Here is a 44685-nt window from a genome sequence, read left to right as displayed (position 1 = left end):
CTGGGCGCGGCGCTGGGCGCATCGCGCGCGGCGGTCGATGCCGGCTACGTGCCGAACGACTTCCAGGTGGGCCAGACGGGCAAGATCGTCGCGCCGCAGTTGTACGTGGCAGTGGGCATCTCGGGTGCGATCCAGCACTTGGCGGGCATGAAGGACAGCAAGGTGATCGTCGCGATCAACAAGGACGCGGAAGCGCCGATCTTCAGCGTGGCCGATTACGGTCTCGTCGGCGATCTCTTCGCGGTCGTGCCGGAACTGGTGAAAGAGCTGGGCTGAAGCCGCGCTGGGTGAATCGCATTCGCCATGACACGAACGAGGGCGCGACGGATGTTGCGCCCTTTTTTTCGGCTATCGAGGTAAGGGAGGAGACAGGACGATGAGCTACCACGCCCCGCTCAAGGACATGTTGTTCGTGATGAAGGAGTTGGCCGATCTCGACGGCATCGCCGCGCTGCCCGGTCACGAAGACGCAGGCTTCGAGACCGCGCAGGCGGTCGTCGAGGAAGCGGCGCGCTTTTGCGGCGAGGTGATTGCGCCGCTGAACGTCGCAGGCGACCGCGAACCCAGCGCGTGGGCCAACGGCGAAGTCACCACGACGCCCGGTTTCAAACAGGCCTTCCGGCAGTTCGCGGAGGGCGGCTGGCAGGGCGTGGTGCATCCGGCGGACTTCGGCGGGCAGGGCTTGCCGAAGCTGATCGCCACGCCATGCATCGAAATGCTCAACTCGGCGAATCTCTCCTTCGCGCTGTGTCCGCTCCTGACCGATGGCGCCATCGAAGCATTGCTCACGGCTGGAAGCGACGCACAGAAGGCGCGCTATCTGCCGAAGTTCATCTCGGGTGAATGGACCGGCACGATGAACCTGACCGAGCCGCAGGCCGGTTCCGATCTCGCGCTGGTGCGCACGCGCGCCGAACCGCAGGGCGACGGCACGTACAAGCTGTTCGGCACGAAGATCTTCATCACGTACGGCGAGCACGACATGGCGGAGAACATCGTGCATCTCGTGCTCGCACGCACGCCCGACGCGCCCGAAGGCGTGAAGGGCATCTCGCTGTTCGTCGTGCCGAAGTTCCTCGTCAACGACGACGGCTCGCTCGGCGCGCGCAACGACGTGCACTGCGTGTCGATCGAGCACAAGCTGGGCATCAAGGCGAGCCCGACCGCGGTGCTGCAGTACGGCGATCACGGCGGGGCGGAAGGACATCTGATCGGCGAGGAGAATCGCGGGCTCGAATACATGTTCATCATGATGAACGCGGCGCGTTTCGCGGTGGGCATGCAGGGCATCGCGGTGGCGGAACGCGCGTACCAACAGGCCGTGGCCTACGCGAAGGAACGCGTGCAGAGCCGTCCCGTGGACGGCAGCGCACGGGCGCCGGTGACCATCATTCATCATCCGGACGTGCGCCGCATGCTCTCGACGATGCGCGCCTATACCGAAGGCGCTCGCGCGCTGGCGTATGTGGCGGCGTCGCATAGCGATCTGGCCCACGCTCATGCCGATGACGCCGCGCGCCAGAGTCATCAAGCCATCTACGAGTATCTCGTGCCGATCGTGAAGGGTTTCAGCACGGAGATGTCCGTCGATGTCGCGAGCCTCGGCGTGCAGGTGCATGGCGGCATGGGTTTCATCGAGGAAACGGGCGCGGCACAGCATTATCGCGATGCCCGCATCCTGCCGATCTACGAAGGCACGACTGCGATCCAGGCGAACGATCTCGTCGGCCGCAAGACCGTGCGCGACGGCGGCCGCACCGCGCAAGCATTGCTCGCGCAGATCGACCAGACCATCGCGGCGCTCGCGGAGATCGAGGGCCAGCCGTTCAAGTCGATGCATCGGCATCTGAGCGCGGGATCGCTGTCGCTGGCGCGCGCGATCGAGTTTGTCATCGCGAAGGTCAAGAGCGATCCGAACGCGGTGTTCGCAGGCAGCGTGCCATATCTGCGGCTGGCGGGCGTCGTGCTGTGCGGATGGCAGTTGGCGCGCGCGATGCTCGTCTCGCACGCGAAGCGGTCGGAGGACGAACGTTTCCATACAGCGAAGATCGCGACGGCGGAATTTTTCGCGGAGCATATCCTGTCGCTGGCGCCGGGCATCGAGGCGTCGATCGTCAGCGCGAATGGCCGTGAAGGTGTGCTCGCCTTGAGCGAAGACCAGTTCTAGGAAAGACAAACGGCGCCGTTGAAGGCGCCGTTTTTGTTTGATGCTTCGAAAGCTCACGCGTTCGCGTAGCCCGGCCGGCCGTTCACGCCGACGTCGCCTTCATAGCGATGCACCGAGAGGTCATCGGCACGGATGGCGGGCTGTTTGCCCGACATCAGATCCGCCAGCAACTGGCCCGAACCGCACGACATCGTCCAGCCCAGTGTGCCGTGACCCGTGTTGAGGAACAGGTTCGGCACGCGGGTACGGCCGACGATCGGCGTGCCGTCCGGCGTCATCGGGCGCAGGCCGGTCCAGAAGCTGGCCTTCGCGGTATCGCCGCCGCCGGGGAACAGGTCGTTCACGCACATTTTCAGCGTCTCGCGGCGCGCCTGCTTCAGTTCCTTGCTGTAACCGACAATCTCCGCCATGCCGCCGACGCGGATGCGGTCGTCGAAACGCGTGATGGCGATCTTGTAGGTTTCGTCGAGCACAGTGGAGACCGGCGCACGCTCGGCATCGACGATCGGCGCGGTGAGCGAATAGCCCTTCAGCGGATAGACCGGAATCTTCACGAGATCGCGGAGCAGCTTCGGCGAATAGGAACCGAGCGCGACGACATACGAATCAGCCGTCACCCTTTCCTGGCCGCACTGCACGCCCGCGATGCGGCCGTTGGCGACGAGCAGCGCGTCGATGGACGTGTTGTAGCGGAACTTGACGCCGAGCGCCTCGGCCATCGCGGCGAGACGCGTCGTGAACATCTGGCAGTCGCCGGTTTCGTCGTTCGGCAGACGCAGCCCGCCTGTCAGCTTGTGCGACACGGCGGCGAGCGCGGGCTCGGCTTTCTTCAATTCGTCCGCGGTCAGCAGTTCGAACGGCACGTTGGCTTCCTTCAGCACGTTGATGTCCTTGCCGGCGCCATCGAACTGTTGTTGCGAGCGGAACAGCTGCAGCGTGCCGCCGGTGCGGCCTTCGTACTGGATGCCGGTGTCGGCGCGCAGCGCCTGCAGGCAGTCGCGGCTGTATTCGGCGAGGCGCACCATGCGGCCCTTGTTGACCGTGTAGCGATCCTGCGTGCAGTTGCGCAGCATCTGCCACATCCATTGCAGCTGGTTCATCGTGCCGTCGAGACGGATGGCGAGCGGCGCGTGCTTCTCGAACATCCATTTCACCGCCTTGAGCGGCACGCCTGGCGCGGCCCACGGCGACGCATAACCCGGCGAAATCTGTCCGGCGTTCGCAAAACTCGTTTCGAGCGCGGGGCCCGCTTCGCGGTCGATAACCGTGACGTCGTGGCCCGCGCGTGCGAGGTAATAGGCGCTCGTCACGCCAACGACGCCGCTTCCGAGAATAACGATTCGCATGAGAACTCCGACCCGATTCGGTGACGCTTCCGAATGCGCGTGCTTTAAGTGGATCGACGCGGCTATCTGAAGCTCGTATAGTGTTATCGACTATGGTATGGATATCGAGGCAGTTTTAGTTATTGTATTTAGACGGTTTTCAGGAAAAACACATGAGAACGCAGCGAAATCCCGTGCGCACGCTCGACAAGCTCGATCACAAGATCCTGAACCTCCTTCAGGAGGACGGCCGCATCGCGATGAAGGACCTCGCGGAGCGTGTGGGGCTTTCGGTGACGCCGTGCATCGAGCGCGTCAGGCGCATGGAGCGCGATGGCGTCATCACCGGCTATTACGCGCGCGTGAATCCCGCTGAACTGGGCGCGGCGCTGCTGGTGTTCGTGGAAATCACGCTCGATCACAAGAGCGGCAACATGTTCGAGAAATTTCGCCGCGAGGTGCAGAAGATTCCCGAGGTGCTCGAATGCCATCTCGTCTCCGGCGACTTCGACTATCTGATCAAGGCGCGTATCGGCGAGATGGCCGACTACCGCAAGCTGCTCGGCGACATCCTGCTGCAATTGCCGGGCGCGGTGCAGTCGAAGAGCTATGTCGTGATGGAGGAAATCAAGGAGACGTTGAAGATCCTCGTCGAGGTGTGATTCTTCGCTTGCGTTGCCGTCCGACTACTGTATATTTGTACAGTATTGTTTGACGGATTTGCTGCAATGTCATCGCCCGACCGTGAATATCCTGTCGCGCCGCCCGCGCCGCTGAAAGGGCGCGGTGCGGTCACGAACCTTCAGGGGCGTTACGAGAAGGACGAGCGCGAGCGTGTCGACGACGGCTGGCTGCATAGCGTCGAAGGCGAGGAAAACGGCGCGCCGCCGCTGCGCACGCAGATTTTCGAAGAGCGCGCGAAAAGCATCCTCACCCGCAACAGCTCGCCGGACATCCCGTTTTCAGTCTCGCTCAACCCTTACCGGGGGTGTGAGCACGGATGTATCTACTGCTTCGCGCGGCCTACGCACAGTTATCTCGGGCTGTCGCCCGGGCTCGATTTCGAGAGCCGCATCTACGCAAAGATCAACGCGCCCGAACTGCTCAAGCGCGAACTCGCGAAGCGGAATTACGAACCCGAGCCTATCGCGCTCGGCGTGAATACGGATGCCTATCAGCCCGTCGAGCGCGACTTGCGGCTGACGCGGCGCGTGATCGAAGTGCTGCACGACTGCGGCCATCCATTCGCGGCCATCACGAAGAACTCGCTGATCGAACGCGACATCGACCTGCTCGCACCCATGGCGGAGCGCGGGCAATTCATGGCCGCCATCACCATCACGACGCTGGACGCGGAGATCGCGCGCACGCTGGAGCCGCGTGCATCGACGCCTTCGCGGCGTTTGCGCACGGTGCGCGCGCTCGCCGATGCGGGCATTCCGGTGGGCGTCAGCATCGCACCGGTGATTCCGTTCGTCACGGAGCCGGACCTGGAGCGCGTGCTGGAGGCTTGTGCGGAGGCCGGTGCGACGAGCGCGAGCTACATCGTGCTGCGCTTGCCGTGGGAAGTCGCGCCGCTGTTCAAGGACTGGCTCGCGGCGCACTTTCCGGATCGCGCGGATCGCGTGATGGGCCGCGTGCGCGACATGCGCGGCGGCAAGGACTACGACTCGAACTTCTCGACGCGCATGAAAGGCGAGGGCCTATGGGCCGACATGCTGCGGCAGCGTTTTCGCCAGGCAACCCGGCGGCTTGGACTGAACGCGCGGCAGCGCGGCATTCTTGATATGTCCGAGTTCCGGCGCCCGGAAAACCAGACCGCAGCCGCGAAGGCGACAGCGGTCCCGCCGAATCCTCAGTTCGACCTGTTCTGAAGCTTATTGCGACAGCGTCTTGGCCGCCTGGACCTGGCCTTCGAAGTATGTCTGGAAGGTCAGTGCGAGGCCGGTCATCAGCAGGAACGCGCCGATCAGCAGCGAAAAAATCACGATGAAGATCACGGTCCAGCCGGAGCGGCTTTGGCGTCCGGTGTGCGCGTTGAACTGCGCATCCCATTTGGCATCGGGGCGCAGTCCGTAGACGATGGCCGAGAGAAACGCCGCCAGCAGCGAAACGGCTCCTGGAAAGGCCAGCGCCCAGCCGAGCAGTGAGGCGCGCTCGGTTTCCTTCAGTAGCAGATAGCCGAACGCCCCCAGCACGATGCCGACGATATGCGCCCAACCATATTTGTCGCGCAGTCCATACAGATAAAAACGATGCAGGCCGATCGAGCCGAACAGGAAGGCGAGCGCCGCGGTGAGCGTCTTCGAACGGAAATAGGGCGGGACTTGCTTGCCGGCAGGCTTCGAGCCGGAGGGCGTGGCGACGGACGAGGAAGTCATCAGCGAAGGCGGTGGTAAAGGAGAATGCGGCGGGAGTGCGGGCCTCATTTTACGCCCGCGCGCGCCCCGGACGCCGATGCCACGATGCCGCACAGGACCGATTCCCGGTATCCGTGAAACTCGCGAAGCGATCCTTCGCACAGCCCTGCATTCAAAAAATGCTTCAAGTGTTTGGTGGCGCAGTGAAATCCGGCTATAATCGCCTGTTCTCGTTGTTCCGAACCCCGGTTTTCAAGGATTTCAGCATGGTCATCATCCGCTTGGCTCGTGGCGGCTCGAAGAAGCGCCCGTTCTACAACATCGTCGCAACTGACTCGCGTAGCCGTCGTGACGGCCGCTTCATCGAGCGCGTGGGTTTCTACAACCCGGTCGCCACGAAGGGCGAATCGCTCCGTATCGCTCAGGACCGCCTGACGTACTGGAAGGAAGTCGGCGCACAACTGTCGCCGACGGTCGAGCGCCTGGTCAAGCAGGCTCAGCAAGCTCAGCCGGCTGCCTAAGTCGCTGCGCACGCTGACTTAGACCACGCAACACAACGCTCGAAACCTGCCCAAAGGCTCGCCGATGTCCACGCGCGATTCAAAATCCGGACGCGCTGCTGGAAGCATCGGTCAGCCGCAGCCGGGGCAAGATGAAGGTTCCGCCACGTTTGGTGCATTCGTCCGCAAGCCGGGCGGGCGCCGCGTGGCGACCGACGTTTCGAGTGGCAGAGTTTCGAGTGGTACCCAGACCGACGGCGCAATCGAGCCGGTCGAGGCTTTGCCTGAAGACGCCGTTGAAGTCGGTTTCATTGCCGACGCCTACGGTCTCAAGGGCTGGGTCAAGATCGTCCCGCACGCCGGCGGCAAGCAGGGCGGCGATGCCTTGCTGAGCGCGAAGCGCTGGTGGCTCGTGAAGGGCCGCGAACGCAAGTCCGCACGCTGCATGCAGTCCAAGGTGCACGCCGACACCATCGTCGCGCGCCTGGACGGGTGTGATGACCGCGATCTGGCCATGTCGCTGAAAGGGCATACGGTGCATATCGCGCGCAGCGATTTCCCGAAGCTCGCCAGCGAAGACGAATTCTACTGGGTCGACCTGCTCGGCCTGGATGTCGAAAATGAAGCCGGCGTGGCCTTGGGCCGCGTCGCAGATCTGATCGACAACGGCGCACATTCCATCCTGCGGATCGAGTATCCGGACACCAGCAAGGATGGCACGCCCATCACCGGCGAGCGGTTGATTCCGTTTGTCGGCGTGTATGTGAAGACGGTGGACCGCGCGGCGAAGCGTATCGTCGTGGACTGGGACGCCGACTTTTGAACCTCGGCACGTTACGGAGAGAGCGATGCAGTTCGATGTCGTGACGCTCTTTCCCGAAATGTTTCGCGCGCTGACCGACTGGGGCATCACCAGCCGGGCGGTCAAGCAGGAGCGGTTCGGTCTGCGCACGTGGAATCCACGTGATTTCACGACCGACAACTACCGCACCGTCGACGATCGCCCCTATGGCGGCGGCCCCGGCATGGTCATGCTGGCGCGTCCGCTGGAAGCCGCGCTGCACGCGGCGAAAGCCGCGCAGCGCGAGCAGGGCATCGCGGCGACGCGCGTCGTGATGTTGTCGCCGCAAGGCGCCACGCTTGACCATGAACGCGTGATGCAGTTCGCTCAAGAGCCCGGTCTGGTGTTGCTGTGCGGCCGTTACGAAGCCATCGACCAGCGTCTGATCGATCGCGAAGTGGACGAAGAAGTGAGCCTCGGCGACTTCGTGCTGTCCGGCGGTGAACTTCCTGCCATGGCGCTGATGGACGCCGTGGTCCGGCATCTGCCCGGCGTGCTGAATGACGCGCAATCGGCGGTGCAGGACAGTTTCGTGGACACTTTGCTGGATTGTCCGCACTACACGCGGCCTGAAGAGTACGACGGCGTGCGTGTCCCGGATGTGCTGCTCGGCGGCCATCACAAGGAAATCGAGGCGTGGCGCAGGCGCGAAGCATTGCGCAATACGCTCGCCAAGCGGCCCGATCTGATCGCGCGGGCGCGCAAAGGCAAGATGTTGAGCCGTGCCGACGAGGCATGGCTCGCAGAACTCGCAAAGGAAGCATCGAAACCGGCCTAGGTTTCGGGCCGACGAGCGGGACACAGGGGGCGTCGAGTCGCATCGGCGCCTGAAGCAAACCCATCCTCTACCGGGGCCTCCATTTGAGGCACACAACTCCGGCAAGATGGCACAAGGAGTCAGTAATGAATCTGATTGAACAACTCGAGAAGGAAGAGATCGCACGCGTTCTGGGCGAGAAGAGCATCCCCGACTTCGCGCCGGGCGATACCGTCATCGTCAACGTGAACGTGGTCGAAGGCACGCGCAAGCGTGTCCAGGCTTACGAAGGCGTCGTCATTGCGAAGCGCAACCGTGGCCTGAACTCGAACTTCATCGTCCGCAAGATCTCGTCGGGCGAAGGCGTCGAGCGTACGTTCCAGACCTACTCGCCGCTGCTCGCGAGCATCGTCGTGAAGCGTCGTGGTGATGTTCGCCGCGCAAAGCTGTACTACCTCCGCGAGCGTTCGGGCAAGTCGGCTCGAATCAAGGAAAAGCTGGTCTTCAAGGGCAAGTCGGCGCCTGCTGCCGAGTAAGTCGTCGCAGCAAGACCGCGCACGAGTCCTCCGAAAAAAGCACCCTCGCGGGTGCTTTTTTCTTTGGTGTGTTCAAATCAGGACTTCGGCTGTCCCGTCTCCTTTCCGTCTCTTACCCGTAACCGATCCGTGTCCACCGGCAAGACTTCGACTCCGCGCATCCTCGAACCCGAAAAAATGCCTGTCGCGGCGACGGGTGAAGCCCTCCCGCCCATCGCACCCGAGCGCCTCACGCCGGAAGGCTTGCGCGCGCGCTTCGCCGTGCAACTCGACTGGCAGCAGGAGGAACGCGAACAGCGCATCAAGGCGATCGGCGGCGACCCGCGCGTGGCCTCCGTGCTGGTGGCGCTGGTCAAGCGCGAAGGCGGCCTGACCGTGCTGCTGACGCAACGCGCCGATCACCTGTCGGACCATGCTGGCCAGATCAGTTTTCCGGGCGGCCGCCGCGAGCCGGAAGACATCGATGCCGCCGCCACGGCGTTGCGCGAGGCGAAGGAAGAGGTCGGACTGGACGCTGAACATTGCGAGGTCATCGGCGCGATGCCCGAGTACCTGACGGGCACGGGCTTCAAGGTGACGCCGGTGGTCGCACTCGTCTCGCCGCCGTTCACGCTGCAGGCCGACACGTGCGAAGTGGCCGACATCTTCGAAGTCCCGCTCGCCTGGCTGATGAATCCCGCCAACCACGAAGTGCGTGTTTTCCGCTGGGAAGGCGGCGAGCGTCGTTTTTTTGCCATGCCCTACGTGCCGGGCGAAGGAAAGGCGACCTATTTCATCTGGGGCGCAACGGCTGGCATGTTGCGCAATTTCTACCGCTTCCTCGCGGCCTGAACGTCAACGCACACGACAAGCAGGCGCAGCGCCAGTGCGCGCAATGACGTCGCGCGTGGAAGGCCGCAAACGCTGTGCTATCGTTACGCGAAACTCGAACTAACCGACTGTTTCGGCGCTTGGCATGACTTTTTTCTCCGTATTGCTGGCTCTCATCCTCGAGCAAGTGCGCGCGCTCAAGCCGCACAATCCGGTCGCGGCGTTGCTCCAATACCATGCGGAATCCACCGCACATGGCTTCGATGCCGGCAAGCAGAAGCACGGCATCGTCGCGTGGCTGGTGGTCGTGCTGCCGTGGACGCTCGTCGTCGGACTGGTCTATTACGTCCTGTACCACATCAACTTCGTGCTCGCGTTCCTGTGGAACGTGGTCATCGTCTACTTCACGCTGGGCTTTCGCCAGTTCAGCCACTATTTCACCGACATCCATCTCGCGCTCAACAACGACGACGTGCCGCGCGCGCGCGAAGTGCTGACCGAGTGGACCGGCATCGATACGGTCGACATGCCCGTCAGCGAAATCGTGCGTCATACGCTCGTGCATGCGGTCGTGGCGTCGCATCGGCATGTATTCGGCGTGTTCTTCTGGTTCCTGATTCCGATCGGCCCGGCAGGCGCCGTGCTGTATCGCATCGCCGAGTATCTGGCGCGGGCGTGGTCGAAGCCTGATCCTGAGCGTACCGCCGAGTTCTCGTCGTTCGCGCAGCGCGCGTTCTTCGTGATCGACTGGGTGCCGGCGCGGTTGACGTCGCTGGGCTTTGCGATCGTCGGCAACTTCGAGGACGCGATCTACGCGTGGCGCAATCACGCCCGCCAATGGCCGGATGCGAACGAAGGCGTCCTGCTCGCGGCAGGCAGCGGCGCGCTCGGCGCAAGGCTCGCAGGCCCGCTCGCCGAACCGCTTTCGGTCGAAGCGCTGGCCGTGGGCGAGGCCGGTCCGCTGCCCGTCGGCGACGACTGCACGCCGCGCACGCTGCAATCGGCGGTTGGGCTCGTATGGCGCGCGGTGATCCTGTGGATGCTGTTGCTGCTCATGCTGACCATCGCCGTCTGGCTGGCCTAGTCAATCGTCGAGCGGATCGCGTGGCGTCTGGCACTGCCAGCACACCGTGAATTGCGGCTCCAGCCATTCACCGCATGGCTTGCATCTCCAGGGCCGGGCGTTCGCGTCCGGCCCTTTTCGTGCGCGCTCCAAAAGCCGCAGCGCCAGCGCTTCGTCGCGGTCGTCGGTGATCCAGATTTCCGGCGCGCACTGATCCGCCGGGATCTCTCCCATCGCGCCATTCAGATAACGGTTGTGCAATTCGCACGGCACGCCCGCGGTCGCCAGCACGTTCACCCAGTGCTGCGCCGTAATGAGGTTCGGGGCGCGCGTGAGACGCTTCATCGAACGATCTGACTCGCTTCGTGCACCAGTTGCGCGTAGAGCGCGTGACGTTCGGGCCGGATCTTCCCGGCTTCCACTGCTTCGAGTACCGCACAGCCCGGCTCATGCAGATGATGGCAGTTGTAGAAGCGGCACTCGCCGAGATACGGCCGGAAGTCCGCGAAGGCGCGTTCGAGCTGGCCTTCGCTCAAGTGATGCAGACCGAATTCCTGAAAGCCGGGCGAGTCGATCAGCGCGCCGCCGCCGGGCAGCTTATAGAGCCGCGTGAAGGTGGTCGTGTGGCGGCCGCTGTTGAGCGCGGAGGAGATTTCGCGCGTGGCGGCGTCGGCATCGGGCACGAGCAGGTTGACCAAAGTGGATTTGCCCATGCCGGACTGGCCGAGCAGGATCGTCGAGCGGTCTTTCAGGCGCGCGTCGAGCAATGGATGCACGTTGCCAGGCGTGTGCTTCGCGGACAGTTCGACCACCGCGTAACCGAGTTCGCGATACGGCGCGAGCCGTTCGCGCGCGAGCGGCAGCGCGCCTTCCACATCGATCTTGTTGAGCACGATCAGCGCTTCCAGCCCGTGCGCCTCCGCAGCGACCAGTGCGCGGCCGAGCAGGTCGCCGCTGAAGTGCGGTTCGGTGGCGAGCACGATCATGAGTTGATCGAGATTGGCCGCGAACAGCTTCGACTTGAACTGATCCGAGCGATACAGCAGATTGCGCCGCTCGCCGATCTCGACGATCACGCCCTGATCCGCCGACGACTGCTCGCAGATCACGTGATCGCCGACTGCCACTTCGCTCTTCTTGCCACGCGGAAAGCACTGCAACAGGGCGCCCCCGTCATCGGGCATCACCAGATAGTGACGGCCGTGCGCCGCGATCACCGTGCCTTCGAAGCGCGCGCCCACGTCCGGGCGCCCGGAGCCGCGCGTCATGCGGCGTGCTGCATCAGACGGTCGATGCGTTGCGATGCGGGCGGATGGGAATAGTAGAACGCGGTGTAGAGCGGATCGGGCGTGAGCGTCGAGGCGTTGTCCTCGTAGAGTTTGACGAGCGCGTTCACGAGGTCTTTCGGATCGGTCTGGCTGGCGGCGAAGGCATCGGCTTCGAACTCGTTCTTGCGCGAAGTCAGGCTACCGAGCGGCGTGATGAAGAACATGAACACGGGCAGCACGAGCATGAACAGCACGAGCGCGAGGCCGTTGTTGCTGCCGACGAGCGACGGCCGTACGCCAAGCCCTTCATAGAACCAGACCGTCTGCACGAGCCAGCCGAGCAGCGCGAGCATGGCGAGGCTGATGCCGAACATCACGATCATCAGCTTCAGCACGTGACGGCGCTTGAAGTGGCCGAGCTCGTGCGCGAGCACCGCCTCGATCTCGCTGCCGGACAGGCGCGCGAGCAGGGTATCGAAGAAGACGATGCGCTTGGCCGCGCCGAAGCCCGTGAAATACGCGTTGCCGTGCGCCGAACGGCGGCTGCCGTCCATCACGAAAAGGCCCTTGGCGGCGAAGCCGGTGCGCGACATCAGGTTGGTGATGCGCGCGACCAACGCTTCGTCCTTCAGCGGTTCGAACTTGTTGAACAGCGGGGCGATGAAGCTCGGATAGATGATCATCGCGAGCAGCTGGAAGGCCACCCAGACCATCCAGGTCCAGAGCCACCAGTAGGCGCCGGCGCGATCCATCAGCCAGAGCGTGAGCAGCAGCAGCGGCGCGCCGATCACGACGGCGAGCACCGTACCCTTCACGAGATCGACGAAGAACAGTTTCTTCGACATGCGGTTGAAGCCGAACTTTTCCTCGACCACGAAGTGACGGATGTAGTCGAAGGGCAGGTCGATGAGACTTGTGATCGCGATCACGGACGCCACCAGCGCGATCTGCCCGAGATAGCCGCGGCCGAGCCAGCCGGAGATCGCGAGATCGAGCGCCTGCACGCCGCCGAGCAGCGTCAGCGCGACCAGCACGACCGCGCTCGTGACGACTTCGATGATCGTGAGGCGGGTGCGTTCGACCGTGTAATCCGCTGCGCGCTGGTGCGCCGCGAGCGGTATGGTTCCCGAGAATTGCGCCGGCACGCTCTCGCGATGCCCGGCGACGTAGCGGATCTGGCGCGACGCCAGCCAGAGCTTGGTCGCGACCATGCCGACCAGGGCGACGACGAACAGCGTCGAGAAAGCGAGAGTGAGGTTGGCCATCCGGGAATTCCGATTGAACTATGCGAGAATTATAGGTTCTTGGCCGCGCCGGCGTTGTCACATCCTGCAAGGATTCCGATGCCGCTCCGTTGTGGCTTTCTTTCCTTCAGGCCGCCTTCATGACCGAACTCTCCGCCGCTCCAGACTCCGCGAAGCCCGCCGATGACACCACGCTCGTGCGCAGCGACATGAATCTCGTGTGGCTGGACATGGAGATGACCGGCCTCGATCCCGACAACGACAAGATCATCGAGATCGCGGTGGTCGTGACGAATTCGACGCTCGACAAGCTGGTGGAAGGACCGGTGCTTGCCATCCATCAGTCGGACGAAACGCTGGGCCGCATGGACGAGTGGAACCGCAACACGCATGGCCGCTCGGGGCTGATCGAGCGCGTCAAGGCGTCGACGGTCGATGAAGCCGAAGCCACGCGGCAAATTCGTGAGTTCCTCGGCCAGTACGTGCCGCCGGGCAAGTCGCCAATGTGCGGCAATTCCATCTGTCAGGATCGCCGCTTCATGGCGCGCTGGATGCCCGAGCTGGAGACGTTCTTCCATTACCGCAACCTGGACGTCAGCACGCTCAAGGAACTGTGCCGCCGCTGGCAGCCGGCCATCTACAAGGGCTTCCAGAAGCGCGCGATGCACACGGCGCTCGCCGACATCCACGAGTCCATCGACGAACTCAAGTACTACCGCCAGCACTTTCTGATTCCGGCGGCGTCCACGTCCGCGGCCGGCACGCCGTAATCACGCCTGCGGCGCGCGCCGCGCGCTTTTCGGACGGAAGGCGGTCACCACGTCGGGCCGCGTCTCGATGTACGGCCCGCCAATCAGATCGATGCAATACGGTACCGCCGCGAAAATGCCCGGCACTTTCTGCGTGCCTTCGGCGTCCTTCAAACCTTCGAGCGTCTCGCGGATCGACTTCGGCTGGCCCGGCAGGTTGATGATCAGCGCGGCGTGATCCGCCGTCTCACGGATCACCGCAACCTGGCGCGACAGTATCGCCGTAGGCACGAAATTCAGACTGATCTGACGCATTTGTTCGCCGAATCCGGGCATTGGCTTCGTGGCGACCGCAAGCGTGGCTTCCGGCGTGACATCGCGCCGCGACGGGCCGGTGCCACCGGTGGTCAGAACGAGGTCGCAGCCGAGCGTATCGACGAGTTCGACGAGCGTTGCCGAGATGGTCGCGGCGTCGTCGTGGATCAGGCGGGTTTCAGCGCGGAAGGGTGTTGCAAGCGCTTCGCCGAGCCATGCCTCCAGCGACGGCAAGCCCTTGTCCTCATAAACGCCCTGCGACGCGCGGTCGCTGATTGACACGAGTCCGACGATCAGCTCGTCCGGATGATTACGCTTCGATGTCGTCGTCACGGTCGTCCTCGTGGCCTTCGCTGTCGTCGTCATCGTCTGCCACGCCGCCCGCGGTCTTGATCCACTGGAACAGCTCGCGGTAATAGCGCGGCGGCTTCTGCTGCTCGCGCTCCTTGCGGGCATTGCGGATCAGCGTGCGGCCTTCCTGCGGATCGACACCCGGATGTTTGCTAATGAATTCGGTCAAGGCGGCGTCGTCGGCGAGCAGTTGCTCGCGCGTGCGCTCGATCCAGTGCAGGCGCGCGGTCTCGCTCTTGTTCACGCCGCGGAACGTGTCCAGCGCGGTGCGCAGCGCAGCGGTTTCGTCTTCGTGCAGCGAACGCATCAGCTTGCCGACATACTGCAACTGACGGCGCTTGCCTTCGTGATCGGTGATGCGGCGCGCCTCGCGCACGGCGTCGCCGAGCGCCTCGGGCATCGGCATGCGTTTCAGTGCGTCTTTCGGCAATGCAATGAGCGCCGCGCCCAGCTCCTGCAGCTCGTGCATGTCGCGCTTCAGCTGGGATTTGCTCGGACGGTCGTAGCCGTGATCGTCGGCGTCGGGCGCGTCGTCGCGGCCGGCATCGATCGGTTGAATGCGGGTTTTACGGTTCATCCCGACATTGTAGCTTGCAGCCGTGCGCCGTCCGGGGTGCACGCACCCTTCGGCCGCGATAGCTACGGGTGAATGCGCGCGCTCCTTGCTATGATCGCGGGATACGCCAGTCCCGCTGTTCGACGTCCGCCTGAAGGCGCGCCGAACCGGGAAATCCGAAGCAACCACGACATGCGCGGGCGCGCGGCGCCCGACTTCCAAAGGCAACCAACATGGCAGCAGACATGGACGTCAAGCAACGCTATTTCCCGCATACGCAGGACGAGCTGAAGGAGATCGCCTCCGACATCCTGCGCTACGCGAAAGAGCTCGGCGCAAGCGATGCCGCCACCGAAATCTCCGAAGGCGACGGTCTTTCGGTCAGCGTGCGTCGCGGCGAAGTCGAAACCATCGAACACAATCGCGACAAGATGGTCGGCGTGACGGTGTTCATCGGCAAGAAGCGCGGCAATGCGAGCACCGCCGACTTCACGCGCGACGCGCTGCGCGACACGGTTGCCGCCGCGTACAACATCGCGCGCTTCACGGCCGAGGACAGCGCGGCGGGTCTCGCCGAAGAGGAACTGCTCGAGCAGGCGCCGCAGGATCTCGATCTCTATCACCCGTGGGACGTCGACGCCGAAGAGGCCGCCGACATCGCCCGCCGCGCCGAAGCTGCGGCCTTCGCGGTTGACCGTCGCGTGACCAACTCGGAAGGCGCGAGCGTCTCCGCGCAGCACTCGCAGTTCGTGCTCGCCACGTCGCGCGGCTTCATGGCGGGCTATCCGTACTCGCGGCACTACATTGCGTGCGCGCCGATCGCGGCAGCGGGCCGCGACATGCAGCGCGACGACTGGTACACGTCGAAGCGCGACGCAGCCAGCCTCGCCGCGCCGGAAGGGGTGGGCCGCTACGCGGCGGAACGCGCGCTCGCGCGTCTGGGCGCGAAGAGTCTCGATACGCGCAAATGCCGCGTGCTGTTCGAGGCGCCGCTCGCGGCCGGCATTCTCGGCGCGTTCGTGCAGGCGGTGAGCGGCGGCGCGCTGTATCGAAAGACCACGTTCCTGGTCGACAGCCTCGGCAAGCCGGTGTTCGCGCCGCATATCCAGATCGTCGAGGACCCACACGTGAAGGGCGGCATGGGCAGCGCGCCGTTCGACGAGGAAGGCGTGCGTACGCAGCGCCGCAACGTCGTGGACGACGGCGTCGTGCAGGGCTATTTCCTGTCGACGTATTCGGCCCGCAAGCTCGGCATGCGGACCACCGGCAACGCCGGCGGCTCGCACAACCTGAGCATGCGCAGCACGTACACGAAGCCGGAAGACGACTTTGAAGCGATGCTCAAGAAACTCGACACGGGCTTGCTGCTGACCGAACTGATGGGGCAGGGCGTGAACTACGTGACCGGCGATTATTCGCGCGGCGCGTCGGGCTTCTGGGTCGAGAACGGCAAGATCGTGCATGCCGTCGAGGAAATCACCGTGGCGAGCACGCTGCAGGAGATGTTCCGCCACATCGAGGCGATCGGCGCGGACACGGTCGTGCGCGGTACGAAGGAGATCGGTTCGGTGCTGATCGAGCGGATGACGGTGGCCGGTCAGTAAGCTATCCGGCTTCGGCACGGCAAAGACAAAGCCCCGGTCATGCCGGGGCTTTTGTCATTTTGTCATTCCGACGGCGCGATGCGCTCGTAGGTCACGAACGCAAACGCGAAGTCATTCGGCGCCGCCGCGTGGTGCGGCTCACGCGACACTTCCCGCCACAGCTCGGGATCCGGTGCGGGAAAGCGGGTGTCGCCGTCGAAATCGGCGTCGATCTCGGTGACGATCAGCTTGTCCGCGCGCGCGACGGCGTCCTGGTAAAGCTGCGCGCCGCCGATCAGAAACGCTTCCTGCGCCGGTTCGAGCGCGAGCGCGGCTTCCAGGTTCGTGACGACGTCGCAGCCTGCGTAGCGCCGCGTGGCATCACGCGACACCACGATATTGCGCCGTCCGGGCAACGGCCGGCCGATCGATTCATGCGTCTTGCGGCCCATGATGATGGGCGCGCCCATCGTCGTGCGCTTGAAGAAGGCGAGATCTTCGGGCAGGCGCCAGGGCAATTGGTTGTCGCGGCCGATCACGCCGTTGCGTGCGCGGGCGACGATCAGGGTCAGCGTCGTCATGGGAAGGTCGGAGTTCGGGCAAACGGCGCGCGCAGTCCACGCCGCCGGGGCTTCGATTCTAACCGACGGATCCCGCGCGGACCTTGGACCTCATGATGGTGACGGGTCGTCGTCGAATGCCACGGGCGCGAGCGGCGCCGAAGGGGCTTCCGGCGCGGGAGGGGCTTCGTCCCACAGGGTCACGCTGATGCCGGCGCCGCCCGGCCGGAGGACGGCGCACAGCGAGAAGGGATCGTCGTCCTCGAACGGGTCGCTTGAACGTGTATCGCGGGAATCGGCGCGCTGGAATGAACTATCGAGTGCCATCTTGACGACATAACCCAAGGTAACTATTCCCGGACCGGAAAAACATCTGGAAATAAAGTAATCATCGCGGCGGTAAAGGCGATTATGCGAACGATGAGTGTCGTATGAGTTTTGTACGCACGTTCGGCTAATAAGTCGTTTTTACGCTCCGACATTGCACGACTTTAGCGAGATGCATGCCATCCGCGCGCATCCGTTGAGGGGTAAAGCAGGTTGGAAATATTGCGGGAAAGGCGGTCTGAATAACGGGCGAAAACGTTTCAATGGTGAAACGTCACGGCAGAAAAACCTGAACTCCGTGCGATTCCGGTATAAGATTTTGTCGTATCAAATTGTGCGCAAAGCTTTTAATAAATATGTGAGAAATTCTTGCCAAGCCCGTCCTATCAGGGTTTTGTGGCGGTTTCGTTCGCCTCCGGCGATATTTGTTTTCGGAGTTTCTGGGTTATAGTAGTCTCTCAAAAACAGCACAGAATCAGACATAAAGGGTTTCGTGGAAGGGTGCAAGGGGTTCCGCGCCATGTCCCGGGGGCGACGTATCGAACTGCAAGTGCTGCTGTAAATGCACTGGCAAACATGCGAGGACAACGAAGTCTGCGATGTAGCGCGAGCCTTGACTACGCGACCTTTTCAACGAACGTTGAACTAAGGATCTGAATAATGGACGTCGCTCGGCGGCAACTCATATACGTGACTCGCGATCCAAGCGAGACGCTGTGCGCGCGTTTCGAGGAGCGCGGCTGGCACATCGAAATCGTCGCGAGCGCACGCGACACGCGCAAGGCCTTGCGCAATGACGTGGCAACAGGCGGCCTGCTCGACCTGTCGAGCCATTTCGAATCGCATGAACTGGCGGCGTTCGAATCGTCGCTGACCATGACCAACGTGGGCTGGGTGGCGGCGACTGTCGCAGGCCAGCTGGAAGACTCCGCCGTACGGCGCCTGATTCGCGATTATTGTTTCGATTACGTCACGCTGCCGACATCGAACGACCGCGTCGTCGATTCCGTCGGGCATGCCTACGGCATGGTCGCGCTGCATGACGCGGCGTCGAACGATGCGCGCACCGAAGGCCGCGCGGAAGGCGAGATGGTCGGCTCGTGCGACGCGATGCTGGCGCTGTTCCGCTCCATCCGCAAGGTCGCAATGACCGACGCACCCGTCTTCATCTCCGGTGAATCGGGCACCGGCAAGGAACTCACCGCTGTTGCCATCCATGAACGTTCCGCACGCCGCGACCAGCCGTTCGTCGCGATCAACTGCGGCGCGATTCCCGCGCATCTGCTGCAATCGGAACTGTTCGGCTACGAACGCGGCGCCTTTACCGGTGCGAATCAGCGCAAGATCGGCCGGGTGGAAGCAGCCAACGGCGGCACGCTGTTCCTCGATGAAATCGGCGACCTGCCGCTCGAAAGCCAGGCCAGCCTGTTGCGCTTCCTGCAGGAACGCAAGGTCGAACGCCTGGGCGGCCACGGCTCGACGCCGGTGGACGTGCGCATCATCTCGGCGACGCACGTCGACATGCAGACGGCGATGATCGAAGGGCGTTTTCGCGCCGACTTGTATCATCGGCTGTGCGTGCTGCAGATCGACGAGCCGCCGCTCAGGGCGCGTGGCAAGGACATCGAACTGCTGGCGAAGCGCATGCTCGACCGCTTCAAGAAGGACGCGAGCCGTCGTCTGCGCGGCTTCTCGCCCGACGCCATCGCCGCGATCCACAACTACGGCTGGCCGGGCAACGTGCGCGAGCTGATCAATCGCGTGCGGCGGGCGATCGTCATGTCGGAAGGGCGCCAGATCACCGCGCGTGATCTCGAACTCGGCGAATATGTCGAAGTCGCGCCCGTCTCGCTGGCGCAGGCCCGCGAGGCGGCCGAGCGTCAGGCGATCGAACTCGCGCTGTTGCGGCATCGCGGGCGTCTCGGCGATGCGGCGCATGAACTGGGCATTTCGCGCGTGACGCTGTATCGCCTGCTGAGCGCGCACGGCATGCGCCATATCGAAGTCGACGCGCCGCCGGAACACGCGACACGCGGATGAATCTGGTTGTCAGATCCTGCTTGAGAACGGGCGCCGATGGCGCCCTTTTTCATTGCCGCGCCGTCGGCATGGCATCGTAAGCGTGGCGCCAGCGCGCTTGGTAGAATCGCTTTTTCCGCCTTCCGTTCGCGAGGGCGTGCGGCATTCCCAAGGAACATCGAATGAAACAGTATCTCGAGCTCGTCCAGACGATCCTCGATACCGGCACGTGGCAGGAAAATCGCACGGGCATTCGCACGATCAGCATCCCCGGCGCCATGCTGCGCTACGACCTGCAACAAGGCTTTCCCGCCGTCACCACCAAAAAGCTGGCGTTCAAGTCGGCGATCGGCGAGCTGGTCGGTTTCCTGCGCGCGTCGAAGAGCGCGGCGGATTTTCGCGCGCTCGGCTGCAAGGTCTGGGACGCCAACGCGAACGACAATCCGCAGTGGCTAGAGAATCCCTATCGCCAGGGCCCGGACGATCTCGGCGATGTCTACGGCGTGCAGTGGCGCAAATGGCCCGCCTACAAGCTGGTCGATGCGCGTTCCGGTGACCAGATCGCCGATGCCACCAATCGCGGCTATCAGCTCGTCACGAGCTTTGTCGAGAACGGGCGCGAGCAGGTGCTGCTGTACAAGGCGATCGATCAGTTGCGCCAGTGCCTCGACACGATCATCGAGCGTCCAACCGACCGGCGCATCCTGTTTCACGCATGGAATCCCGCCAAGCTCGACGAAATCGCGCTGCCCGCGTGCCACTTGCTGTACCAGTTCATCCCGAACGCGACGACGCGCGAGATCTCGCTGTGCCTGTATATCCGCAGCAATGACGTCGGCCTCGGCACGCCGTTCAACCTGACCGAGGGCGCGGCGCTGCTGCATCTGGTTGGGCGGCTGACGGGCTATACGCCGCGCTGGTTCAGCTATTTCATCGGCGACGCGCACATCTATGAAAACCAGCTCGACATGCTGCAGGAGCAACTGAAGCGCGAGCCGTATCCATCGCCGCAGCTGATCATTTCGGACCGTGTGCCGGACTATGCAGTCACCAGGCGATACGAGCCGGAATGGCTGGAGAAGATCGAGCCGACGGACTTCGCGCTCGAAGGCTACCGGCACCACGAGCCGCTCACCGCGCCGATGGCCGTGTAAGCGGTTGTTCTGAAGTGCCTGATGTTTGAAAAACGCGCGGCTTCGGCCGCGCGTTTTTCATTTCAGACGACGCTCAGCTTCGATGATGATCGTTGCCGCCGCCGTGTTGAGGCTGCTGGGCTTGCTGCGGCTGCGGATGGGGCTGCTGCGGCGGCTGCTGCATCTGCGGTGGTGCCTGGTGCGCCTCCTGATGCATCGGTTGACGCTGGGGCGCGGGACGGAACTCCGGCCGCCGCTGAGCTTGCTGCTGCGGCATGGGCGTCGGCGCGTGCGGCTGCTCGACGTGAGGCTGGTGATAAGCCTGTGGCTGCGGTTGCGGTGCGTGCTGAGCCACGGGTGCTTGCGGCGGCTGCGGTATGTGCTGAGCGAAGCCTGCTTGCGGCGGCTGAGGCTGTGCTTGCGTCGGCGCGTGCTGGGCGAAGCCCGCTTGTGGCGGCTGAGGCTGCGCTTGCGTCGGTATGTGCTGAGCGAAGCCTGCTTGTGGCGGCTGAGGCTGCGCTTGCGTCGGCATGTGTTGAGCGAATTCCCCTTGCGGCTGCATCGGCGCTTGAGGCGCGCCGCGATAAACCTGCGGCGCGTGCGGCGCAGCCACTTGTGCTTGCTGAGGCGTCGGCGCGTGAGGCGCGTTCATGACCGGGTGTCCTGGCGCGACATCGCCGCGTGATCCGTGCGGGGCGGCACCGAACTGTGCCTGTTGCGGCGGGTGCGGCACGCCATTGCCATGCGGCTGAGCGAGCGGTCCGACGCCCGGGGCAGCGGCGAATCCCGGCCGCTGCGGCGCGCCGGGCGGCGGCGCATTCGTTGCATTCGGCACATGCGCTGCATTCGGTGCATTGATTGCATGCGCCGCATTGAACGCAGCCCCGTCGGCGATCACCTGCCGAGCTGGCCCATGCGTCGCGACGAGATGCACCGGTTCATTTCGCGGCGCGGCAGCCTGCGCAACACCATGCTGCGGAAAACGCCCCTGAAACGCGGGCGGCGCAACCGGCGCGCGCGTCGCTACGACGGGACGTGTGTAACCGCCCTGCGGCGGCCGGTAGTCCGCGCGCCGGGCGCCCGGCGCGAAGCTGTCGCGGGTCGGCGCGATGCCCGGCGCACCCGCGAAAAAGTGCGGATTGCGCAGACGCGCCGGATCGACGGCATAGGGCTGGCGCCCGACCGGCTGCCCACGCACGAAGATATTCGCCGGCGCGGCGGTGAGTCCGCGCCGCTCGCGGTAGTTGATGTACGTGTTGTTGATATGAACCGAGCGATCGACGTACACATGTCGATTCACACGCTCGTAATAGCGCGGGCTCCACCCGTCGCGATGCGGATGCCACGACTCGCCCGGCCCGAGCGGGAACCACGCGAGCCCCGCTGCCGCAACGCCGCCAACGGTCAGCGCGACATTCCAGTCGACGCCGCTGTCGCCATCGCCGACGAAGCCGACCAGCGCCGGCGCATAGGCCGGCGGCGCGGCGACGGCATCCGGCCCCGGCACCCACGCCCACTGCGACCCGACAAACGCCCAGCGGCCATAGTGATAGGGCGCGAAGCCCCACGGTGCATCGTCGATCCAGGTCCAGCCCCACGGGTCCTGCCACGCCCAGTGTCCCTGCCGATACGGCGCCCAGTCGGCGGACACGGCATTCGGCACCCACACCGGCCCATACGACGGATCCGTGCGCCAGGTGCCGTTGGCGTCGAGATCCTGATAGCCGGGCATGTCGCGCGACACATAGCGAGCCGAAATCGAGCGATCCTCGGCGGCATCGCGGCCCGCGGCCCATTGATCGAAGGCATCGGGCGCGGGCGCCGCGTTCGCCGCCGTCTGCGTGAGACTCGTCCCTTCGAATGTGATCTGCTGGCCACCGCCGAGCTGCACCGCGCCGCCGTCGCCATACACGGTCACGCCGCCGCTGCGCACCGTGACGGTCGTGGCGCGGCCATCGGGCGCGACGTCCACGCGCAGGTCGCCGGGCGTCGTCACGCTCAGCGCGAGGTTGGGCGTGTCGATCTCATAATTCGAGCCGGGCGGCACTTCGCGCACGCGCGTCGACAGCGTGCCCTGCGCGATCTTGAGCTGCGCGGTGTTGTCGTCGAGCGCGAGCACCGCCAACGCGGTGGACGATCCCAGCCGCACCGCCGTCGAGCCGACATGCAGCTCCGAGCGTGCGTTCTCGTCGTTCCAGAGCTGATCGCCGGTCGTGAGCGGGCGATTGATCTGCGCGTAGGACCAGTCGGACGCGCCGGCGGGTTCGGTGGTCACGGTGCCGGCCATGTAGTTGAGGCGCGCGATGCGTCCCGGCGGATCGCCGGAGTCGCTCTGCGGCGCGGCGGCCACGGATGGCGTCTGCGCGAACGCGCTTATCCCCGGTTGCGACAACAGCACGCACGCCGCGAGCGTCGCGGCTGCAATGGTCCTGGTTTTCATTGTTTTCTCCGCCAGCCGCGCCGTGCGCCATGCGGGCGCCCTCCGGGCGCGCGGCCTGTCGGATCAATGTATCGCCGGGCCGTGTATCCGTACGATGCGGTTTGTAACGGCGCACAGGCGTGCGTAACAAAGCTTATCGGCGCGAGAGGAAGTCTTCGAAGTGACGCTGGCCGGACGGCGTCACGCGCAGCACGCGACGCTTCGCGGTCGGTTCGATCCAGCCGCGCGTTTCACAGGCCGAGAGAAACGCCGCGCCGAGCGCACCGCCCAGATGCGGCCGCCGCTCGCTCCAGTCGATGCAGGTGCAGGCAAAGCGCCTTCTGCGCGCCCGCTGCGCCGTCAGGTCGATGCCGAGCGCCGCGAACGCCTCGGCTCCGTCAGACGTGGCCTCGAGGGCGGTAGGACCGGGCGCCTGGGTCGGGCCGGCCGCGGCGGCGAGCCAACGGCGCGCGAGCATGCCGTCGAACAGCTGCACGGCCAGTTCGCCCGCCAGATGGTCGTAGCAGGTGCGCGCGTAGCGCATTTCGAGCGGCACGGCGGACGGCGGCCGTTCGGGCGTGCGCTGCGGCGCGCTCGCCCGCGCGAGATTGGCGAGCGCTTCGATGGCCGCGGCGATATCCGGCGTCGCGATCCGATAGTAGCGATGCCGCCCGCTCACTTCGAGCGCCAGCAACCCGCCTTCAGTGAGGCGCGCGAGATGGCCGCTTGCCGTCGAGGGCGACAGGCCCGCGATCATCGTCAGTTCGCCCGCAGGACGCGCGGTGCCGTCCATCAGCGACCAGAGCATCGCGGCGCGGCCCGGATCGGCAAGTAGCGCGCCGATGCGCGACAGACCGGGGAAATGGCGCGTGCGGGCGTCGGTGTCATCGAGTGCGGTATTCATGGCGTGGATTCAAAACCGGTGACCGGATCGGTTCACTCTAGCGCGACTTCGCATCCGATGTTTCACCGCATCCCGAAATGTCGATGCATGCGGGCAGCGCTAGAATGGCCACTGGCACTTCGAAGCGGCAGGAGACATTTCATGACCAGACTGATTCTCGCGAGCATTCTCGGCGTCGCGATGCTGTGCGCGGGCTGTGCGGGCGGGCCGTCGTCATCGGCGGGCGGAGGCGGCAGCATCACGATGTACGGCACCGTCGACCAGGGCATCACCGTCCACGACTAGCCGCATTTTCGCTTCGTATAATCGGCGTCACATGCTTCCAGTGATGACGCCCATGAACACGCCCGCCGTAACGCCCGTTCCCGCCGCCCCGAAGAGCCGCGCCGAAACCACCTTCCGCTTTCTTGCCGAGCCGACGTCCGTGAATTTCGGCGGCAAGGTGCACGGCGGCGCGCTGATGAAATGGATCGACGAAACCGCCTACGCCTGCGCGGCCATGTGGTCCGGGCGTTACGCGGTGACGGTGAGCGTGGGCAATATCCGCTTCCGGCGGCCCATTCTGGTCGGCAACCTGGTGGAACTGCGGGCGCGCGTGGTCGCAACGGGGCGCACCAGCATGCACATCCATATCTCCGTGCACGCGGGCGATCCGAAAGTCGGCGAGTTGCAGCAGACGACCGACTGTCTGATGGTGTTCGTCGCCGTCGATGAAAAAGGCAGCCCGACGCCGGTCCCCGCGTTCGTGCCGGAGACCGACGAGGAACAGCGCCTCGCCCGCTATGCGATGGACGTGAAGGACGCGCTGGATGCGATCGTCGAGTTGAAGCCGGAGGAAGTCGCGGCGGGCAAGGTCTGAACCCGCCGCACTGACGAAACGACGACGCTTACTTCTCGCCGACCATATCGCCCGGCTTGACCCATTCGTCGAACTGCTGCTCGGTCACGAAGCCGAGCGCCAGCGCGGACGCCTTCAGCGTCGTGCCTTCCTTGTGCGCCTTCTTCGCGATCTTCGCGGCCTTGTCGTAGCCGATATGCGGATTCAGCGCCGTCACCAGCATCAGCGATTCGTTGAGCAGGCTGTCGATGCGCTTCTCGTTCGGCTCGATGCCCACCGCGCAGTTGTCGTTGAAGCTGTGCGCGCCGTCGGCGAGCAGGCGGATGGATTGCAGCACGTTGTGCGCGATCATCGGCCGGAACACGTTCAGCTCGAAGTTGCCGCTCGCGCCGCCGAAATTCACCGCGACGTCATTGCCGAACACCTGACAGCACAGCATGGTCACGGCTTCGGACTGCGTCGGGTTGACCTTGCCCGGCATGATCGAGCTGCCCGGCTCGTTCTCGGGAATCGATAGTTCGCCCAAGCCACAGCGCGGGCCGCTCGCGAGCCAGCGCACGTCGTTAGCGATCTTCATCAGGCTCGCGGCGATGGTCTTGAGCGCGCCATGCGCGGCGACGAGCGCGTCGGCGGCGGCCATCACCTCGAACTTGTTCGGCGCGGTTTCAAAGGGCAGGCCGGTCAGCTTGCCGATTGCCGCCGCCACCTTGCCCGCGAACTGCGGATGCGCGTTCAGGCCCGTGCCGACCGCCGTGCCGCCTTGCGCCAGTTGATACAGATGCGGCAGCGTCGCCTCGACGTGGCGGATGCCCTGGTCGAGCTGCGCGACATAGCCCGAGAATTCCTGTCCGAGCGTAAGCGGCGTCGCGTCCTGCAAGTGCGTGCGGCCAATCTTCACGATCTTGGCAAACGCCTTCGACTTCTCGTCGAGCGTGTTGCGCAGCGTCTTGAGCGCCGGCACCAGATGCTTGACGATGCCGTAGGCGGCGGCGACATGCATCGCGGTCGGGAAGACGTCGTTGGACGACTGGCCGCGGTTGACGTCGTCGTTCGGATGCACGAGACGCTCTTCACCGCGCGCACCGCCGAGAATCTCGCTCGCGCGGTTCGCGATGACCTCGTTGAGGTTCATGTTGGTCTGTGTGCCCGAGCCGGTCTGCCACACGGCGAGCGGGAATTCGTCGGGATGCTTGCCGTCGATGATCTCCTGCGCGGCCTGCATGATCGCCTTCGCCTTCTTCGAATCGAGCTGTTTCAGCTCGTCGTTCACCTCGGCGGCGGCATGCTTGATGACGGCAAGCGCCGTGATCAGTTCGGGCGACTGCTTTTCCGTCGAAATCTTGAAGTTCTGCAACGAGCGCTGCGTCTGCGCGCCCCAGAGTTTGGCGTTCGGCACGGCGATCTCGCCGAACGTGTCCTTCTCCATCCGTACGTCGCCTTGCGCGTTCTGTGTCATGGCTCGAAAGTCCTTACGAAGTTGGATCAAAGCTGCTTGTCGACGGGCAACAGCATAAACAGGCCGGTCATCGCATTGCGATATAACCCTGCTTCGGGATCGAAATTCCAGGTGACGAGGCTGCCGTCCTGTTCGGCGGTCCACATGAGCCCCGATTGCGGTGCTCCCGTGCGCCGCAGCTCCTCGGTGACGGCCGCGCTGGCGAGCTGGACCCGCCAGCTGACCTTCGGATCGGTGCCGTGGTCGAACAGCTGGGCGGCTTGGCTGGCGATGGACGCGTCGTGGATCACGAGCGCGAGTTCGGTGTTCAGTTTCGCCGAGCGCGGATCGAGATTCATTGAGCCGATCACGAGGATACTCCGATCGATCACATAGGCCTTCGCATGCAGGCTGGCGCGCGACTGCGAGCCGAACAGGCCCGCGCGCGGGCTACCTTCGCCGGCCACCTGCAGCGGCTTGAACTCGTACAGCTCGACGCCGTGCTGCAACAGCGGAATCCGATACGGCGCGTAGCCTGCCTGGACCGCGACGGCATCGGTGGCGGCAAGCGAATTGGTCAGCACCGCGACGCGCACGCGGCGCTTCGTCACATCGGAGAGGATGTCCACGCCGGCGTCGTGCGGCACGAAATAGGGCGAAATGATCAGGAACTCCCGCTGCGCTTCTTTGAGCAGTTCCGCGAGGCGGTTCATGGGCGGGCTTTGGTAGTCGTCGCTCGGATGCTCGATCTTCGACGGCGAATCGACCCAGAATTCCGTCGGCGCCCAGACCAGGCCCATTTCCCCGCGCGCGATCTGCCGTGCGAGCGGCGTCGCGTTGAGCGGCTTGGCGTTCAGCGGGTCCGCCTGGGCGCGCCAGTGCGCACGCAGGTCGTCGCGGGTCTTGTCGAGCTCGGACGCGTCGAACTTTTGCTTGTTCAGCGCGCGCAAGGGGTAGGAGAGCGGGCTGTTCCAGTAGTCGTCGAAACTGGCGGAGATCTTCTGCGTCACCGGGCCGGCGGCAAACACGTCCAGGTCGCGGAACTGCAGCGTCGGGCTCGCGCTGAAGTATTCGTCGCCGAGATTGCGGCCGCCGACAATCGCGATCTGATTGTCCGCGATCATCGCCTTGTTGTGCATCCGGCGCGTGAAGTGATTCAGGTTCGTGAAGAAATTCTGCGTGCGTTCGGCGAAGCTGCGCTGCGCGCTGCCGTAAGGGTTGAAGACGCGGATCTCGATCTTGTCGTGCGAGTTGAGCGCCGCCATGATCCGGTCGATGTCCTTGAAATTCAGATCATCGACCAGCATGCGCACGCGCACGCCGCGATCCGCCGCATACAGCGCCGCGCCCAGCAGCAGCTTGCCGGTGTTGTCTTCCTCGGCGATGTAGTACTGCATGTCCAGCGTCTTCGTCGCCGCGCGGGCGAGCGCGATGCGGGCCTGGAGCGCGTCGGTGCCGGTCGGCAGCAGGCGCACCGCGGACTGCTCCGGATGCTGCTTTTCGAGCGGCGTCAGTGCGGCTTCGAGCGGCGTCGCGGCGTCGGGCGGGAGCGCGTGGCTCGCCGGACGGTCGAACGCCGTCGCGGGCGGGCGCGTGGCGCAGGCGGCGAGCAGCGTGGCAGCCAGCAGCGCCGTACCCAGGCCGCGCACGCCGGCCTTCATTCCTCGCGGCGCAACGCGCCGATTCTTTCGCGCGCCCGGCGCGTCACGCCGTGCGACTTGCTGCATTCCCCGACTTTCCGACACTTCGATTCCTCGTTCTCGTTGTTTCCGCTCGTCCGCTGCTTGCGTTCTGGTGTGGGCGGCGGACGAAGCGTCGTAGCAAGAAGCGTTCTCCCGCCACGCCATCGAAACGATTTTAAGGGGATTTGCAGGGCAGGCCTGCCGACGTCGGTGGTCAAGCGAACGAGGAGGGCGGCAAAAGCGCCGGACGAAAAAAAGCCCGCCTGGTCGAAGGCGGGCTGACAACCCCTGTCACAGATGTCTCAAGGAGGAGACGGATTCATCCTAACCATGCGCGAGCGGCGCACCAACCAAGCATTCGTGCCATGCATTTCGTTGCGCGGCTCATTTGCTTATCAGGTATCAAGGTTCAAGCGTGGCCGTGCGGCGCGGCGTTGGAATCTGCGGTGTCCGGATCTGGAGCCATGCCGGTCTCGATGAACCGTCGGCTGATGCGGTGAAAACGCAGCGTCATCAACGCTGCGACGCTCGCGAGCCCGGCCGCCAGTCCCCACCACAGTCCCTTCGCGCCTAGTTCGAAATGAAACGCGAGGACATAGCCGGTCGGAAAGCCGACGCCCCAGTAGCCGAACGCGGCCGCGAGCATCGGCACGCGAGTGTCGCGCAGGCCGCGCAGGCAGCCCGAGCCGACCGTCTGCATGCCGTCGACGATCTGGAACACCGCCGCCACGCCGAGCAGCGAGGCGGCGAGCGCGACGGTGCGGGCGTTGGCGGGATCGTCGAGTTTCAGATACAGGCCGACGATCGCATGCGGCGCTGTGATCAGCACGAGGCCGGAGCACATCATGAAGCCGACGCCCAGCGCCAGCGCGACGAAACCCGCATGGCGCGCGGCGAGCGGCACGCCCGCGCCGACCCAGTAGCCGACGCGCACATTCGCCGCCTGACCGATGGCGAGCGGCACCATGAACGCCACGGAGGCCACATTGAGCGCGATCTGATGCGCGGCGAGCGGCGCTTCGCCGAGCAAACCGACCATCATGCCGGTGGCGAGGAAAAGCGTGGATTCGACGCCATAGGTGATCGCGACCGGCCAGCCGATGCTGAACAGTTCGCTCATCAGCGGCAGACGCGGCCGCGTCCGCGTGACGAAATGCCGGTAGCGCGGCCGCAGATGCAGGAAGGCGACGAGCGCGAGCGCGATCAGCCAGACGGTGATGGTGGTCGCCGCCGCGGAGCCGAGAAAGCCTTCGCGCGGCAGGCCGTAGGCGCCGTGAATGAGGCCGTAGTTGAGGAAGCCGTTGACGAACACGCCGCCGATCGACACCCACAGCAGCCGGCGCGCCGCGCCGATGGCCGGCAGGAACGCGCGCATCATGCCGACGCCGATCAGGCTGGCCGGCGTGCCCCAGCGCAGCACCGCGCAGTATTCGCCGACGTTCTTCGCCAGCAGCGCCGGTTCGTGGAACGCGAGCAGGATGGCTTCGGCATAGGACAGCAGCACGAAGGCGGGCACCGCGAGCAGCAGCGAGAGCACGAAACCGGTCCAGTAGATGCCTGGCACGCGCTCGTCGGCGTTGGCGCCGCGCGCGTGCGCCACGGACACCGACACCGACGTCAGCACGCCCTGCAGCAGCGTCACGACGACGAAGAAAAGATTTGCGCCGAGGCCACCGGCGGCGAGGGCATCGGGACCGAGCGAGCCGAGCAGGATGGTGTCCGTGACGCCCATCGCCATCTGCGAGAGTTGCGCGATCGCGAGCGGCGCCGCGAGGCGCGCGGTGTCGGCGGCGTGACGGGTGAGGCTCGGTGGTCCTTGATGCGCGCGTTGCGCGCGCGGGGTTTGGGCTTGCATGGTCGAGAGCGAATCAAACGGAGCAGGGGCGGGCGCGTCTTCGGCGGCGCTTCAGGTGCGGCGGCGTGGCGCGGGTCCGCAAGCGTCCTGACCGTACCGACACCGGGATTATTCCGCGCCCTTCCGGGATGCAGGGGCGTCGAAAACGGAAGATGACAAGCTTATTGCCTCGCGTGCGGCGTGTCGATGACGCGCCGGCTTATGCCGGGCTTTTGGCAAGCGCGTGACGCCTGCACTCAAACTCCGCGACGGTCATTCGGGCGCGCGCACGCGGATGGTCTGGCCGTCGAGCTTCACGACCTGGCCCGCGCGGATCTTGCATGTCTTGCGCATCTCCACGTGGCCGTCGACGGTCACGTCGCCCATGGCGACCCGCGCTTTCGCCGAGCCGCCGCTGTCCGCGAGACCCATCAGCTTGAGCAGGTTGTGAAGTTCGACGAAGTCGCCCGTGAGGGTGAATTGTAGTGACGGCATGGACGGGCGAAGCGGGATTGCGGGAAGGAGGGGTCCATCATAAACCACCGGCGAGCACGCGCCGGGCATGCGACGTGCTCCCTACAAGCGAGACCCCGGTAACCGGTTCGAAAGCAGTCTGGTTGGCAAATGTAGCCAGATGAAACCGTCGGTAACAATGACGGGTTTTGCAGAACTCGATCGCGCGCCGGCGGGTCCGACGGTTTGACTGAAACAGCTTCGGTCATCTTTCCAAATCGACAAACGCCGTGCGGACAACGATCCGACGGCACACAAATCAGAGAGAGGACATGCTCATGACTCAAGCTCGCATTCTGTTGATCGGCACCGCCATCGCCACCTTTGCTGCGTCGAGCGCCTTTGCGCAAAGCACGCAGCCGGCCCCCATGACGCCGGCGCCCGCACAGGCGCAGACGATGCAGCCGGCGCCGGGCCAGATGTCGAATCCGATGCCCGGCAACGCCATGCCCGCGCAGGCCCAGCAGCCCGTGACGCCGCCGCAGCAGAACCTCGTCGCGCCCGCGCCGACCGATCCGCTCGTCCAGCGCCGCAATGCCAACGCGCAGGCCAACGCTGAATACCGCGCGTCGAAGAAGTCGTCGAAGGCCGAACTGAAGGCGCAGAGCCAGCAGGCCAACGCGCAGTACAAGGAAGAGGTGAAGAACGCGAAGATCAATCGCAAGGCCGACAAGGACGCCGCGAAGGCAGAACTGAACGCCACCGAGCCGAACGCGCCGAAGGACACGGGACTGCAGCACTAAGCATGTCGCTGTCCCGGCGAAATCGTTCCAGGGAGGACATATGAAGCAAGGATCGAAGGCATTCCTGGCCGCGCTTGTCGCGGCAACGCTGGCCAGCGCGAGCGCGGCGTCGATCGCGCAGACCACCAGCGACGCGCCGATGACGAAGGCCGATCAGAAGGCGGCAAAGAAGCAGGCATCGGCCGACAAGGACGCCGCCGTGGCGCAGGCCAAGGCCGACAAGAAGAAGACCGAAGCCCAGTCCGAAGCCAACGAAGCCGCTGCGGACGCGAAGCTGAAAAACGCGAAGAAGGCGGACTGAACGTCTGAACGCGCGTCGATCGACGCCGCAAGCCCGGTTCCCCAACGGATCGGGCTTGTTTCTTTTTCGGGGTCAAAAGCTGAGTCCAGGCAAAGACTTGCGTGCAAAGCTTGTATGGATATACAGTGTGCGTCACTCTTTTCCCGCCCGTCCCTGTACCCGTGCTCACGCTCCCCGATACCGCCGACACCGCTGCCGATTCCACCGCCAGACAAGTCGCGGACTACCTCGCGAAGCTTAACGAGGCACAACGCCAGGCGGTCGAATTTGGCGTCGATGAACCCGATCGTCGTGGCGGGCCGCTGCTTGTCATCGCGGGTGCGGGATCCGGCAAGACCAATACGCTTGCGCATCGCGTCGCGCACCTGCTGGTGAAAGGCGCCGATCCGCATCGCATCCTGCTGCTCACCTTTTCGCGCCGCGCGGCGCTCGAAATGACCCGGCGCGTGACCCGCATCGCCACTCAGGCGCTCGGTGCGCGCAGCGCCATCGCGCAGGGATTGACGTGGTCCGGCACGTTCCACAGCGTCGGCGCGCGACTGCTGCGCGATTACGCCGATCTCGTCGGCCTCGCGCCGTCGTTCACCATCAACGACCGCGAAGATTCCGCCGACCTGATGAACCTCGTGCGGCACGAGCTCGGGCTGTCATCGAAGGAAAAGCGCTTTCCGGCCAAGTCCACTTGCTTCTCGATCTACTCGCGCGTCGTGAACACCGGCGCGTCGCTCGCCACGGTGCTCGACCAGTCGTTTCCCTGGTGCCGCGAGTGGGAATCCGACCTGAAGCGCCTGTTCGCCGCATATGTGAACGCCAAGCAGTCGCAAAGCGTGCTCGACTACGACGACCTGCTGCTCTACTGGTCGCATCTCGCTGCGGAGCCGTCGGTGGCGGCGGACTTGTCGAGCCGTTTCGATCACGTGCTGGTCGATGAATACCAGGACACCAACCGCCTGCAGGCGTCCATCCTGCTCGCGATGAAACCGGACGGGCGCGGCCTGACTGTCGTGGGCGACGATGCGCAGTCCATCTATTCGTTTCGCGGCGCGACGGTGCGCAACATTCTCGACTTCCCCGGACACTTCAACCCACCCGCCGCCAGTGTCACGCTGGATCGCAACTACCGTTCGACGCAACCGATCCTCGAGGCGTCGAACGCGGTGATCGGGCTCGCGTCCGAGCGCTATACGAAGAACCTGTGGACGGACAAGGCGTCGGCGCAGAAGCCGCGCGTCGTCAGCGTCGCTGATGAAGCGGATCAGGCGCGCTATGTCGTCGAGAAAGTGCTCGAGGCGCGCGAAGGCGGCATGAAGCTCAAGTCGCAGGCGGTGCTGTTCCGCGCGGCGCATCACAGCGCCACGCTCGAAATCGAACTCACGCGGCGCAATATTCCGTTCGTGAAGTTCGGCGGCCTCAAGTTTCTCGATTCGATCCACGTCAAGGACGTACTCGCCGTGTTGCGCTGGGCCGAGAATCCGCGCGACCGCGTCGCGGGCTTTCGCGTCGCGCAATTGCTGCCGGGCATCGGGCCGGCGCTGGCCGGGCGCCTGCTCGACAGCGTGAGCGCGCCGCAGGCGGTGGCGTCGCAGGCCATTGCCCGTTTTCAGGCGCCCGCGCGCGCCAGCGAGGACTGGCCGCGTTTCGTCGGGCTGATGGCGAAGCTGTGCGGCCGCGAATCGGGCTGGCCCGCCGAGTTCGAAATGATCCGCCGCTGGTATGAACCGCATCTCGAACGCAATCACGAGGACGCGGCGATCCGCATCGGCGATGTGATGCAGATGGAGAGCATCGCGTCGACCTATCCGACGCGCGAGCGCTTCCTCACCGAACTCACGCTCGACCCGCCCGACGCGACCAGCGACGAATCCGGCGTGCCGCTGCTGGACGAAGACTATCTGATCCTCTCGACCATTCATTCGGCCAAGGGTCAGGAATGGCGCAATGTTTTCGTGCTGAATGGCGTCGACGGCTGCATTCCGTCCGATCTGGGCACGGGCAGCGACGAGGAAATCGATGAAGAACGGCGCCTGTTGTATGTCGCGATGACGCGTGCGAAGGAAGACCTGCACGTCATCACGCCGCAGCGCTTCTACGTGCACAACCAGACGCATCTCGGCGACCGCCACGTATGGGCGCAGCGCACACGCTTCATTCCGCCGCATCTGCTGCCGCAATTCGAGACGGCCGCCTGGCCGCCGGTGATCGCGCCCACGGCGCCGACGGCCGCGGGGCTGGCGGCGGCCGCGAAGGCGAAGCTGGATATCGCGGCGCGCCTGAAGGGGATGTGGGAGTAAGAGGCGCGCTCAGCGCGGTGCGCGCGAGGCGCGCGGCGTGCGCGGCGGCGAGAAGATGCTGCGCAGCCAGGCGGCGAAGCGCGTGTAGCCGTCGTAAGGCTCTTCGACGAACAATTCCGGGCGCAGCGAGCGCAGGATTTCGAGCACTTGCTGCGCTTCCTGCTTCTGGATCGAGCCATACACGATGCCGAGCCGCAGCAGGCAGCGCAGTTCGCCGAGTTTTTCGCGCGCTGTCGAGCCGACGCTCGTTTCCACCGTAATTTTCATTTCGTAGACGCGCTGGCGCAGCGAATCCGCGAGCCGCCACGCAGGCGTCTGCATCTTCTCTTCCACTTCGCGAATGTCCGCCGCCGCGGACTTGATCTGCGACGCGAGCATGTCCACTTGCGATACGTCGCCCTTGGCTTCGGTGACGATGGCCGCCGCCCATTCGCGCGACGCCTTGACGAGATCTTCCGCGGTCCAGTCGGCGCGAATCGCGAACGCGAAGCCATGTTCGGCCGCCTGACGGATCAGGATCTCGACGACATCCGGAAACTCCTTGTCGAGCGCGCGCTTGGCCCACGCGTACTGGCCGTGCGAGAGCATGCGCTGCACGGCCTGCTCGGTGAGCGGCGTGTGATTGTCGAGCAGGATCGCCCGCAGGAAGTCTTCGAACGACGGTGTGACGAACTGCGGATCCAGCTTCAGCGACAGACGCAGGAAGGCGTCGAAGTCGCGCTGCAAGGAAGCGATCGTCTCTTCGCGGAGCGAAAGGGTGATTTGGCGCATGTTGGTTCCCGGTTCCGCTTCCGGATGCGTCGGAAGCGGGTAATGCTGGTGGCGCCGCTTCTGTGGGCGGAGGCCATTCGTTTCTGATATCGGCGCGGGTTCCGGGAACTTGAGGCTTTTTTGGTGCTTTTTGAAAGCCAATTGCGGGCCGATCGATGGAAAACGTTAGCGCAGAACCAGCAGTTGCCAGACGAAGAACACGGTCAGGGAGACAGCAATGGTCAGAAGCGGCCGCTTGCTGAGCGCGCACACGATGACCGCGACCAGCGCCGCCACCAGTTGCGGATTGCGCCAGGTGATCTCGGCGCCGTTGCCGTGCGGCGAGACGGTCATCGGCACGATGATGGCAGTCAGCACCGTCACGGGCACGAACGAGAGCGCGGTGCGCACGATGGGCGGAAAGGGCAGGCGCTCGCCGAGCACGAACACGGCGGCGCGGATCGTGAACGTGACCACGGCCATGCCGAGGATGAGCAGCACGTAGTTCGAGGCGGCACTCATTGCGCGTGCTCCTTCGAAGCTTGCTTGCGCTGCGCGCGATGGTCCCGCAGCGTGAGCATCATGCCGACCGCCACGCCCACGAGCACCGCCGCCAGCAGGCCGAGCTTGTACGGCCAGTCCTGCCATGCGAACGACAGCACGCCCGACGCCAGCGCCGCCGCGACGAAGCGCACCGCGACGAGCTGCGGCACGATGATCGCGATGAAGGTGGCGACCATGGCGAAGTCGAGCCCGAGCGACTTGAGGCCGGGAAACGCTGCGCCAAACAGCAGGCCGATGAGCGTCCACCCCTGCCAGTTCAGATACATCGCGACGCCGGAACCGAAGAAATAGTGCGGTCCGATTTCGCCGGGATTGCGCTTCTGATAGTGCGCATAGGCGACGGCGAAGACTTCGTCAGTGAGCACGCTCGCGAGCGCCCAGCGCCAGCGTCGCGGCAGATGCGCGACATACGGCGCGAGCGTCGCGGAATAGAGCACATGACGGAGATTGACGACGAGCGTCGTCGCCCAGATGACGGCGAAGCTCGCATGCGACGCGATCAGGCCGACCGCGATGAATTGCGCCGACCCGGCGAACACGGCGAGCGACATCAACTGGCCGTGCCACAGCGAGAGCGGGCTGGCCGTGACGAGCGTGCCGAAGATCACGCCGAAAGGCGCGGCGCCGATCATCATCGGAAGGGTGTCGCGGGCGCCGGCGGCGAATTCGCGCAACGCCTGGCCGGATGGCGGCGTGGACGGTCGGGTCGAGTGCCGTGCGGACTGCATGGCGGACGATTGTGCGGATGTTGCCTTCAAGATTTCCTCCTGTGACAGCGAGGATACGCAACGCGGTGTCCGGATGGCTTGTACGTTCTTGCGCTGCCGGCGCTTCTTTCCGGACGCTCAGCGCCAGCGGCCCGGCGGCACGCCGAACGCGCGCTTGAAGTGGCGGGTGAAATGACTCTGGTCGGTGAAGCCGCTCGCCGCCGCGACGTCAGTGACCGACGCACCCGAACGCAGCGCGGGCAGCGCTCGCACGATACGCATCTGGTTGCGCCAGGCGTGCGGCGCGAGACCGGTCGTGCGCGCGAACAGCCGGGCGGCATGGAAGGTCGACAGGCCCACCGTGCGCGCCAATTCGGCGAGCGTGACGGGTTCGAGCAGGTCGTCGGCGAGACGTGACTTCATGGTTTCGACGCGCTGCGCGTCGGCGGCGAGCGACGGCGCACCCGCGTGTTGCCGTGCGTGCCGGCCGATCAGCGTCGTGACCGCATCGACGAGCGCCAGTTCGGCTTCGAGTGGATCGGCGCCGCGCTCCAGCACGCGGTGCGCATGCAAGAGGCGACGTGCCAGATCGGCATCGCGGATGATGTGATCCGGAAACCGCGGCGCGGCAGCGCGTTGTCCGCACAGATCGTGCGCGAGGTCCTCGACGAACGGCATCGGCAGGTAGAACACGCGATAGCGCCAGCCGATATCGACCGCCCGTGCGCCCGTATGCACCTCGCCCGGATTGATCACCGGCACCGAGCCGGTTTCCGCGACATGATGCGCGCCGCGATAGTCGAAGCATTCCGCGCCGGCCTCGATCACCGGCACCGTGTAGGCGTCGTGCCAGTGCGGCGTGAATTCATGGTCGTAGTATTCCGCGGTCACCATGTCCGCGTCCGGCACGAGCGGCGAGCGCCAGTAGCGTGCGGCATCGCGGAAATGGTCGGCGTTCATGGCGGAATGACGGATGAAGAAGGGAAACGGGAAGTTTATAACGTTGTCACTTCACCGGTATCGTCGTGCCCTCCGGCACCGGCACGGCGGTCACACTGTTCTTCGGACTGCCGGTCGCGATGCGGTCGCTGTACGTGAGATAGACGAGCGTGTTGCGCTTCGTATCGACCACGCGCACCACGTGCAGCGTCTTGAAGATGAACGACATGCCCGCCGAGAACACATCGGTTTTCTGCTTGAGCGGCTGGGAGAATTTGATCGGGCCGACCTGCCGGCAGGCGATCGACGCCTCGGTCGGATCTTCCGCGATACCCAGTGTGCCTTTCACGCCGCCCGTGCGCGCCCGCGAAACGTAGCAAGTTACGCCCTGCACGAGCGGATCGTCGTAGGCATCGACGGTAACGCGATCAGAGCCCGTGAAACGGAAGTTGGTATTGACGCTGGCGATCTCCTCGGCATGCGCGATTCCGGCGCCGTAGAGGGAGGCAAGCACTGCAAAGGCGAGGGCGGGACGCTTCATCGACATCATCCGGAAAAGAGAAGGGGCGTCGTATTGTATCGACGCCCCTGAGTTCTTTCGATGTGTCGCACATCCGGTCCGTTCAGTGGAAGATCAGATAAAGAATCACCAGCACCACCACCGGCACGCCGAGCAGCCATCCGAGCAGGTAAGGCATGTTGACCTCCTTCGCGTATCGTTTTTGACAGTTCCAGTATCGCGAAGACAGCGCATGCACGTTAGCCGTGCAAGTCCGAAAGCTGTGTAGGTCTTGTCCTATCTTGAGCTTACATAATCATTACGTTCACGCCCGCTTGCGCGCCGGACGATCGCGGTACAGCGTGCGCACATAGTCCAGATGCGCGCCCGCGCATTCGCGCGCCTGTGCAGGGTTGCGCGCGACGATCGCGTCGAACATCGCGCGATGCTGCGCCATCAGGTTCGCCTCGACTTCGTCGTCGTAATCCACCAGCCGATGCGACGTGAGCATCGATTCGCGCACCAGTTCGTTCAGTCCATGCATGACGTGCGTCAGCGCGACGTTGTGCGTTGCATCGGCGATCGCCAGATGGAAAGCCGCGTCCTTCTCCGCGATGCGCGTGCTCTTGCTTGCCACCGCGGCCTCGAGCGCGTCGAAAGCGGCGGCGATGCGCGCCAGATCGGCCTCGGTGGCGCGCTCGGCCGCGTAGGCGGTGGAAAGCGTTTCGAGCCCGTGGCGCAATTCCAGCACGTCGGCGCTGGCATCCGGCTGCTGATCGAGCAACGCGGCGAGCGGACGCGACACCAGCGGCGCCGTCACGTCCGATACGACGAAACCTCCGCGCCCCGCTGCGCGGATGAAACCATCGGATTCCAGCCGGATCAGCGCCTCGCGCAGCGATGGGCGCGACACGTTCAGCTGCTCGGCCAAGTCGCGTTCGGCGGGCAGGCGCTGGCCGGGCAGCAGCGTGCCGTTCGAGATCAACTCGCGAATCTGTCCGGACACGACGTCCGAGATGCGCACGCGGGCATAAGAATGCGAGTGGACGGGCTGGAAGGTCATTGATTGACGCGAACGGGACGTGGAAACTCGAAAGGTGCCCGAGTTTGACACGAAACACGCATCTCTTTAAAGTCTTGGTCAGACCAAGCTGACCAAAAAGAGTCGTCCCGTTCCCGCAATCGACATTCGCCACCGGCCCTCATGAAAGTCGCCCTTTTCGTGCCCTGTTTCATCGACGCCTTCTATCCGCAAGTCGGCGTCGCCACGCTGGAACTGCTCGAACGGCTCGGGCTCGATGTCGACTATCCGCAGGACCAGACCTGTTGCGGCCAGCCGATGGCCAACAGCGGCGCGCACAAGGACGCCGCCGGCGCGGAACGCGTGTTCGCGCGCAATTTCGCGGACTATGACTACGTGGTGGGACCGTCAGCGAGTTGTACGCATCATGTGCGCGAACACTTCACCGCGATCGAACAGACCGGCGCCGTTCAGAAAGTGCGGCGCAGCACCTTCGAACTCGTCGAATTCCTGCACGACGTGCTCGGCGTGCGCGAGTTTCCGTGGGCCGAGTTCCCGCACCGGGTCGGGCTGCATAACAGTTGCAGCGCGGTGCGGCATCTGCGCGAGACGTCGAATTCCGAAGTCGCGGGCACGCCGTACTCGAAGCCGCGCGCGTTGCTGGAAGGCGTGAAGGGCATCGAGTTCGTCGCGCCGGCGCGTCCCGATGAATGCTGCGGCTTCGGCGGCACGTTCTCCGTGACCGAGGCGGCCGTCTCCGTGCGCATGGGGCAGGACAAGGTGAGCGATCACGTCGGCGCGGGCGCGGAGTACATCGTGTCGGGCGACATGTCGTGCCTGATGCACCAGCAGGGCTGCGCCGAACGCATGAAGGTCGAGGCGAAGTTCATCCATATCGCGCAGGTGCTGAACGGAGTGCGCGCATGAGCAAGACCATCCGCATCGATCACGCGAAGGCGGCCAGCGCGTTCCTGCAAAAGCCGGATCACGTTGCCTTCCACGACAAGCGTCTGTGGGACTTGCGCACCAAGCGCGACGCGCAGGCGCACGGCATCGCCGAATGGGAAACGATGCGCGATCTGGCGTCGGGCATCAAGGAACATACGCTGTCGCATCTTGCAGACTATCTCGCGCAGTTCGCGGATCAGGCGGAGAAGAACGGCGTGACCGTGCATTTCGCGGCGAACGCGCAGGAACACAACGAACTCGTCTACCAATTGATGAGCGCGCGCGGCATGACCGCCCTCGTCAAGAGCAAGTCGATGCTCACCGACGAATGCTATATGCGCGACTATCTCGAGCCGCGCGGCATCACGGTGATGGAGACCGACCTCGGCGAGCGCATCCAGCAACTCGATCACCAGGACCCGAGTCACATGGTGGTGCCGGCCGTCCACAAGCTGCGCGCGGACGTCGCGGAACTGTTCGGGCGCACCATCGGCACCGATCCCGCGAACAGCGACATCCACTATCTCGCCGAGAGCCAGCGCATGAACACGCGGCCGTACTTCGTGCGCGAGAAGACCGCCGGCATGACCGGCTGCAACTTCGCGGTTGCGGAGACGGGGACGGTCGTCGTGTGCACGAACGAGGGCAACGCGGATCTCTCGGCGAACGTGCCGCCGCTGCATATCGCGTCGATCGGCATCGAGAAGATCATTCCGACCATCGCGGATCTCGGTGTGTTCGTGCGCATGCTGTCGCGCAGCGCGCTCGGCTCGCCGATCACGCAATACACCTCGCATTTCCGCCAGCCGCGGCCGGGCACGAAGATGCACTTCATCCTCGTCGACAACGGCCGCTCCGAGCGCCTGGCGTTGGACGACTTCTGGTTCTCGCTCAAGTGCATCCGCTGCGGCGCGTGCATGAACACGTGTCCGGTGTATCGGAGGAGCGGCGGGCTGTCGTATGGCGGTACGTATTCCGGACCGATCGGCGCGATCATTAATCCGACGCACGATCTCAAGCGCTACAGCGCGCTGCCGTTCGCCTCGACGATGAACGGCAGTTGCACCAACGTGTGTCCGGTGAAGGTGAACATTCACGAGCAGATCTACAAGTGGCGCGAGGTGATCGCGGACAAGCACGAGGTGCCCTTCGTCAAGCAGGAAGTGCTGAAGATGGCGGGGCGGCTGCTGGCGAGCCCGACGCTGTATCGCGCGAGCGTGGCATCGCTCGGCGGGGCGCTCAAGCGGCTGCCCAACTTCGTGCTCTATAACCCGCTCAACATCTGGGGACGCCAGCGCGAACTGCCCGAAGCGCCCGCCGAGACCTTTCACGAGTGGTACAGGAAAAACCGGAAGCCGGCCAAATGACGAGTCGCGAAGCCTTTCTCTCGAGGATCCGCGCGGCGCAACCCGCCGCGCGTCCGCGGCCGGAGGTGCCGCTGTTTCCGGCGCCGCCGGGCGACCTGAAGGAGCGCTTCAGCACGGCGCTTGCCGCGATGGGCGGCACGTGTGTCGATGCATCGAGCCTGGAGGACGTGAACGCGCTGATCGCCACGCGCTTTGCGGAGGCGCAGGTGATCGCCTCGGCCGTGCCGGGTGTCGCGGGCAACCGGCCGCTCGCAGCGGATACGGTGCCGGCGTCGCTCCAGGACGTCGATGTCGCGGTCGTCAGGGGGCGCTTCGGCGTCGCGGAAACGGGCTCGGTGTGGTTCAGCGAGCAGGAATACGTCGTCAACTCGATCGGCTATCTGGCCCAGCATCTGGTCGTGCTGCTCGATCCGGCGCAGCTCGTCGAAGGCTTGCAGCAGGTGTACCGGCGCGACGATTTCAGGACGGCGCGTTATGCGGTGCTCGTGACCGGGCCATCGGCGACGGCGGATATCGAAGGCGTGCTGATTCGCGGCGCGCAGGGCGTGCGGTCGCTCACGCTGGTGTGGCTCGCGTGAAGAGGCCGATGCTCGTCAAGTCTTGGTACCTGAAGAAGATCGCCACCCAGCCACTTGACGATGGTGTACACGGTCCGGTTCCACGCTTTCACACGCTTGCCGACGAGCCGGATAGGACAGAGAAACTTGAACGCGTGATTCAATTCGCCGCCGACAAAGTCGTTCGAACCTTGCCAAGCACAATATGTGCAGACCGCACAGACGATGAAGGTCAACAGGATGATCCAGCGCATCGTTTCTCACTCTATCGTCTATCGCGGAAATAGATCGACGAACGGATAAACGAGATCCGCCTGGACGGTGACGACGCATAGAGAAGACAAAACCGGCGCGCAAAAACAAAAAGCCCAATCGAAGACTGGGCTTTGCTGGATCCTGCGATGAAGCCTTTTTGGCTCCCCGACCTGGGCTCGAACCAGGGACCTACGGATTAACAGTCCGGCGCTCTACCAACTGAGCTATCGGGGAACAACTGACAACATGTGAAGCTGAGATGAAAAACCCAGCCGATAGACTGGGTTTTGAACAACGCTTGCTGGAGCTTTGGATGAAACTCTTGGCTCCCCGACCTGGGCTCGAACCAGGGACCTACGGATTAACAGTCCGGCGCTCTACCAACTGAGCTATCGGGGAACATCTACAGCAGAGAAGCGAGAGTATAGGGGGGTGGTGCTTTACTGTCAACGCCCAATCTTCATTCGATAAGCGCTCTCGCAGCTTGAAGAGAGGGCCTCACAAACCACGCAAATCAGCGCTCCAGCAGATTCAGCTTTTCCTTGACGTCCTTGAACTCATCCGACTCGGGCAGCGGCGCCTTCGTCTTGGTGATGCTCGGCCAGTTGCGCGAGAGGTCGGCGTTCAGTTCAGTGAAGTGTTGCTGATCCCCGGGCACATCTTCTTCGGCGTAGATCGCATTGACCGGGCATTCGGCGACGCACACGGCGCAGTCGATGCATTCGTCCGGATCGATCGCGAGAAAGTTGGGACCTTCGCGGAAGCAATCCACCGGGCACACGTCCACGCAATCGGTGAACTTGCACTTGATGCAGCTTTCGGTCACAACGTGAGTCATTCAGGCTCCTGCATGCGGAATTCGTGGGGGCTGCGCCCTGGGCGGCTGCATGGGCCGGGAGGTGCGCTTGCGGAAACGCATATTGTAGCGTAATAGGAAAAACGGACGCGAGCGCCGGCGCCGCCTGTCTTATATCAATTCGTGATGTGGGTATGCGCGGCAGAGGAAGCCTTTGCAGCAGGCAGGAGAGGGCCGCCATGCCCCATGCCGGCGCGCACATTCGGGTAACATGACCTGCAATGCGTATTCGGGTCAGAGTCTCTTCGAGGCAAGCCCGTGCGTCATCAATGCACATCGGGACAGCATCGGGACAGCGGGGCAGGTGGCTCGAACCGATGCATCATCTTTTCGCGTGGATGTTTCAGCCAGAACCATGATCATCACTTCGCTGCTCGACACCGATCTCTATAAGTTCACGATGATGCAGGTCGTGCTGCATCATTTCCCGGCAGCGAACGTCGAATATCGCTTTCGCTGCCGCACGCCGAATGTCGATCTCGTGCCGTACATCGACGAAATTCGCGACGAAGTCCGGCAGCTCTGCAATCTGCGCTTCAAGGAAGAAGAGCTCGACTATCTGCGGCACATGCGCTTTATCAAGAGCGACTTCATCGATTTCCTCGCGCTGTTCCATCTGAACGAGAAGTCCATTCGCATCGCGCCGTCGGCGAAGAACAACGGCGAGATCGACATCGATATCGAAGGTCCCTGGCTGCATACGATTCTCTTCGAGATTCCGGTGCTCGCGATCGTCAACGAGGTCTACTTCCGCAACACCCAGCGCAAGCCCGAGTACGAAACCGGCCGCGAGCGTCTGCGCGAGAAGATCAAGCTGCTCGCCACGCCGCCTGAATATTCGGACTGCAAGATCGCCGACTACGGCACGCGTCGACGTTTCTCCAAGCACTGGCACGAGGAAGTGGTGCTGACGCTCAAGGAGCGCCTGGGCGCGCAGTTCGCCGGCACGAGCAACGTCTATTACGCGATGAAGCACGGCCAGCGTCCGCTCGGCACCATGGCGCACGAATACCTGCAGGCGTGTCAGGCGCTGGGTCCGCGCCTGCGCGATTCGCAGATCTACGGCTTCGAGATGTGGGCCAAGGAATATCGCGGCGACCTGGGCATCGCGCTGTCGGACGTGTACGGCATGAAGGCGTTCCTGAACGACTTCGACATGTACTTCTGCAAGCTGTTCGACGGCGCGCGGCACGACTCGGGCGATCCGTTCGACTGGGGCGAGCGCCTGCTGCGCCATTACGAAGAGAACCGCTGCGACCCGCGCACCAAGATCCTCGTGTTCTCGGACGCGCTCGATATCCCCAAGGTGCTGCAGCTCTACGAGCGTTTCCGCGGCCGCTGCCAGCTGGCATTCGGCGTCGGCACGAATCTCACCAACGACCTCGGCTATCAGCCGCTGCAGATCGTCATCAAGATGGTTCGCTGCAACGGACAGCCGGTGGCGAAACTGTCGGATTCGCCGGGCAAGAACATGTGCGACGACCGCGCGTATCTCGCTTACTTGCGGCAGGTATTCGGCATCGAGCAGCCGGTGGACGAACTCTGACGCGTGCGTTGTTGCGTGCCTGGTTTGCGCCCCGGCCTATGCCGTCCGGCCGAGGTTCGCGCGCGAACTCCGCTCGCTATAATTCGACGCGTCGCTGATCGATTCGGCTCACGCACCTACGCATTTACGCACCCACGCAGCTTTGCAGAGGGAAGAGGACGGCACCATGGATACATCGGCCGCGCGCCGCACCATTCTCGCGCGCATCCGCAGTGCGCAGGGCCGTCGCGGCGAGCCGACGGACGCCGAGCGCGCCGCGGCGCAGGAGTATGTCGGGCGGCATCCGGCGGGCCCGCGTCCGCCGCTGCCGCAGACGCGCGAAGAGCTCATCGCGCGTTTCTGGCTGGAGGCCGAGCGTCTGGCCAGCACCGTGGCCGAAGTCGAATCGCTTGCTGACACTCCCGCCGAAGCCGCGCGTTATCTTCATGCGCTGAATCTCCCGACCGAGGTCGTCGCGTGGCCCGCGCTCGCTGACCTGCCGTTTGCCGAAGCCGGCTTGCACGTGTCGTTGCGCAAGCCCGTCGATGCCGATCTCGTCGGCATCACCGGCTGTTTCTGCGCCACCGCCGAGACCGGCTCGCTCGTGCTGCTGTCCGGCGCCGAAACGCCCGCGTCCGGCGCGCTGCTGCCCGCTACCCACATTGCCATCGTGCCGGCGTCGCGCATCGTCGCGGCGCACGAAGACGCCTTCGCGCTCATCCGCGCCGAACGGGGCGAACTGCCGCGTGCGGTCAATTTCGTCTCGGGGCCGTCGCGCACCGGCGATATCGAACAGACCATCGTGCTCGGCGCGCACGGGCCGTATCGCGTGCATGTCATTGTCGTGCGCGGAGCCTGAGTCCAATGCGGCTTCTGGCTGGCGGTGTTCTGCTTGCTGTGTTGGCGTCGGTCACGCATCCCGCGGCGGCGGCCACGCTCGACGGCGCAACGCTCTCGGCGGCATGGGGCCTGCCGTTCGTCGGCGTGCTGCTGTCCATCGCGGTCTTTCCGCTGGTGGCGCCGAAGCTGTGGCATCGGCATGACGGCAAGATCGCGGCGGCTTGGGCGCTCGCGTTTCTCGTGCCGTTCGCCGTCGCGTTCGGGGCCGGCGCCGCGGGCGGCGTGCTGCTGCACGCGCTGCTCGAAGAGTATCTGCCCTTCATCATGCTGCTGGCCGCGCTCTATACCGTGGCGGGCGGCATCTGCGTGCGCGGCAACCTGCATGGCTCGGCGCGGCTCAATACCGGACTGCTCGCGCTGGGCACGGTGCTCG

48 protein-coding genes, 2 tRNA genes and 1 pseudogene (1 of these 51 cut by a window edge) are annotated in these 44685 nt (G+C 64.5%); 25 read left to right on the top strand and 26 right to left on the bottom strand.

The genetic code is table 11. The features are described from left to right. Together QCE63_RS11450 and QCE63_RS11445 are read left to right on the top strand one after the other, a co-directional pair. Positions 1-276, top strand: a 276-nt coding sequence (locus QCE63_RS11450) for an FAD-binding protein (protein ID WP_309832943.1), incomplete at its 5' end; no start/stop codon positions are given. A gap of 100 nt (positions 277-376) precedes the next feature. Further along, positions 377-2167 (top strand): acyl-CoA dehydrogenase, encoded by a 1791-nt coding sequence (locus QCE63_RS11445; RefSeq protein WP_309832942.1) that lies wholly within the window; start codon positions 377-379, stop codon positions 2165-2167. Between the two features lie 53 nt (positions 2168-2220). On the opposite strand, the gene QCE63_RS11440 is transcribed toward QCE63_RS11445, so the two are convergent. After that, positions 2221-3513 (bottom strand): D-amino acid dehydrogenase, encoded by a 1293-nt coding sequence (locus tag QCE63_RS11440; RefSeq protein WP_309832941.1) that lies wholly within the window; start codon positions 3511-3513, stop codon positions 2221-2223. A gap of 152 nt (positions 3514-3665) precedes the next feature. Here QCE63_RS11440 and QCE63_RS11435 point away from each other — a divergent pair, with 152 nt between their 5' ends. Continuing rightward, the gene (locus tag QCE63_RS11435; protein ID WP_309832940.1) at positions 3666-4154 is read left to right on the top strand and encodes an Lrp/AsnC ligand binding domain-containing protein; all 489 of its coding nucleotides are present in this window, start codon (positions 3666-3668) and stop codon (positions 4152-4154) included. Between the two features lie 66 nt (positions 4155-4220). Next, positions 4221-5366 carry a PA0069 family radical SAM protein gene (locus tag QCE63_RS11430; protein WP_309832938.1) on the top strand — a complete coding sequence of 382 codons (1146 nt, stop codon included), beginning with the start codon at positions 4221-4223 and terminating at the stop codon, positions 5364-5366. Positions 5367-5369: 3 nt separating this feature from the next. Here QCE63_RS11430 and QCE63_RS11425 read toward each other — a convergent pair whose 3' ends face one another. After that, positions 5370-5873, bottom strand: coding sequence for a hypothetical protein (locus tag QCE63_RS11425; protein ID WP_309832937.1), 504 nt, complete (start codon positions 5871-5873; stop codon positions 5370-5372). A 245-nt stretch (positions 5874-6118) separates the two neighbouring features. Between QCE63_RS11425 and rpsP the strand changes: the two genes are divergently transcribed. The 6 genes from rpsP (at position 6119) to QCE63_RS11395 (ending at position 10380) form a co-directional block, all read left to right on the top strand. Next, the gene (rpsP, locus tag QCE63_RS11420) at positions 6119-6373 is read left to right on the top strand and encodes a 30S ribosomal protein S16 (RefSeq protein ID WP_309811632.1); all 255 of its coding nucleotides are present in this window, start codon (positions 6119-6121) and stop codon (positions 6371-6373) included. Between the two features lie 64 nt (positions 6374-6437). Beyond that, positions 6438-7175: a ribosome maturation factor RimM gene (gene rimM, locus QCE63_RS11415; protein ID WP_309832936.1), complete on the top strand. Its 738-nt coding sequence runs from the start codon at positions 6438-6440 to the stop codon at positions 7173-7175. 25 nt (positions 7176-7200) lie between these two features. After that, complete coding sequence (gene trmD / locus QCE63_RS11410) at positions 7201-7971, top strand: tRNA (guanosine(37)-N1)-methyltransferase TrmD (protein ID WP_309832934.1); 771 nt, start codon at positions 7201-7203, stop codon at positions 7969-7971. A 125-nt stretch (positions 7972-8096) separates the two neighbouring features. Then, positions 8097-8486, top strand: coding sequence for a 50S ribosomal protein L19 (rplS, locus tag QCE63_RS11405; RefSeq protein ID WP_309832933.1), 390 nt, complete (start codon positions 8097-8099; stop codon positions 8484-8486). 177 nt (positions 8487-8663) lie between these two features. After that, complete coding sequence (locus QCE63_RS11400) at positions 8664-9317, top strand: CoA pyrophosphatase (RefSeq protein ID WP_309833781.1); 654 nt, start codon at positions 8664-8666, stop codon at positions 9315-9317. A gap of 124 nt (positions 9318-9441) precedes the next feature. Continuing rightward, a complete protein-coding gene (locus QCE63_RS11395; RefSeq protein WP_309832932.1) occupies positions 9442-10380 on the top strand; it encodes a CobD/CbiB family protein in 939 nt (312 codons plus the stop codon). Here the strand turns inward: QCE63_RS11395 and QCE63_RS11390 are convergent, their stop codons facing one another. The 3 genes from QCE63_RS11390 to QCE63_RS11380 are packed head-to-tail and all read right to left on the bottom strand — an operon-like array spanning position 10381 to position 12892. Further along, a complete protein-coding gene (locus QCE63_RS11390; RefSeq protein WP_309832931.1) occupies positions 10381-10704 on the bottom strand; it encodes a DUF2007 domain-containing protein in 324 nt (107 codons plus the stop codon). Further along, a complete protein-coding gene (gene rsgA / locus QCE63_RS11385) occupies positions 10701-11627 on the bottom strand; it encodes a ribosome small subunit-dependent GTPase A (protein WP_309832930.1) in 927 nt (308 codons plus the stop codon). Before rsgA ends, QCE63_RS11390 begins: the two co-directional genes overlap by 4 nt. Continuing rightward, complete coding sequence (locus tag QCE63_RS11380) at positions 11624-12892, bottom strand: M48 family metallopeptidase (RefSeq protein WP_309832929.1); 1269 nt, start codon at positions 12890-12892, stop codon at positions 11624-11626. Before QCE63_RS11380 ends, rsgA begins: the two co-directional genes overlap by 4 nt. A 119-nt stretch (positions 12893-13011) precedes the next feature. Between QCE63_RS11380 and orn the strand changes: the two genes are divergently transcribed. Then, positions 13012-13641, top strand: coding sequence for an oligoribonuclease (gene orn / locus QCE63_RS11375; protein ID WP_309832928.1), 630 nt, complete (start codon positions 13012-13014; stop codon positions 13639-13641). Here the strand turns inward: orn and mog are convergent, their stop codons facing one another. Both mog and yjgA read right to left on the bottom strand, forming a co-directional pair. Further along, the gene (gene mog, locus QCE63_RS11370) at positions 13642-14301 is read right to left on the bottom strand and encodes a molybdopterin adenylyltransferase (RefSeq protein ID WP_309832927.1); all 660 of its coding nucleotides are present in this window, start codon (positions 14299-14301) and stop codon (positions 13642-13644) included. Then, positions 14246-14863, bottom strand: a complete 618-nt coding sequence (gene yjgA, locus QCE63_RS11365) for a ribosome biogenesis factor YjgA (protein ID WP_309832926.1) — start codon at positions 14861-14863, stop codon at positions 14246-14248. The genes mog and yjgA overlap by 56 nt, the downstream gene beginning before the upstream one ends. A 212-nt stretch (positions 14864-15075) precedes the next feature. Here yjgA and pmbA point away from each other — a divergent pair, with 212 nt between their 5' ends. Continuing rightward, complete coding sequence (pmbA, locus tag QCE63_RS11360) at positions 15076-16446, top strand: metalloprotease PmbA (protein WP_309832924.1); 1371 nt, start codon at positions 15076-15078, stop codon at positions 16444-16446. Between the two features lie 62 nt (positions 16447-16508). Here the strand turns inward: pmbA and QCE63_RS11355 are convergent, their stop codons facing one another. Then, positions 16509-17006 carry a dihydrofolate reductase gene (locus tag QCE63_RS11355; protein ID WP_309832923.1) on the bottom strand — a complete coding sequence of 166 codons (498 nt, stop codon included), beginning with the start codon at positions 17004-17006 and terminating at the stop codon, positions 16509-16511. A 90-nt stretch (positions 17007-17096) separates the two neighbouring features. Continuing rightward, complete coding sequence (locus tag QCE63_RS11350) at positions 17097-17330, bottom strand: hypothetical protein (protein ID WP_309832921.1); 234 nt, start codon at positions 17328-17330, stop codon at positions 17097-17099. Between the two features lie 642 nt (positions 17331-17972). Between QCE63_RS11350 and QCE63_RS11345 the strand changes: the two genes are divergently transcribed. Together QCE63_RS11345 and QCE63_RS11340 are read left to right on the top strand one after the other, a co-directional pair. Beyond that, positions 17973-19352, top strand: a complete 1380-nt coding sequence (locus QCE63_RS11345; protein WP_309832919.1) for a sigma-54 dependent transcriptional regulator — start codon at positions 17973-17975, stop codon at positions 19350-19352. Between the two features lie 161 nt (positions 19353-19513). Continuing rightward, complete coding sequence (locus tag QCE63_RS11340) at positions 19514-20485, top strand: thymidylate synthase (protein ID WP_309832918.1); 972 nt, start codon at positions 19514-19516, stop codon at positions 20483-20485. A gap of 73 nt (positions 20486-20558) precedes the next feature. On the opposite strand, the gene QCE63_RS11335 is transcribed toward QCE63_RS11340, so the two are convergent. Together QCE63_RS11335 and QCE63_RS11330 are read right to left on the bottom strand one after the other, a co-directional pair. Next, positions 20559-22904 carry a DUF6600 domain-containing protein gene (locus QCE63_RS11335; RefSeq protein ID WP_309832916.1) on the bottom strand — a complete coding sequence of 782 codons (2346 nt, stop codon included), beginning with the start codon at positions 22902-22904 and terminating at the stop codon, positions 20559-20561. Positions 22905-23037: 133 nt separating this feature from the next. Further along, complete coding sequence (locus QCE63_RS11330; protein ID WP_309832915.1) at positions 23038-23787, bottom strand: helix-turn-helix transcriptional regulator; 750 nt, start codon at positions 23785-23787, stop codon at positions 23038-23040. Positions 23788-23928: 141 nt separating this feature from the next. Between QCE63_RS11330 and QCE63_RS11325 the strand changes: the two genes are divergently transcribed. Further along, positions 23929-24072: a hypothetical protein gene (locus QCE63_RS11325; RefSeq protein ID WP_309832914.1), complete on the top strand. Its 144-nt coding sequence runs from the start codon at positions 23929-23931 to the stop codon at positions 24070-24072. A gap of 52 nt (positions 24073-24124) precedes the next feature. Beyond that, entirely contained in the window at positions 24125-24646 is a 522-nt protein-coding gene (locus QCE63_RS11320) for an acyl-CoA thioesterase (RefSeq protein WP_309832913.1), read from the top strand. 28 nt (positions 24647-24674) lie between these two features. Here QCE63_RS11320 and fumC read toward each other — a convergent pair whose 3' ends face one another. The 4 genes from fumC to QCE63_RS11300 form a co-directional block, all read right to left on the bottom strand. Further along, positions 24675-26081: a class II fumarate hydratase gene (gene fumC, locus QCE63_RS11315; protein ID WP_309832911.1), complete on the bottom strand. Its 1407-nt coding sequence runs from the start codon at positions 26079-26081 to the stop codon at positions 24675-24677. A gap of 26 nt (positions 26082-26107) precedes the next feature. Further along, positions 26108-27721: a phospholipase D family protein gene (locus QCE63_RS11310; RefSeq protein ID WP_309833780.1), complete on the bottom strand. Its 1614-nt coding sequence runs from the start codon at positions 27719-27721 to the stop codon at positions 26108-26110. Between the two features lie 430 nt (positions 27722-28151). After that, positions 28152-29597: an MATE family efflux transporter gene (locus tag QCE63_RS11305; protein ID WP_309832910.1), complete on the bottom strand. Its 1446-nt coding sequence runs from the start codon at positions 29595-29597 to the stop codon at positions 28152-28154. A 252-nt stretch (positions 29598-29849) separates the two neighbouring features. Beyond that, positions 29850-30071 carry an RNA-binding S4 domain-containing protein gene (locus QCE63_RS11300; RefSeq protein WP_309832909.1) on the bottom strand — a complete coding sequence of 74 codons (222 nt, stop codon included), beginning with the start codon at positions 30069-30071 and terminating at the stop codon, positions 29850-29852. A 296-nt stretch (positions 30072-30367) separates the two neighbouring features. Here QCE63_RS11300 and QCE63_RS11295 point away from each other — a divergent pair, with 296 nt between their 5' ends. The 3 genes from QCE63_RS11295 to QCE63_RS11285 all read left to right on the top strand — a co-directional run bounded on the left by QCE63_RS11295 (position 30368) and on the right by QCE63_RS11285 (position 33424). Further along, a complete protein-coding gene (locus QCE63_RS11295) occupies positions 30368-30832 on the top strand; it encodes a hypothetical protein (RefSeq protein ID WP_309832908.1) in 465 nt (154 codons plus the stop codon). Between the two features lie 40 nt (positions 30833-30872). Continuing rightward, the gene (locus tag QCE63_RS11290; protein WP_309832907.1) at positions 30873-31133 is read left to right on the top strand and encodes a hypothetical protein; all 261 of its coding nucleotides are present in this window, start codon (positions 30873-30875) and stop codon (positions 31131-31133) included. 161 nt (positions 31134-31294) lie between these two features. Further along, on the top strand, positions 31295-33424 hold the full coding sequence (locus QCE63_RS11285; RefSeq protein ID WP_309833778.1) for an ATP-dependent helicase: 2130 nt from the start codon (positions 31295-31297) through the stop codon (positions 33422-33424). 9 nt (positions 33425-33433) lie between these two features. Here the strand turns inward: QCE63_RS11285 and QCE63_RS11280 are convergent, their stop codons facing one another. The 7 genes from QCE63_RS11280 to QCE63_RS11250 form a co-directional block, all read right to left on the bottom strand. Then, on the bottom strand, positions 33434-34195 hold the full coding sequence (locus QCE63_RS11280) for a DUF4088 family protein (protein WP_309832906.1): 762 nt from the start codon (positions 34193-34195) through the stop codon (positions 33434-33436). A 165-nt stretch (positions 34196-34360) separates the two neighbouring features. Continuing rightward, on the bottom strand, positions 34361-34696 hold the full coding sequence (locus QCE63_RS11275; RefSeq protein ID WP_309832905.1) for an AzlD domain-containing protein: 336 nt from the start codon (positions 34694-34696) through the stop codon (positions 34361-34363). Further along, complete coding sequence (locus tag QCE63_RS11270) at positions 34693-35466, bottom strand: AzlC family ABC transporter permease (protein WP_309833777.1); 774 nt, start codon at positions 35464-35466, stop codon at positions 34693-34695. Before QCE63_RS11270 ends, QCE63_RS11275 begins: the two co-directional genes overlap by 4 nt. A gap of 117 nt (positions 35467-35583) precedes the next feature. Next, complete coding sequence (locus QCE63_RS11265) at positions 35584-36405, bottom strand: AraC family transcriptional regulator (protein ID WP_309832904.1); 822 nt, start codon at positions 36403-36405, stop codon at positions 35584-35586. Between the two features lie 46 nt (positions 36406-36451). Beyond that, on the bottom strand, positions 36452-36925 hold the full coding sequence (locus tag QCE63_RS11260; protein WP_309832903.1) for a CreA family protein: 474 nt from the start codon (positions 36923-36925) through the stop codon (positions 36452-36454). Positions 36926-37007: 82 nt separating this feature from the next. Continuing rightward, the gene (locus QCE63_RS11255) at positions 37008-37142 is read right to left on the bottom strand and encodes a hypothetical protein (protein ID WP_309832902.1); all 135 of its coding nucleotides are present in this window, start codon (positions 37140-37142) and stop codon (positions 37008-37010) included. A 66-nt stretch (positions 37143-37208) separates the two neighbouring features. Continuing rightward, a complete protein-coding gene (locus QCE63_RS11250; RefSeq protein ID WP_309832901.1) occupies positions 37209-37946 on the bottom strand; it encodes an FCD domain-containing protein in 738 nt (245 codons plus the stop codon). Between the two features lie 141 nt (positions 37947-38087). On the opposite strand from QCE63_RS11250, the gene QCE63_RS11245 reads away from it, so the two are divergent. From QCE63_RS11245 to QCE63_RS11235, 3 genes are read left to right on the top strand one after another with little or no spacing between them, the layout of a single operon-like run. Further along, positions 38088-38831 carry a (Fe-S)-binding protein gene (locus QCE63_RS11245; protein WP_309832900.1) on the top strand — a complete coding sequence of 248 codons (744 nt, stop codon included), beginning with the start codon at positions 38088-38090 and terminating at the stop codon, positions 38829-38831. After that, a complete protein-coding gene (locus QCE63_RS11240) occupies positions 38828-40219 on the top strand; it encodes an LUD domain-containing protein (protein WP_309832899.1) in 1392 nt (463 codons plus the stop codon). The genes QCE63_RS11245 and QCE63_RS11240 overlap by 4 nt, the downstream gene beginning before the upstream one ends. Beyond that, complete coding sequence (locus QCE63_RS11235; RefSeq protein ID WP_309832898.1) at positions 40216-40797, top strand: LUD domain-containing protein; 582 nt, start codon at positions 40216-40218, stop codon at positions 40795-40797. Before QCE63_RS11240 ends, QCE63_RS11235 begins: the two co-directional genes overlap by 4 nt. A 50-nt stretch (positions 40798-40847) precedes the next feature. On the opposite strand, the pseudogene QCE63_RS11230 reads toward QCE63_RS11235, so the two are convergent. From QCE63_RS11230 to fdxA, 4 genes and pseudogenes are all read right to left on the bottom strand, one after another. Next, a pseudogene (locus tag QCE63_RS11230) lies at positions 40848-40946 on the bottom strand (lipid A hydroxylase LpxO); the annotation flags it as partial. Between the two features lie 243 nt (positions 40947-41189). Next, positions 41190-41265 (bottom strand) — tRNA-Asn (locus QCE63_RS11225). 89 nt (positions 41266-41354) lie between these two features. Next, a tRNA-Asn gene (locus QCE63_RS11220) sits at positions 41355-41430 on the bottom strand. Positions 41431-41545: 115 nt separating this feature from the next. Further along, a complete protein-coding gene (gene fdxA / locus QCE63_RS11215; RefSeq protein WP_309832897.1) occupies positions 41546-41869 on the bottom strand; it encodes a ferredoxin FdxA in 324 nt (107 codons plus the stop codon). Between the two features lie 373 nt (positions 41870-42242). Here fdxA and pncB point away from each other — a divergent pair, with 373 nt between their 5' ends. From pncB to QCE63_RS11200, 3 genes are all read left to right on the top strand, one after another. Next, on the top strand, positions 42243-43433 hold the full coding sequence (pncB, locus tag QCE63_RS11210) for a nicotinate phosphoribosyltransferase (RefSeq protein WP_309832895.1): 1191 nt from the start codon (positions 42243-42245) through the stop codon (positions 43431-43433). 166 nt (positions 43434-43599) lie between these two features. Further along, on the top strand, positions 43600-44271 hold the full coding sequence (locus tag QCE63_RS11205; RefSeq protein WP_309832894.1) for a lactate utilization protein C: 672 nt from the start codon (positions 43600-43602) through the stop codon (positions 44269-44271). A gap of 5 nt (positions 44272-44276) precedes the next feature. Continuing rightward, a protein-coding gene (locus QCE63_RS11200; protein ID WP_404990099.1) for a sodium:proton antiporter crosses the window boundary here: on the top strand, positions 44277-44685 show its 5' portion. Its footprint extends 1010 nt past the window's final position; only the first 409 of its 1419 coding nucleotides appear in the window; the start codon lies at positions 44277-44279; the stop codon falls past the right edge of the window.

The sequence above is a fragment of the Caballeronia sp. LZ065 genome (assembly GCF_031450975.1).
Taxonomy (GTDB): Bacteria; Pseudomonadota; Gammaproteobacteria; order Burkholderiales; family Burkholderiaceae; genus Caballeronia.
The sequence above is the reverse complement of the archived record's forward strand: the minus strand, read 5'-3'. Positions and strand labels throughout refer to the sequence as shown.

Excerpts from the sequence above, each read along its gene's own strand:
- QCE63_RS11445 (WP_309832942.1), top strand. The coding sequence starts at position 377 with ATGAGCTACCACGCCCCGCTCAAGGACATGTTGTTCGTGATGAAGGAG.
- QCE63_RS11440 (WP_309832941.1), bottom strand. The coding sequence starts at position 3,513 with ATGCGAATCGTTATTCTCGGAAGCGGCGTCGTTGGCGTGACGAGCGCC.
- QCE63_RS11435 (WP_309832940.1), top strand. The coding sequence starts at position 3,666 with ATGAGAACGCAGCGAAATCCCGTGCGCACGCTCGACAAGCTCGATCAC.
- QCE63_RS11430 (WP_309832938.1), top strand. The coding sequence starts at position 4,221 with ATGTCATCGCCCGACCGTGAATATCCTGTCGCGCCGCCCGCGCCGCTG.
- QCE63_RS11425 (WP_309832937.1), bottom strand. The coding sequence starts at position 5,873 with ATGACTTCCTCGTCCGTCGCCACGCCCTCCGGCTCGAAGCCTGCCGGC.
- rpsP (WP_309811632.1), top strand. The coding sequence starts at position 6,119 with ATGGTCATCATCCGCTTGGCTCGTGGCGGCTCGAAGAAGCGCCCGTTC.
- rimM (WP_309832936.1), top strand. The coding sequence starts at position 6,438 with ATGTCCACGCGCGATTCAAAATCCGGACGCGCTGCTGGAAGCATCGGT.
- trmD (WP_309832934.1), top strand. The coding sequence starts at position 7,201 with ATGCAGTTCGATGTCGTGACGCTCTTTCCCGAAATGTTTCGCGCGCTG.
- rplS (WP_309832933.1), top strand. The coding sequence starts at position 8,097 with ATGAATCTGATTGAACAACTCGAGAAGGAAGAGATCGCACGCGTTCTG.
- QCE63_RS11400 (WP_309833781.1), top strand. The coding sequence starts at position 8,664 with ATGCCTGTCGCGGCGACGGGTGAAGCCCTCCCGCCCATCGCACCCGAG.
- QCE63_RS11395 (WP_309832932.1), top strand. The coding sequence starts at position 9,442 with ATGACTTTTTTCTCCGTATTGCTGGCTCTCATCCTCGAGCAAGTGCGC.
- QCE63_RS11390 (WP_309832931.1), bottom strand. The coding sequence starts at position 10,704 with ATGAAGCGTCTCACGCGCGCCCCGAACCTCATTACGGCGCAGCACTGG.
- rsgA (WP_309832930.1), bottom strand. The coding sequence starts at position 11,627 with ATGACGCGCGGCTCCGGGCGCCCGGACGTGGGCGCGCGCTTCGAAGGC.
- QCE63_RS11380 (WP_309832929.1), bottom strand. The coding sequence starts at position 12,892 with ATGGCCAACCTCACTCTCGCTTTCTCGACGCTGTTCGTCGTCGCCCTG.
- orn (WP_309832928.1), top strand. The coding sequence starts at position 13,012 with ATGACCGAACTCTCCGCCGCTCCAGACTCCGCGAAGCCCGCCGATGAC.
- mog (WP_309832927.1), bottom strand. The coding sequence starts at position 14,301 with ATGACGACGACAGCGAAGGCCACGAGGACGACCGTGACGACGACATCG.
- yjgA (WP_309832926.1), bottom strand. The coding sequence starts at position 14,863 with ATGAACCGTAAAACCCGCATTCAACCGATCGATGCCGGCCGCGACGAC.
- pmbA (WP_309832924.1), top strand. The coding sequence starts at position 15,076 with ATGGCAGCAGACATGGACGTCAAGCAACGCTATTTCCCGCATACGCAG.
- QCE63_RS11355 (WP_309832923.1), bottom strand. The coding sequence starts at position 17,006 with ATGACGACGCTGACCCTGATCGTCGCCCGCGCACGCAACGGCGTGATC.
- QCE63_RS11345 (WP_309832919.1), top strand. The coding sequence starts at position 17,973 with ATGGACGTCGCTCGGCGGCAACTCATATACGTGACTCGCGATCCAAGC.
- QCE63_RS11340 (WP_309832918.1), top strand. The coding sequence starts at position 19,514 with ATGAAACAGTATCTCGAGCTCGTCCAGACGATCCTCGATACCGGCACG.
- QCE63_RS11335 (WP_309832916.1), bottom strand. The coding sequence starts at position 22,904 with ATGAAAACCAGGACCATTGCAGCCGCGACGCTCGCGGCGTGCGTGCTG.
- QCE63_RS11330 (WP_309832915.1), bottom strand. The coding sequence starts at position 23,787 with ATGAATACCGCACTCGATGACACCGACGCCCGCACGCGCCATTTCCCC.
- QCE63_RS11325 (WP_309832914.1), top strand. The coding sequence starts at position 23,929 with ATGACCAGACTGATTCTCGCGAGCATTCTCGGCGTCGCGATGCTGTGC.
- QCE63_RS11320 (WP_309832913.1), top strand. The coding sequence starts at position 24,125 with ATGAACACGCCCGCCGTAACGCCCGTTCCCGCCGCCCCGAAGAGCCGC.
- fumC (WP_309832911.1), bottom strand. The coding sequence starts at position 26,081 with ATGACACAGAACGCGCAAGGCGACGTACGGATGGAGAAGGACACGTTC.
- QCE63_RS11310 (WP_309833780.1), bottom strand. The coding sequence starts at position 27,721 with ATGAAGGCCGGCGTGCGCGGCCTGGGTACGGCGCTGCTGGCTGCCACG.
- QCE63_RS11305 (WP_309832910.1), bottom strand. The coding sequence starts at position 29,597 with ATGCAAGCCCAAACCCCGCGCGCGCAACGCGCGCATCAAGGACCACCG.
- QCE63_RS11300 (WP_309832909.1), bottom strand. The coding sequence starts at position 30,071 with ATGCCGTCACTACAATTCACCCTCACGGGCGACTTCGTCGAACTTCAC.
- QCE63_RS11295 (WP_309832908.1), top strand. The coding sequence starts at position 30,368 with ATGACTCAAGCTCGCATTCTGTTGATCGGCACCGCCATCGCCACCTTT.
- QCE63_RS11290 (WP_309832907.1), top strand. The coding sequence starts at position 30,873 with ATGAAGCAAGGATCGAAGGCATTCCTGGCCGCGCTTGTCGCGGCAACG.
- QCE63_RS11280 (WP_309832906.1), bottom strand. The coding sequence starts at position 34,195 with ATGCGCCAAATCACCCTTTCGCTCCGCGAAGAGACGATCGCTTCCTTG.
- QCE63_RS11275 (WP_309832905.1), bottom strand. The coding sequence starts at position 34,696 with ATGAGTGCCGCCTCGAACTACGTGCTGCTCATCCTCGGCATGGCCGTG.
- QCE63_RS11270 (WP_309833777.1), bottom strand. The coding sequence starts at position 35,466 with ATGCAGTCCGCACGGCACTCGACCCGACCGTCCACGCCGCCATCCGGC.
- QCE63_RS11265 (WP_309832904.1), bottom strand. The coding sequence starts at position 36,405 with ATGAACGCCGACCATTTCCGCGATGCCGCACGCTACTGGCGCTCGCCG.
- QCE63_RS11260 (WP_309832903.1), bottom strand. The coding sequence starts at position 36,925 with ATGAAGCGTCCCGCCCTCGCCTTTGCAGTGCTTGCCTCCCTCTACGGC.
- QCE63_RS11250 (WP_309832901.1), bottom strand. The coding sequence starts at position 37,946 with ATGACCTTCCAGCCCGTCCACTCGCATTCTTATGCCCGCGTGCGCATC.
- QCE63_RS11245 (WP_309832900.1), top strand. The coding sequence starts at position 38,088 with ATGAAAGTCGCCCTTTTCGTGCCCTGTTTCATCGACGCCTTCTATCCG.
- QCE63_RS11240 (WP_309832899.1), top strand. The coding sequence starts at position 38,828 with ATGAGCAAGACCATCCGCATCGATCACGCGAAGGCGGCCAGCGCGTTC.
- QCE63_RS11235 (WP_309832898.1), top strand. The coding sequence starts at position 40,216 with ATGACGAGTCGCGAAGCCTTTCTCTCGAGGATCCGCGCGGCGCAACCC.
- fdxA (WP_309832897.1), bottom strand. The coding sequence starts at position 41,869 with ATGACTCACGTTGTGACCGAAAGCTGCATCAAGTGCAAGTTCACCGAT.
- pncB (WP_309832895.1), top strand. The coding sequence starts at position 42,243 with ATGATCATCACTTCGCTGCTCGACACCGATCTCTATAAGTTCACGATG.
- QCE63_RS11205 (WP_309832894.1), top strand. The coding sequence starts at position 43,600 with ATGGATACATCGGCCGCGCGCCGCACCATTCTCGCGCGCATCCGCAGT.